Here is a 57,671-nt window from a genome sequence, read left to right as displayed (position 1 = left end):
CACCGACGAAGACTGGCAGGACAACGACCCGCTGCTGTTCCCGCTGGGCATCACCGTCTGGGACTCCCCGGTGCCCAGCGAATCCATTGAAGAGGATCCGGTCCGGGATCTGATCATGGCCTTGCCCGTTTTTGTGGACAGCCCCTTGCAGTACTGTCTGCAAAGCGACAACGAGGAATTGCGTGAAGGGTGTGCACGGCTGGTCTGTGACGCGCCACCGGAGCCCCCGCCTCTTGGATTGCATGTGGGCGACAACGCACCCGACCGACGGGTGCAGCTTTTCAGCGACTACGTCATCTGGCATGACAGCTGGGATGATGAAGAAGGCGAGACGCCACACCTGAAATGGCCGGTAGAAGTGACCGCCTACGCGGACAACGATTACGGCAGCCAGCTGGTGCAACTGGGCCTGGGCAACGGACAGATTTCCGTACTGACGGACCTGGGCCTGTGGTCCAACGAACGCCTGCTCTATTTCGATCATGCCTGGCTGCTTGCCTGGCTCACCGCCGATGAACCAGTGTGGTTTGTGCGCTCCGTGGCCATGCCGCCGCTGGCACAGTGGCTGTGGCTGAAAGCCCCGGCACTGGGTTTTGCCCTGCTGATACTGCTGGCCCTGTGGTTGTGGTATCGCATTCCCCGCCAAGGGCCACGCCAGGAAGCCCGCGAAGAAAGCAGCCGCGACTACCTGCAACACCTTCACGCCAGTGGCTATTTCCAGTGGCGCACCAGCCAGCAGGCAGCCCTGATAGAAGTGCTACGCAAGCAGGCGGAACAACACCTGGTCCGTTTTCATCACCAGCGTGACAAGGCACTGGCGCTGGCCGCGAAAACATTATCGGTGCCCGCCAAAGAACTCGAAACGGCCCTGCAGATGCAACCGGAAACCCGGGACCAGTTCACGCAGCAGGTCTCATTATTACAATCGCTGAAAAATTGCAGCCACTGATACGCTCACACAGGTGCAGTGGCGCGGACATACACGTCAACGTCAGTTGCAACGCAAAAGGACAACAGCATGAGCCAACCCGCCACCCTCGCCGATGCGGCCGCCCTGGCCCACGACATTGAAAGCCGGCTCAATCAGGTACTGATTGGCCAGCAACAGGTCGTCCGTGAAGTGCTGATCGCACTGATTTCCGGCGGCCACGTTCTTATTGAAGGCGTGCCCGGCCTCGGCAAGACCCTGCTGGTGCGCAGTCTCGGGCGGGTACTGGAGCTGGACTTCAACCGCATCCAGTTCACCCCGGACCTGATGCCCACCGACGTGACCGGCCACGCCATGTACGACCAGAAAACCGAACAATTCCGCATCCGGCGCGGCCCGGCGTTCACCCAGCTGCTGCTGGCTGACGAGATCAACCGCGCCCCGGCCAAGACCCAGGCGGCACTGCTGGAAGTCATGCAGGAACGGCAGATCACCATCGAAGGCAAAGCCTTTACCCTGAACGAACCCTACATGGTGCTCGCCACCCAGAACCCGCTGGACCAGGAAGGCACTTACCCGCTGCCGGAAGCAGAGCTGGACCGTTTTCTGTTCAAGGTGTTGATTGATTACCCCGGTCATGACGACGAAACCCGCCTGGTGAACATGGTGCTCGACGGCACCATCCGCGCCAGCCTGGATGTGGACAGCCTGAGCCCGGCCACGGATGCGGCCGGCTTGCAGGCCATGAAAGCGCTCAGCAACGACGTGCTGATCGACGCCGAAGTGCTGGACTATGCCCTGCGCATCGTCCGTGCCACACGGGACTTCAATGGCCTGAGCCACGGCGCCAGCCCCCGGGCCAGCATTGCCCTGGCCCGGGCGGCCCGCGTGCAGGCCATGTTCGAAGGCCGTGACTTCGTCACCCCGGACGACATCCAGCAAGTGGCCCGCCCGGTACTGCGCCATCGCATCCAGCTCAGCGCCGACGCAGAAATCGAAGGCCAAACCCCGGAAACCGCCCTGGCCCGTCTGCTTGACCAGGTGGAAGCGCCGCGGCAATGAAGCCTGCACCTCGCCTGCTTCTTGCCGTTGGCCTGTGGGCCCTGAGCGCGATCTTGCTGTTGTTTTTCAGCGGCAGCATCGCGAGCCTGTTGTGGTGGGCGGCCGGAGCGATTCTGGCGGCCTTTGCCCTGCTCGACCTGCTCCATGGCTTGCGCCGTCCGGCCCCATCGGCCGAGCGTATCGTGCCCAATGCCCTGTCCGTGCAACAGCCGCACCCGATCAAGGTACGCATTCCCTCCGCCGAGCTGCCGGCCTCCATGACCCTGGCGGACCATCACCCCGGCGATGACCCGCTCACTGGCCTGCCCTGTGAGCTGGCCCGTGCCGAGCAAGAACTCACCGAATTCACTTACCACTACCGCCCCAGCCGGCGTGGCCCGGTGACGTTCGGTGACCTGGAATTCTGGTTCCCCAGCCAGCTGGGTTTCTGGTCGCTACGCAAAACCTGCCCGGCCCATTGCACCGTCCCGGTATATCCGGATTTTTCCCGCATCAGCCAGACGCAGCTGGACGCCAACCATTCCTTTCTGCTCACCGGCAGTCGCCTCAAGCCCCGCCGTGGCGAAGGTATGGAATTTCACCAGTTACGCGAGTATCACCCCGGCGACAGCCTGCGTCAGATCGACTGGAAAGCCACTGCCCGCCGCCGCAGTTTGATCAGCCGTGAGTATCAGGACGAGCAAAACCAGCAAGTGCTTATCATGCTGGATGGTGGCCGGCGCCTGGGCATGCCGGTGGGCAAGCTCACCGGCTTCGACCATGCGCTCAATGCCTCGCTGCTGCTTGCCTGGAGTGCGCTCAAACAGAAAGACAAGGCCGGGGCCATGCTGTTCTCCGGCGACCAGCCGCGCTGGCTGCCGCCGGTGCAGGGCCAGAATGGTCTCAATCATTTGCTCAACGGGCTCTACGATCTGCACCCCAGCCAGCACGCCAGCGACTTCAGCCTGGCCGCCCGCCAACTGGTACGCCATAGCCGCCGACGGGCACTGGTGGTGCTGGTGACACGGCTGCAACACGAGGATCTGGATGACCTGCTCAGCGCCGTCGGCTTGATGCGGCGACACCATCTGGTGCTGATTGCCGACATGCTGTTGCCCGAGCAGGAAGCGCTGGCCCGTCAGCCGGTTGAGGATTTTGATCGGGCACTGACCGTCTGTGCCGACGCCCAGGAACAAAAACAGCGCGAACAGTTGCACACACGCCTGCGACACGCCGGCGCCCTGGTCACCAGCGCCACACCGCAAAACATGCCGCAGCAATTAAACCATCTATATCTGGCACTGAAACGCAGCGGACGGCTTTAGTCGGATTACGCCTTTCAGGCTAATTCGACCTACTTGAGAAGTTGGGTTTTGTCGGTCGAATTAGGCCGAAGGCCGTAATCCGACAACACTAACAAAACAAGCGCTCCAGCGCCTGACCGAGCGGCACAGCCTCACGCTCATACGCTTTTGCCAGCGCTTTACACCAACGCGCCGGTCGCTCGGCGAGGCCTTGCTCCAGCAACGCCTGCGCTTTCGCTTTTACCTCCACCGCAAACGCCGCTTCATCACCACCGTCACCATTCAGGTTATCCAGCGACACCCGAAAATCATGCCCACAAGCGGCACAGAAAAGCGCTTCCAAAGCCTGAGGATAGACTTCCACCCGGCTGAACTCCGCCTGCTGATCCGCACTGCGACCATCCGGCGCATACCAGTAACCATAGTCTTCCTGTTGCCGCCGCGCAGCGCCGGCCACGCACCAGTGGGCGATTTCGTGCAGAGCACTGCGAAAATAGTCATGGGTATAGCAAATTCGGTGGGGCTGGCCGGGCAGGTATACCGGTTCACTGGCGCCACCTTCCAGCACGGTGTGGTGGGAATGAAAAAAAGTCGCCCGAAACAGGCGCTCCAGTTCACCACTGACGTACCCCTGTGAAGCGCTTTGCGGTATGGTAGCCGCCTTCGTCTGAACCTGATTCTGATCTATTTCGTTCACCACACCGTTCCGTTTACAACAGTAGCACTTGCCTATGTTATCCCGCCGTCAGGAACTCGCCGCCCAACTCACCCTCGCACTGCCGATTCTGGGTGGGCAACTGGCGCAGACGGCCAACGGCTTTGTGGACACCATGATGGCCGGGCGAGTCAGCGCCAATGACCTGGCCGCGGTGGCCGTGGGCGCCAGTATCTGGGTACCCCTGTTTCTGTTCATGACCGGCGTGCTGATGAGCGCCACCCCGGTGCTGTCGCGGCATCTGGGCGGCGAAGCTTATCATCGCATCAACCCCCTCGCCCAGCAGGGGCTCTGGTTGGGCCTGGGGCTGGGTGTCCTGTGTGCGCTGATCCTGCGCAGCATTGCCCCGGTGCTGGTATGGATGGATGTGGACCCGGCCATTCGGCCCATGGTCAGCGGCTACCTGGATGCGCTCAGCTGGGGGATGCCCGGTGCCGCGATAATGCTGGCCCTGCGCAGTTATACCGAGGCCATGAATCATACCCGTCCGGTGCTGCTGATCAGCGTTATCGGGCTGATGATCAACATTCCCAGCAACTATGTGCTGATCTACGGCAAGCTCGGCTTCCCGGCCATGGGCGGCGTGGGCTGCGGCTGGGCCACCTCGCTGGTGATGTGGTCCATGGCGCTGATGATGATGATCTACACGCACCGCCACCCGGTGTACCAGCACGCGCCATTGAACCTGCGGCAACGGCATTTAGAACGGGCCAGTCTTGGCTACATGCTGCGCCTGGGCTTGCCGGTGGGGCTGACGATTTTCTTTGAGGTGAGCATCTTTGCGGTCATCGCTCTGCTGATCGGCAGCCTGGGTGCCCAGGTCGTTGCCAGTCACCAGATTGCTCTCAACTTCACCTCCCTGATTTTCATGGTACCACTGAGTTTTGCCCTTGCCGCCACCGTGCGGGTGGGCCACGCCCGGGGGCGCAGCGACCGGGACGGCATCCGCGTGGCGGTGCAGGTGGCCATGGCCATTACCCTGGTCGTGGGCATCGCCGCCGCCTCCAGTCTGGTGCTGGCCCGCCACTGGATCCCCCGTATTTATACCGACAACGGCTCGGTGATTGCACTGGCCAGCTACCTGTTGTTGTTCGCCGCCCTGTACCAGGTTTCCGACGCCCTGCAGGTGTGCGCCAATGGCTGCCTGCGTGGCTTTGAAGACACCGGTTGGCCCATGGTGATGACCCTGCTGGCCTACTGGGGTATCGGCCTGCCCATCGGCTATGGCCTGGCGCTGACCCACTGGTGGGTGGACCCCATGGGTCCCGCCGGGTTCTGGATCGGCCTGGTGGCCGGGCTGACCAGTGCTGCCGTCTTCCTGGGCTGGCGTCTGCGCTGGCGCCTCGCTCAGCCACTACCGGCACCGCCGACAAGCTCGCAGGAAGACCTGGCCGCCTGAGCCGGGCGCTCACCTGCCTTACAGTTTTTACACCCTGGCAGCGCTTTCATTGTGTTATTTGCATTTTCTTTGCATTGCTTCTGTAGATAATAACCATTCTCATTTTGGTTAGCTTGCCTCTACATTCCTATGTCTCCACTTTCGATTACCTCCCGCACCCTGGCCGCGGCTTTGGGTGGTTATGGCCTTGCGTCCCTGTCGGCCATGGCCCTGGCCGTTACCCTGCCCATGGCCCGCGACCAGGCCGTGATCATTGGCATCATGGTGGCGTTGCTGTTGTGTAGCGGCGCGGCTATTTGGGCGTTTTCCGCCCGCTCAGCCTGGCGGGCCTGGGCCGGCATTCTCGCCCCTGGCGTGCTGCTGGGTGGGCTGTATCTGTGGGGCCTGCCCGCATGAATAAATCATTTCGCCAATCCATGGCCTGGCTACACACCTGGACCGGCCTGTTACTCGGCTGGTTGCTGGTGGCCATTTTTATTACTGGCACCAGTGCTTATTTTCGGGAAGAAATTACCCTGTGGATGCAGCCGGAAGTGCATGATTCCACCCTGCAACCAGGCACCATCGACATGGCTCTGGCAGCATTGAATGCCAAAGCTCCAGACGCCCGCTCCTGGGACATCAGCCTGCCCGGCCCCCGCCAGACCGCCGCCGAGCTGCGCTGGCAACCGGCCAAACCACCTGAAGACGGAAGACGCCATCGCGGTGAACAGATACTCATGGATGCGGATAGCGGCGAGGTCGTTGCACCACGCGCCACCCGCGGCGGCAATTTTTTCTACCGCTTTCATTTTGAACTGTACGGCATCGACCGCCTGTGGGCGCGGTTGCTGGTCTGCCTGGCAACCATGTTCATGTTGATCGCCATTATCAGCGGGGTGATCACCCACAAGAAAATCTTCAAGGATTTCTTTACCTTCCGGCCCGGCAAGGGGCAGCGGTCCTGGCTGGACGCCCACAACGCCACGGCGGTCCTCGCGCTGCCCTACCACTTCATGATCACCTATTCCGGCCTGCTGCTGTTTATGACCCTGATCATGCCCTGGGGAATCGACGCGGCCTATGAGAATGACCGCCGCTCGTTTTTCTCCGAGGTATTTTCCCGCGGAGAAGACGCGGCGCAACCTGGCTCGCCGGGTGAGATGGTGGCGATCGGGCCATTGATCGAACAAACCGAAACCCGCTTCGGCAAACCGGTAGAACGCATTCAAATCACCAACCCCAACCGGGACAACGCGCAGATCACCTTGCGGGTCAACAGGGATCCGGCGGTCACCGATCGCCAGCGCGGTGGCGATCCAACGCAAGTATTCCAGGGCAATACCGGTGAGCTGATCGACACCCACATCCCCGCCAATGATCCGGTGTCACCGGGCTGGCGTATCTATAATTTCTTTACCAGTGTGCACATGACTCGCTTCGCCGATCCACTAACCCGCTGGCTGTTCTTTCTGTTCGGGGTCGCAGGCTCCGCCATGACCGTGACCGGCATGCTGCTGTGGGTGAGCAAACGCACCCAGCAATTGCGCCGGGACCAGCAGCCCGACCGGGCCCTGAAAATGGTGAACGGACTGAATATGGCCTCCATCACCGGGCTGATGCTGGCCATCGCCGCCTACTTCCTGGCCAACCGTTTGCTACCGGTCACGCTGGCTGCCCGCGAAGACCGTGAGATTCAGGTCTTCTTCATTGTCTGGCTGGTGTCACTGGTGCATGGTCTGCTGCGCCCGAACCGCCACGGCTGGATTGAGCAGGTCGCTGCCGCCTCGCTGCTGTGGTTTGCCATACCGGTAGTCAACATTTTCACCACGGCGTCGCACCTGTTTACGCCTCTGGCCTGGCAACATGCAGCCATCGCCAGTTTCGATCTGGTCTGCCTGATTCTTGCTGCCCTGGGCGGGCATACCCTGTGGCGTTTGCAGCGCAAACCGCTGCCGGCAAAAGCACGCCGTGCCCCTGCGCCGCGCCCCTTCAACACAACCAACCCGGCCAGTGAGCAACCTGCCGGAGAATCCCCATGACGATGGCCCCGCCACTGTTTCTGGCGCTGGCTCTGGCCTATGCCGGCCTGACCAGCCTGTCTCTGGCCATGAAACGTCACCATGACCAGGTCATGGGCCGCAAGCTGCAGCCGGAACGCGTGCGCTATTACCGATGGCCCGGCTGGTTGCTGTTGGCATTATCGCTGTGGGTCACGTTGACGGTCTGGCCCCTGGGGCTGGCACTGTTTATGGCCGTGGGACTGGTGGCAATAGCCGGCTTGCCACTGGTGTTTTTGCTGCCGTATCGCGCACGGTTGGCAGGACGACTGGCTGTCGCCTTGCCCGTGTTGGCCATGCTGACCTGGTCAACGGTGGCGCTGGTCTAGAGCAGTGTCTCGTCGGATTCCGGGTCGCCCACGCAGGCCGTGGTCAGCAAGTGTCGGTAATAATCGGCACTGAGCCAGGGACGCCCACTGAGCAAGTGATTCAAATACCAGCGCTCCGGACGCAGATCATCGGCTTGCCACTCGGTATTGGCGATATAAACCCAGGTCTGTCGCTCGCCCTCATCGGTCTGTACTGGCAAGCGTTCACGGCGATAACGGACCGGGTGACCCTCGAACGGATCCATACGTTCGATTTCGCGGTGGTCCCACAGCTGGTACAAGACGCCCTGCACCTCCGCCCCGCCATGGTCCGCCTTCACAATGTTGGCGTAGGCAATCCCTTCTTTGCCATGGGCGCGCTTGTTGAATGCCAGTTGCCAGCCGGGTAATTGCGCCCGTAACGATTGCCGATAGCGCATGCCCCGCACCGCCATTCGTGCCGGGTTCATGTTCGACCCATAGGCAAAGTAATAATCACACTCCACACATCACTCCTGGTTATTGCTGGACGCCGGATGCCCGACGACGTACGCCTGCATTCAAAACCTGAAAAACTTAAACCCTGGTCGCCATGCTCTCTGCACAAAACACATTACCCATTATTTCCCGAATAATGGCCCTCCCTCAAAAGGAGGCACCGCAAGAGCGAGAGCTCCTTAGCCCATGGGGTTTCACGTCAGGCATCCAGCCTCGAGCGTTAGGCAAAGCGCAGAACATGGCTACCAGGTAATACCACAGGCAGGCGCCCTCTTGCCCACGGCGAGCCCGCTTTATGCCACGCGAACCGGTTATCTGCACCCGCTTGCATGGCATCGCATGACAGGCTAACGTGAATTAACGGGCCGTGCTGAACGATCCGCTGTGATCGTGCTCGCGTCCCCCCAAGGAAACGTACCGGGAGGTGCCCATGTCTCAGGCGAACCGGCAACACCCTGGCGGAAACAATGTTGTTTCCTTCTCTCCACGCCGCAAAGCGGCCAAGCCCCCCATTTTGCGTTTATCCCCGGAATACGATGGCATTGAGCTGTTGTATGCCAACGATCATCACCCCGACAAACTGTTCTCACTGAAAATACTGGCCTGGGCAAGACTGGCCAATGGTGACACCGTGGCCATGGTTCCCTGGCTCAAGGAACCGGTCACCGCCATGGCGCTGGCCGACCCGCTGAATGGCCGCTGGGAAGGTTACCGCCTGCCCGGCAGCGATTACCTGTTCGTGGAGGCACCGGAACACAAGGTACAGGAAATGGATGCGGCCCTGTCGTTCTTCGGCAAGCCACAACCCGGCGAACAGGCCATTCAGGAAATCCCGGATACCATCGGCACCCATGCGGTCTTTTCAGAAGACAACTTCCACACCATCAGCCTGATGGAAGTGGTGAGCTGGAAGCTGTTTGCCGATGGCACCCTGTCGGCCATGGTGGCACAGGAAAACGACCCGGTTGAGACACCGATTCTGCCCGGCGCAGAATGCTTGACCACCGCACAATCGCTACCGGCCTTCCGGTATTTCTTCCAGCACGGCATTGCCAACAAGTTAAAGGAGAGAGACCCGGAAGCACTGGCGGCGGTGGCCATGCTGGCAAAAAGCTGAATATTGGTGAATATTCAGGCAGTGCGAAACAACACTGGCACGGGCTAGGCACTGAACCCCGGAAACCGAGTTTCTCCGGGGTTCAGGCTGACGCCAATGTTGTGTCACTCAGCTTTTTTTCTTTTCGATCCAGTACAGGTAAAGGTCACCGTCCTGTTCTTGTGTCAGTAGGGTATGACCGAGAAACTGACAAAACTTGGGGATATCCCGCTCGGTAGAAGGGTCTGTGGCCCGCACTTTCAGCACCTCACCCGGCGCCATATCGCGCACTTTGTTATGCAGCATCATGACCGGCTCCGGGCATAGCAGGCCGGTGGCATCAAGGTGGTGTTGCGCATCCAGTGACATCAGGGCTCTCCTCGTGGCGCATGGGCAACCACCGGTGGTTGCCAGAAAAAGGCAGCTATTATAACGACTGCACTGAGAATCGCAGCCAGCAGGAAATGCGACGCATAGCCCAGCCAGGCCACACTGAAACCGCTGGCCAGCGTGAACGCTCCTACCGCGAACAATTGCACGGACGCTTGCACGGTATAGTCGCTGCCTTCATGGCCGGCGCGGCAGTAATCCATCATCACCACAAACAGCGCCACCGTTGACAAGCCGTCCGCCAACTGTTCAAACAACGCCACCGCCCAGATCCACGCCCCCTGCGGGGCATCTACCCCCCAACTTGCCACCCACCACCAGCCAATAAACGACAGCGCCTGCAAACCGGCAAACCCGAACAGGGCTACGCGACGACTTAACCGCATCATTGTCAGCCCCGCCAACCCGGCACCTGCCAGCCCGACCAATGAGGCCACCAGGTCCAGGGTGCCGATTTCTGCCAGGGTCCAGTGACTATCGACCAGGAAGGGTTTGATCATGCGGGTGCCAAAACCATCCCCCACTTTGTAGCCAAGCAGGATGAGCAGCCAAACAGCCAAACCCGGCCGCCGCCAGAACAGGGCCAACTGGCGCAGCCACCACCGCAGGGTCACCGGTTTGCGTGGGCGCACCGGTTCAAGAGGCTCATCAAATCGCCAGGCAGTAAGCGCCACCAACAGCAACATCGCAATAACGGTCAACAGCGTAGCTTGCCAGCCCAGCCAGCCGACCAGAATCAACAAGGCGCCACTGCCCAGAATCATCCCGATCTTGTAACCACTGACCTGAACGCTGTTACCCAGGCCACGCAACCTCGGCGTCAGTAGCCGGGCGGCCAGACCATCGGTGGCAATGTCCTGAGTGGCACTGAACAGGTTGAGCAGAAACAGCATGACGATAAGCACGGCAAAACCCGCACCAAACAGCCAGACTTGGGGCAACATGGCAGCCACAGCCAGTACTGCCACCACCCCGGCCAGGCAGGCCAGAATCCAGCGCTTTCGATGATCGGGGCCGCCGCTGCCCCAGCGATCAACCCAGGGCGCCCAGATAAACTTCAGCGCCCACGGCAAGGCAGGCAAAGCCAGCAAGCCAATCCATTCCGGCGACAATCCCGCATCACGGGCCAGCGCCGGCATGGATTTCCCCAGCAACCCAGCAGGTAGACCCTGAGCGAAGTACAATATAGCCAGGGTGGCGAATAGAGGCGTACTTCTACCGCGCCCAGAGACCACGCTTAGTAATCCCGGTGGAAGCTGGCCCACACGGTAATTTCTTCCCGGTCGTAATACAGGTGGGAGGCTTTGATCACCGGTTCACCTAAATGCTCCATGCGCTCCATGGCCGTGGTGAGTTTTTCCAGCAGCTGCCAGGTTTCCTGAAAGCGCCGCTTCATCGGCAGCTTCAAATTGAACAGCGCGGCATTGGCCCACCCCTGTTTGAGCCACTTTTCCATGTGCTGCAAGGTACGGGCGGGCTTGTCCACCACGTCGCATACCACCAGATCCACCTTGCTGCGCGGACGCCAGGTGAACGCATCACCGGACACATGCTGTACCGGGTATTCATCCAGCAGGCGCGGATCCATCTTGCCGTGGTCCACCGCCTGAACACGAATCCCCCGCCGTGCCAGCTGCCAGCTCCAACCGCCCGGAGCGGCGCCCAGATCCACCGCCGTCCTGGCATTCAGTGCATCGGCGCTGCCGAAGAAGCGGATCAGGGCTTCTTCCACCTTCAGCGCAGAGCGGCTTGGCGCCTCCGCAGGCAGCCGCAAGCGCAGCACGCCGCCTTCCACCAGTGGTATCGCGCCGGGGCTGGTGCTGACCCAGCCGTTGTGGGAGTCACTGAAGAAAAGGTGAACCCGTTGTTTTGCCTTTGCCCGCAGCAAACCGGCTTTTTTCAAGCGCGGCTCCAGCGCCTTGCGAAACCCCCGCAGGAAACGCTGCAACTCGCGGCCTTCATTGGTATCCGGGTGTTCCAGGTAGAGCTCGGAAAACGGTGCCGCCTGCTCCAGCAGGGGCCACAGAGCGGTAATTCGGTCGTCGCCGATATCGGTGAACTCACCCACACACACGCTTAGCGTGCGCGCAAAAATCAGCCCGCTGTCCTGCAGGCTGGCCAGCGAACCCTGCTGGCTATGCCACAGCACGTACCCGCTGTTGGCGGTCGCGCGGGGGTAACCCGCGACCATCTGGTCTGCCGCATGGAAATTCAGTTCGGCAGCCAGGTCCGTTTCAAAACCCGGCCGGCACAGGGCCAGCAGGGTTTCGGACTGGGAATTCAACAAGTCACTGTGCATGAAGGTCTCGCGCTGGTTACAATGTGGCCCATTGTCCTTATCACAACGGCTGGATCAATAATGAAAATAACACTGCCGCTGACCCTGAGCTTCACTGCCCTGGTTTCCCTTGCCCATGCCGACGAAGAGCTGGCCCCACCGGATGTGGATTTCTATGCCGAGGCCCAGATGATGCGAGCCGACATGGACCCATACGGGTTCGATACGGCGGACGGGCTGAATATTAAGATTGGACTGTGGCTAAACAGTGTAACGCTGGGAAAAAACAGCCGTTTCGGGCTGGAAGGCGGGTTTGTCAGCCAAAGCGAAGTCTCCAATAACAGCCAGTTCACCCGCGCGCCTAATCCTAATAACGAGACGTTACCCGGTGTCACCTCTGTACGGGTCACTGATGAAAATTCTCTGGATATAAGTGGCTTCACTGTCGGTGCTATTTGGCAGTCACCATATTGGTTATATATACGAGGCGGCGGCTATCTCTACAGCTTCAAATTGGAAAACCGCCAGGACAGGGTATTGCTGGACAACAATGGCGACACCGTCAGCACCGTGGATGGCGCCCCGGAGAGCGATAGTCAAAGCGGTATCGCCCCTTATCTGGGCGCCGGCCTGGCCGTGCCCCTGCTCGACAATCTGTCCCTGACTGTGGATTACCAACAGACCCAGGTGGAATCTGAAAGCTACGGCACCATGGGCATCGGCCTGCGTTATAGCAATTAGGCCGCAACACGCAGCATGCTTCACGATTACACGCGATGGAATTCTCTTGGCGTACGTGTAGCGTGCCGCGCCTGCCCGCGTTACTTCACAAACACCACGGTCTTGTTACCGTCCACGATCACCCGATCTTCCAGATGCCAGCGCACTGCACGCAACATCACCTGTCGCTCCACATCCTGCCCCAGTGAGCGAAGCTCAGCTGCAGAATGGCGGTGGCTTACTCGCTGCACGTTCTGCTCGATAATCGGCCCCTGATCCAGGTCCTCTGTCACATAGTGGCTGGTGGCACCGATCAGTTTTACGCCCTTGTCGTGGGCCTGCTGGTAGGGATTCGCGCCCACGAAAGCCGGCAGGAAGGAGTGGTGGATGTTGATCACCCGATGCGGGTAGTGAGAAACAAACTCCGGGCTGAGAATCTGCATGTAGCGCGCCAACACCACCACATCAACCTTGCCTTCAAGTTTGGACAGCGTCTGGGCTTCCGCCTCGGCCTTGTTGTCTGCGGACACCGGTATATGGTGGTACTCGATGCCAAAGCGCTCGACTTCGTCGCGCAGGTCATCGTGATTACTGATCACCATGGGAATGGTGGCAGGCAGATCGCCCCGGGAGGTGCGCCACAACAGGTCCATGAGCACATGGTCGTGCCGTGACACCAGCACCGCCATGCGCTTTTTCTCGCTGGCGTAGCTGATTTGCCACTGCATGCCATAGGGTTCGGCCACCCGTCTGGCAAAATTGTTTCGCAGCGCTTCCCGGGAACAATCCAGTTCTGGCGTCTGAAACTCCAGGCGCAGGAAGAAGGTGCCGCCATGGGCATCACTGGAATGCTGATCGAAATCGGTGATGTTGGCGCCGTGGTTGTACAGGAAGGTGCTCACCGCGCTGATGATTCCCGGCTTATCCGGGCAAGTAACCAGCAGACGTGCCGTGTCGGCATCATTGACTGTCATGGAAGCTCTCGAGGCTGATCGTCAGTGAGAGAGACAGGATGGCGCCCCGTTAAAGGTTGACGCCAAAATGCTCTCGACGGAAATTGGATGGTGTTTTTCCGGTCCACTTCTTGAAGGCCCGGTGGAACGAACTGGCTTCACTGAAGCCCATCAGTAGTGCGATTTCATCGATGCTCAGATCCGGCTTGGACAGGTAATACACCGACGCATCCTTGCGGATGGCATCCTTGATTTCCTGATAGCTGGTGTTGGCATCCTTGAGGCGGCGCCGCAGAGTCTGCGGAGTCATGTTCAGTTTGCTGCAGATTTCCGTGAAATCCGGGAAGCTGTTGCCATATTCATTGGAAATAATAGCGCGAATCTGTGCCGGCAGGCCCACATTGTGAATGTTGCCGTCGAACAACTGGGCCAGCGACTCCTTCAGGAACTTGGACAGAGACAGCTCGTTCTGCACCAAGGGCAAGTCCAGGAAGTCCGCCCGGAACGTCACCGCATTACCATCAGACAAATACTCGATAGGACAATCGAACAGGAAGCGATGCTCCTCGTCATTGCGCACATCAGAGTAATCCAGCTTCACCTGCTGGGGCTCAATGGCCTTGCCCACCAGCCAGCTCATGAAGCGCAGCCAGATAAACAGGGAGGCTTCGATAATCACTTCGCGGAAATCAAGACGCGGGTCAGCGACCACAATAAGCCTGGCCACATCGCCATCACGCTCAATGCGTGACTGAAGGCTTAGCTCGAACAAGTCGTAGAAGCGAATACCCCGCTCCACCGCCGCACCCAGGTTCGGGCAGTTGATCACCGCATGAGCCATCATGGAGAAGGTGCCGGGCTTTGATTTTCGGCCCTGACCAAACCCCAGAAACTCGTCCTGGGTCTGAGTCATGATCAGCAACATCATCCGGATAAAGGTATCCCTCTCAATGGTCCCATCCGGATCATCCAGTACTTGCCGGGGAATATTACACTTGTCCAGAATCTCGGGAATGCTGGCACCGGAACGGGCGGCGCCCTGCAATAGCTTCACTACCCGATTAATATTGATCGTTCTGCGATGGTACATCGACCTCCACCCTCACACCTTAGGCGGCCTCTGAATAACGCCTCGCTCTCCGGGGCTTTCAGGCTGGCACATACTCGTTGTTGCAATTTTCTGATGAGTGGACACACCGTCAAAATTGCGCCTGGATTGTGAGCCAGCCTGAAAGCCTGAGCCTGCAAGGCATTATTCAGCGGCTCTTGGCATTGCCATTAAGCGAATCCGTACCCGTCAGCATTGTCATCGGCACGTTTATTATTTACCGGCCTGCTGTTTTTAAAGAGTCCGGGAGCGTCAATCATAAAGAAACTGGCCGGAATTAACATACTGTCTACCGCTACAAAACCGTTGCATCGTGATTCTGGCAGGAAAAACCCGCCTTCACACAGACTTCACCCTTGTTATCCTGCGCTGTCTACGATAAAAATCACTAATGAATGTTCTCGTCGTTGAAGACAACAAGGCTGTCAGCCTGATCATCTGCCGCATCATCGAAGAGCTCGGCCACCAGTATGTACTGGCCGCAGACGGTGAGGCCGCACTGCGTCTTTACCATCAACGGGACATCGACCTACTGATCCTGGATGTGGAACTCCCCATTCTGGATGGGTTCACCGTGGCCCGCGAGGTATGCAACGGCAACCCCCACATCCCGATCCTGTTTATTTCCGGCAACAACAGTGAAGCCTGTTTCCAGCAATGCCTGGACGCCGGCGGCGACACCCTGATGCCCAAGCCCTTGCGCCCCAGTGAATTGCGCACCTGGCTCAACAGCAGGCTTGCTTCCCACCACGACAGCGTCCCCGCCTCCCCCGCCGCTGGCTGACCCGACTCTTTCCAGGCTCCTCATGGCATCGGGTTCCGAGCAAATGTCAGGATTTGCCTGATTATCCAGCCTCAGCAACCACTAGACCTGCGGCTGACGTCTTCATTTTGTGCCGCCCCCTCGCCTTTATGCTTTCGTCGTACCGCTAATTTTCAGATTACTCCTTGAGTACACCCCCAAAGAGATAGCGAAAGCCACCGGCAGCCGGCGCTGCATCACAAAAAAGCCCGGCTGGATAAGCCGGGCCTTTTTGAAGAAACGCAATCTCAAGGGTTACTTGTAGATTTCGCCTTTTTCCGCTTTTTCCATCAGTGAAGCCGGCGGGTTAAAGCGCTCACCGTACAACTTGGCCAGTTCCTGGGCGCGCGCAACAAAACCGCGCAAGCCGCCTTCATACTGGTTGATGTACTGCATCACACCACCGGTCCAGGCGGGGAAACCAATGCCGAAGATCGAGCCGATGTTGGCATCTGCCACGGAATCCATCACGCCTTCATCAAAGCACTTCACCGCTTCAAGGGACTCGATGAACATCATCCGTTCCTTGATGTCTTCAAACGGCATGTCCTTGCTGCCACCGAAAGCATCGGTAAGGCCGGGCCACAGGTGCTTCTTGCCGTTTTCCGGGTACTCGTAGAAACCTTTGCCCTGCAGCTTGCCCGGGCGATCCAGTTCTTCGACCATTTTCTTCATGACCACTTCCGCCGGGTGTTCCGGCGGCAGCTCAGTGCCTTCACGCTTGGCATCATCACGGGCCGCTTTACCGATCTTCAACGCGGTTTCCATGTTGATTTCATCGATCAGATTCAGAGTACCTACCGGGTAACCCGCCTGCATGGCCGCCTGCTCAATGGACTGGGCATTGACGCCTTCGCCCAGCATAGCGATCCCTTCGTTGGCGAAGGTGCCGATCACGCGGGTGGTAAAGAACCCACGGGCGTCGTTGACCACGATCGGGGTCTTCTTGATCTGCAGACAGTAATCATAGGTCTTGGCCAGCGCTTCGGGGCAGGTGTCCTTGCCACAGATAATTTCCACCAGCGGCATCTTGTCTACCGGGCTGAAGAAATGGATACCGATAAAGTTATCCTTTTTCTTCACGCCCTTGGCCAGACCGGTAATCGGCAAGGAGGAGGTGTTGGAGCCCAGCACCGCATCCGGATTAACCACGTCTTCGATTTCCTGGAACACCTTGTGCTTCAGCTCGGTGTTCTCGAACACAGCCTCAATCACAAAATCCACGCCTTCCAGATCTTTGGCATCTGCAGTGGCAGTAATGCGGCCGAGGATCTCTTCTTTCTTTTCCTCGGTCATCTTGCCTTTGGAGATTTCCTTGTCGAGTAGTTTGCGGGAGTAATCTTTACCCTTCTCCGCGTTCTCGGCAGAAATATCCTTGAGCACCACCTGCGAGCCAGAACGGGCCGTTACATAGGCCACGCCTGCGCCCATCATGCCTGCGCCCAGAACACCGACTTTTTTGGCACGGAATGTTTCCACGCCATCGGGACGGCTGGCGCCACCATTGATGGCCTGCAGGTTGAAGAAGAATGCAGTGATCATGTTCTTGGCAACCTGACTGGTCACCAGTGACACGAAATAACGACCTTCAATCAGCGAGGCGTTATCGAAGTCTACCGCAGCACCTTCGATCGCCGCAGACATGATCGCCAGTGGCGCCGGATAGTTGGCACCCTTGACCTGCTTCTTCAGGTTAGCCGGGAACGCCGGCAGGTTAACGGCAAATTTCGGGTTCTTCGGATCACCGCCCGGAATTTTGTAACCCTTCTGGTCCCAGGGCTGCATGGCCTTGGGTTTCGCCTTGATCCACTCACGGGCCTTGGCCATCATCTCATCGCGATCGGCTACCAGCTCATCAATCAGGCCGATTTTTTGTGCCTTGTCAGCCTTCATGCGCTGACCCTGCATCAGTACCTTCATCAGGCCGTCCTGAATACCCAGCATACGCACGATGCGAGTCACGCCCCCACCACCGGGCAGCAGACCCAGAGACACTTCCGGCAGACCAAACTGGGCGGATTTGTCATTGATGGCAACACGGTGATGACAGGCCAGAGCAATTTCCAGACCGCCGCCCAGTGCCGTACCATTCATGGCAGCAACCACCGGTTTACCCAGCGTTTCCATGATCCGTAGCTGACGCTTGATCTCGGTCACGCCGGCGAGAAATTGCGGACCATCTTCCTTGCGGGCCTTGAGCAGATCACGCAGATCGCCACCTGCGAAAAAAGTTTTCTTGGCAGAGGTGATGATCACCCCGGCAATCTCATCTTTCTCTTTTTCCAGACGCTCAACCACCGCCGCCATGGACTTGCCGTACAGCTCATTCATGGTATTGGCGGACTGGTTGGGATCGTCCATGGTCAAAACGACGATATTGTCCGCGTCTTTTTCCCAACGAATTGCAGTTTGTTCACTCATATCTTTACTCCGAAATCGTTCGACGCGGCTTACAGACGCTCAATGATGGTGGCGATACCCATGCCACCGCCCACACACAAGGTGCACAATGCGAACTTCTTGTCGCGGCGCTCGAGTTCATCCAGTGCGGTGCCCAGAATCATGGCACCTGTGGCACCCAGCGGGTGACCCATGGCGATGGAACCGCCATTCACGTTGGTGATGTCCGGGGTGATATCCATGTCCTTCATGAAACGCATGGCCACCGCCGCAAACGCTTCGTTGATTTCCCACAGATCAATATCGCTGGCTTTCAGGCCGGCTTTCGCCAGGGCCTTCTTCGCAGCCGGGCCCGGGCCTGTCAGCATGATGGTGGGGTCGGCACCACTGATCGCCGTGCAGACAATGCGGCCACGGGCTTTCATGCCGTAGTCCTTGCCCACTTGCTCGTTGCCGAGCACCACCAGAGAGGCGCCGTCTACGATCCCGGAGGAGTTACCGGCATGGTGGACGTGGTTAACCTTTTCCAGCCAGTGATACTTCTGCAGGGCAACCGCATCAAAACCGCCCATTTCGCCCATCATGGCAAAAGAGGGATTCAGGCCTGCCAGGGCGTCGGCGGTAGTGCCGGCGCGAACGTGCTCGTCACGATCCAGAACCGTCATGCCGTTGAGGTCTTTCACCGGCACTACGGATTTCTCGAAATAGCCTTTTTCCCAGGCATTGGCTGCACGGGATTGGGATTCAGCGGCAAACTCGTCCACGTCACGACGGCTCCAGCCTTCGATGGTGGCGATCAGGTCCGCACCAATCCCCTGGGGAACAAAACCGGTCTTGTAGTTGGTAATCGGGTCCATTGCCCAGGCACCCCCGTCAGACCCCATGGGGATACGACTCATGGATTCCACACCACCGGCAAGAATCAGGTCATCCCAACCGGATGCCACTTTCTGGGCCCCGGTATTCACTGCTTCCAGGCCAGATGCGCAGAAACGGTTCAACTGATAACCCGCTACCGTATCCGGCAGCCCTGCGGCCAGGGCCGCCGTCTTGGCGATACAGGCACCCTGGTCGCCGACCGGGGTCACCACACCCAACAGCACATCATCAATGCGGTTGGTATCCATATTCGGAAAACGGTCTTTTACTTCATCGATCAGGCCTACTACGAGATCCAGCGGCTTAACCGTATGCAAAGAGCCATCTTTCTTGCCCCGACCACGGGGAGTACGGATGGCATCATAGATATAGGCTTCGGTCATGGAACCTTCCTCTTGCCTCAGGCATGTATCAGCGTTTGCTGACGGGTTATGAAGGGCTTGGGAGCCCGGTATAGGGTGGCAAGAGTGCCCCAGCCACCCCAATGTCTCAATGACATGAGTTAACAGCGCCGGTGAGCGGAACGGGCAAGGCTGCAAGTCATTGAAAAATATCATGTCAGTGCGGCCAATGAATGACCGTGCACCCGTGCTAAGGTCGCGGCAATTCGTTTCAGGAGTATCCGCCATGTCACACAGCACAGAAGTCTTCCGTTCCCTGCTGTCTTCCACGCTTCAACAGGGCCGGGGCATTGCCAGCAAAGGGCACAGCAACCGCCCGGAGGAGCCGCTGGAGCTCTACGACATGGAAGGCTGCCCCTTCTGCCGGCTGGTTCGCGAAGCGCTAACCGATCTGGATCTGGACGTGATGATGTTCCCCTGCCCCAAAGGCGGTGACCGGTACCGCCCCCTGGTAGAACGGCTGGGAGGCAAACAGCAGTTTCCCTATCTGATGGACCCCAACACCGGCGAAGCCCTGTATGAATCCGCCGCTATCATCGAGTATATCTATCAGCAATACGGTGGCCGCCCTGCCCCTAAAAGCTGGCAACTTCGCTTGCGCACAGCCGCCGCAATGGCAGCGTCCGCCCCTCGTGGCAGCCGTGGTATCCGTTGCCTGGACAGTAGAGCGCCAGAAAAACCACTGGAACTGTATTCGTTCGAAGCCAGCCCCTTTGCCCGCCTGGTTCGTGAACGTCTCACCGAGCTGCAGCTGCCCTACCTGCTTCGCCAGTGTGGTCGCGATCAATGGCAGGACTGGGTGCTGCCGGCAGTGCGCAAGCGCCTCGACATGGACTATGCCCCCAGCCAACGCAACCGGGTCGATCTGCTGGCCCGGGCCGGCAGAATCGCTGTCCCCTACCTGGTAGACCCGAATACCGGCATGGAACTGTTCGAATCCGAAGCCATTCTCGACTATCTGGACCAGACCTACGGCGACTGATCCCCGCACTACCTGGCAATGATGACGGGGCACCGATAAATGGTGCCCCTTGCCCCTTCTACACCCCACTTTTTAGTGCTATATATCCAATGGCAGGTTGCATTCGTGGCACCCGCAAAACGGCAAGTATCCTTTAACGTTGGAAAGAGAGTGGCACCATGAGTCGTCGCCAACAATTTGATGACTACGACCCGAATGAGTGGGAAGAAGAACACAAGCGTGCAGAGCGTGAGCGCCGCAAGCGAGACGCTAAGCGTCACAGACATGATGATGAGAAAGGAGAAGAAAGCCGGGAGCGCTCACGTCCACAGGCTTACTGATTACATCGCCTTCTGATCACCTTGGGCATTACCGGTTTTTCGAGGGTTGCCGAAAAGAGTTAGGGCCCGGTTACTGCTACGCCTTCCCGCTTTGCAGTAACCGCTGACCGCTCCTCCCCCGCTATTCTCCGTAACGGCTCACCAGCTTCGACAGCAGGGTTGCGGTCTGCTCGTCCGTTGCCAGACGAAACCCACCTCGCCAATGGCCATTGTCCAGATAGCTATGCCATAGCGGCTCCGCATGCACGTGCAACTCTCGCTGGCCAGACAGATTGAAGGGCAACTTCAGCACCATCGTTTGCAAGGTTTGTGGTGGTACGCCTTTGCCCGCCAGGCAAACGCCCTGATCTGTAATATTCAGAATATGGCCGATTGGCCGCTGATCGACGCACGCTCGCACATTGACGCGAAGCCTGGGCCGACTGAATCGTCGACGTTCCATCACACCCTTCCTTATCAGGGAGCCTGTTACTCCAAGTCTCCGCCGGCTTTGTGTACCATGCAAGTTAGTAAAAATGAATTTTGTGGAGCCGTTCCATGACCTCCTCCGACGACGATCTGTTTCGCCAGGAAATGGCCGATGTTACGCCGATAAAGCCGGACAACCGGGTGCAGGAACGTACGCCCCGTCGTGAACCCTCTATCCGTGAACAATTGCGTCGCGCCGCCGCCGTGGACGATCGCAGAGACCGCAACCCGCTGACCGTTCCCGAACACGTGCAAGCAGTCGGACCACTGGATATCGTCGGACTGAAAAAAGATGGCGTCCAGGAAGGGGTATATCGAAAATTGCGGCTGGGTAAATACGAGGCCCAGGATGTGCTGGACCTGCACCGGGTTCGACTGATGGATGCCCGCAACCTCGTCCAGCAGTTTCTGGAAAATGCCCATAACAACGGCATGCGTACCGTGCTAATCAGCCACGGCAAAGGACTGCACAGCGAACGCCCAGGCTTTCTGAAGAGCTATGTGATGCACTGGCTGGAAGAAAGTCATCTGGTGCTGGCCTTTCACAGCACCCCCGCCAATCGCGGCGGCAGCGGTGCTACCCAGGTGCTGGTACGTAAAAACAGCCAGGCCCGGCAGAAGAATCGCGAGTTCTTTATCGAAGCGGGCAAACAGCAACGCTGAATCACACCTGTGCCGGCCGAACAGACAGAACCGGAGGGATAAGCGCATTCCCTTCAGTCAGCGATACCCTATCGCTTAATCCGATTCAGCCCGTTGATTGCCGCCACCCGGTAAGCTTCGGCCATGGTTGGGTAGTTGAAGGTGGTATCAATAAAGTACTCCAGCGTGTTGTTTTCACCGGGTTGACGCATGATGGCCTGACCCACGTGGACAATCTCCATGGCTTGATAGCCAAAACAGTGGATACCCAACACCGCCAACGTCTCACGATGAAACAGAATTTTCAGCATGCCTACCCGCTCGCCGGTAATTTGCGCCCGGGCCAGGTTTTTGAAGAAGGCCTGCCCCACGTCATACGGCACTTTGGCTTCGGTCAATTCCTGCTCGGTCCGCCCAACGCTACTGATCCCGGGAATGGTATAAATGCCCGTGGGCACGTCTGTTACCTGGCGCACTTCGTCACCAGCAATGGCGGCGGCACAGAAACGCCCCTGATCGTAGGAGGCGCTGGCCAGTGATGGCCAGCCCACCACATCACCCACGGCATAGAGCGTGTCCATCTCAGTCTGATAGCGCTCATTGACCTTGAGCTGCCCACGACTGTTGGCTGCAACCCCCACATTTTCCAGGCCAATATTCTGGGTGTTCCCGGAACGGCCGTTACACCACAACAAGGCATCCGCGCGCAGTTTCTTGCCGGATTCCAGCTCCAGCGTTACGCCCTCGTCATCCGCCGTCACCCGTTTGTAGTGTTCACCCTGGCGAATGGTGCAGCCTTGCTCACGCAGGTGATAGCTGAGCGCATCGGAAATTTCCGTATCCAGAAAATCCAGCAAGTGCTCACGGGAGTTCACCAGGTCCACCCGGATGCCAAGCCCGGTGAAGATGCAGGCATACTCCGAGCCGATGACCCCGGCACCATAGACTAGGATATGCCGCGGCGTATGGTCCATGGTCAGGATGGTATCCGAGTCGTAGATGCGCGGATGAGAGAAGTCCACGTCATCCGGGTGGTAGGGACGTGATCCCGTAGCGACCAGAATATTGCGGGTTTTCAGCAAGTGCTGGCGGCCTGCATGGTCATCGACCCGCACTTCTTGCGGTGACAGAATCTCACCACGCCCCCCGAACACGGTAACCCGGTTACGGACATAAAAGTCCGTTCGAACCTGCACCTGGGAGTCTATTACCTCGCGGGTGCGGGCAATCAGATCCTGCCAGCGGATTTCGCGGGGCTTGATGATGCCGCGTAGCAAGGGATTCCGCTGGGTACGAATCACCTGCCGCACCTGATGCCGCAACGCCTTGGAGGGAATCGTGCCCCAGTGGGTGCAGTTCCCGCCCAACGACGACTGATCCTCTACGATCGCCACCTTTAGATCTTTCTTGGCCGCCTGCATCGCCGCCGCTTCACCCGCAGGGCCACTACCAATCACCACAAGATCCCAACCGGCACTGATATCCATTCACCTCTCCTTTCTACTGTTATAGAGAGTATAGGGAGGTAGCGAGACAAGCACGAGTTGGACTAGAGTCGAAACACAGCAAGGAGGAAGATCATGGATGACCACAGCGGCAAAAAAACCTCACTGATTGCCCGCGGCAGCCGTAAATCCGGGCACTGGCTGATCACGCACCCCATGGGGGCACTACAGATTCTATTGGCGCTTTTGGCCATCATTATCGTTTTTCAGAACCTGGAACCCACCAGCATCGACATCCTGTTCTGGACCCTGGTGGACGTTCCCAAGCTTGTCTTGCTGATGGCCAGCATGCTGTTCGGGGCAGTGGTGTGGGAAAGCCTGCGGCGGGTGCTACGCCGCCACTCGGCGACGCAGCAAAAGGATTAGCCCGCCCAACATGGCCCAGCCAAGACTACCACCCGACCCGGCCGAGGTTTCGTCGTTGGGGTAAGTGATAGTGAAAGTGGCTTGTTTAGAGGTAACGTCACATTTATTGTCTTCGACTGTCACCGTAAATGTATCCTTGAAGGTATTGTAATTCCCTTCGGGGACATAGGTGATTTGCCCCGCCACATCCAGGAAAATCCCATAGCCTACCGCGTTATGATTCTCATCCTTCTTGCTAAAACTGGGCTCTTTGACCAAGTTGACCTGATATCGCCTCTTCGGAGGAGAAATACCGTCCGACCACATTTCTTCCCAATCGACAACCTGACCCGGATCATCTGGGTCAGACATGCTTAGCGTGAATTCTACGGATTGGCCAGGGTCATTCAGACGCGAGAGGCTTTCCAGTTCCGGCGGTTTGTCGTTAATCGTTAACTCAACCGCAGCCCAGTCCGACGTATCTACAGGGTTAGCCCAATCCGAGCAATCACTTGCATTCCCAGAACATAGCCCTTCGCTATCCTGAAATCGATACAGGAAAGCAGTTTTTACCGGAGCGTTAGCGGTTGCACTACATACCGAATCAGCGAACGCAGGGCTGGGTCGTGACGGCTCATCAACCAATGACGGAGGCGTATAAAGAATAACACAGTCATCTGCTACATCCCCGTCATCAAAAACATCTGGATTCGCATCAATAATGAACTGCGGAATCGGATCGCCACAATGCAGGTCATAACCGTCGCGATTTTCATTATAGTACTGCCAAACAAAATCGATGGTCTCGACAACATCGTCACCATTCCCATCTTGGTACGTCAGTTCAAACCGTGTGGGATCCTCAGCACTCTGCACAAAAAACTCACCGGTTCCCACATATACAACAGGATCCGCGTCCGGATCATCAATCTTGGCACGCTCAAATTCGAATATGCCGTTTTTAAATATGACGGGATCAACGCTGTCATCCAGCAAAATAATTTCTGCTCCATCGCTGGCCAGATCATTATCTAAAAGATCTACGCTAGCGCGAAGCCCTGAAGAAACCGCATTACTGCCTTCGTCATCTCCAGCCGTTATCTGCTGGTACTCATAAGCACCAAGGTCACAACGTCCTCCCGCTGTTCGAGAAATTCCCCGCAAGTCAACAGACCGGCAGTTTAGAGGCGAGCTGGTACCCGCCGCCAGTGAGGCCTCATCATTGCCCGCATCTACCAGATCACCATTCGGCTTTATCGTCAGGTAGGGCGGAGCATAGTTAGTATTCGTTCCTGTACCCGGCTCATCGGTCAACATATCAGCAAGCTCTGCTACATCTACGTTTTCCAAATTCGTAGCGTCAGGATCATCACTCTTTGCCGCGCAAGCTGTAGAAGAAAAAGCATTATAAAAACTCTCTTCCAACTCTGCCGGCTCTGCTCCCACGCTTGAGGTACAAGCACCGCTATTGAAGTAGATGCTGTTCGACATTTTAACTTCAGCATCCGAACCATTCCCTAAATCGATCCCCGCATCATTATCCCGGAAGGTCGCATTCATAAGGTTGGCATTCACCAAACTATTGGTCAGATCGAGAGCCGCTCCGCCCTCGTTATCGAAAAAGGTACTATTGGCAATTTCAATCCGGCCTTTAGCAATATTAGCTTTCAGAACGCTGCCTGCACCGCCTGCCACCGTATTCCCGGCAAAGGTGCTGTCGACCATGGCGATTTCGATACTTTCCTCGTTCTGAGAGGTAGTAAACAGAACCCCACCGTTCGTCGCATGATTATCATGCACATAGGTTCGATTGAACGTCAGCAACTTCTTGTTGCCCGCATTACCGCGAACATAGACCACGCCACCGGACTCGTCTGCCTGATTTCCAGCAATCACAACCCTGTCAAAAATTATTGACCCGCCAGTCAGAATTGCCGCACCGGACCCGCTATCACCAGCGCCTTCCGCTCTTCCACCTTCCAACGTCAAATACTGGAAGGAGACTGTCGGGTGCGCGGACTGTGGGTTAATAGGCCGCACTTCGAAAAGTCGATGATCTCCCTTACCTATAATCTGCGTTACGGTGTCCTCGTCATCATCCGGATCATCAAGCACCCCCTTGCCCACAAGTTCCACGCTACTGTCAACAATCAAGGTATCTGCTAACTTGATCTCAATGGCAGGAATAAGAATACGGTCTGTTGAATTAGTGCCATAGGCGCAATCCGGGTTTCCGTCTCCAGAGGCATTCGCTAACGCTTCGCGCAAGGTGCAAATGCCATCGCCCTTGATGGCAGGCGATTGATCCTGGGCTTCAGGGCTTGGATTATCTGTATCCCCCACCACATCCACCACGATATCTTTTGCCAGCACAGGACCAGACAGCATGGTTATCAGCAATATCAGCGCTCGATTGTGGCGGCGCAGCATTCCCACCAAAACCAGCAACAGCAGCAGACCAGCGCCTTGGGCTCCAATGCTCTTTTTCTCCGTCAAGCCACTTGCGGGCTCTGATACCAAATTCGCAATATCATTAAAACCTCGCCCCGTATCGGTGCCACCCACAAAGGCGCTTTCACTCACCTGGTAACGTAGTTGGTCCACGCCATGGAAATTATCGGACGGGGTGTAGCGAATTTTCGGATAAAACCGGTCCACTTCACTGTCATCCACATCACTGGACAACTCTTCGCCATCGGTATCCAGGCGAATAATTTCAATCACGGCACTACCACGACCCGGTGTCGTAATGACGTCCAGACACTCCGGATAAGTCGAAGGATTGTCATAATCAAAACCAGACACTAAACCACAATCCACCCAAGTATCATTTCTGTCATTCTCGAGCACATCAGCGAGAACGGACTGACCACTGATCAAGGCAATTTCATCAGACTGGGCCGTCGCGCGTAGAAATTCCACTGCCCCAACATCACAACGCCCACCGGCCCCTGCACGGGCCTTCCCTCGGTTATCGTTGGTTTCACACAAATCTGTTGTTGCTGTTTCGGGGTTGCCCCGGTCGAGCAAGCTAGGGGCAAAGTCGTCACCTCCAACTCCATCCACACCAACTACGGCCAAAGGCAATGGATTCGGCAAGTAACCAGGATAGGGACCATCCAGCTCTTCCGCTGTCATCGGGTCACAACCACCCTCCTCCGGGCCTCCTGCTCCCTCTGCATCAACCTCACAAGCGATGCCGCCTTTGCCTAGAAAAATATCTGACTGAGCCGTATTGGGGTTAACTGTCGCCCCCGTATCCATATTGTTAACACAGCCAGGATCATCGGTGATCACATACTCAATACGAGCAGCAGTGGGACGCGTGGTTTCTTCTTCCACAAGAGCGGTACCGTCACAGGCGCCCTCATTACCGACAACAACAGAATGCAGGATATGGGTGGTTGGTCCCTGTTCATCCAGGTCAACGTCAGGGTCAACAGGAATGCCTTCCAGGCTCAAGCCAATACCGTCATTGAAAGCGATAGTCATATTCAGCAATCCGGATGCGTAATTTTCCCTCTCAACCCGGATACCCCCACTGCGATTATTGGCCAAGGTACCGTTTGATAAACCAAACTGTACTTGCGGTTCGTCTTCCTCAACCCCTTCATCATCAAGTTCTGGTACAAAAGCAGCTATGTAAATAGTGGCGCTCTCTGCAGTCCAAGGATCAACCGCGTTTCCGGCCATGTAAAAACCGATGCCAGTAAAACCGCCACGAAAATCATCAGAGGTAGCGATGACAGCACCGTTTGCCCTGGCAACGTTATTCTCAAAGCGTCCTCCCTTCTCAAATGACAAGACGCCTTTCCCAGCCAGGTAAATCGCGCCCCCCTGTTTGGCGCAGCCATTCTGAAGCGTCATATTCTCAGCAATAATCACGGTACCCGAAGAACGTATCAGGCCGCCCTCGTCAACCGCTAGGGAATCCGTACAAACAAGTGGGTCGTCAGCATCGCTGGCAGGCCCCAAACGCATGTTTTTCACGGTAAGCGAGTTGCTTTCTTGAATGTTGAACAGGCTGGCAGGCCCAGCGCTCGGAGCAGGGGCCAGAGCCGGTAAATTATCCAGGTCAGGATCTTCAAAAGCCGCCAACGCCACAGTAAAGCTGACCTCGCTTTTCAGCTTTATATCTTCCGGGCAGGGATCATCCGAACACTCAACCGGCTGCTGAACTGGTTCGTCGTCAGGATCATCCGGTTCAATAGTTTCAAACCGGACCTTCAAACCACCACTAATTGGCAGCTCACCCTCACTAAGAAAGTAGGTTTCACCAGCAACCAATTTGATCGTGTTCGAACCTGTGCCTGCCTCACAGCCATCCACGGCAACTTGATAATTGCTTGCATAGACAGCCTCCCGCACAGAGCAAAGGTCATCTTTCTCAGCAAACCGCACCTCATAAGTCGATTCTTCACCGGCATCATCGACACGCACGACCTCTTCGAATGCCACGTCCGAGGTGGTCTCGATATTGTAAGTCGTTGCATGGGAGGTGGCCGCAAAAATCAAGGCGCAGCCAGCAAGGCACTGCCGTAGCCCAAGGTGGCGCATTCTGTTCTCCTGCAGGCTTTGTGCCTGGCGTTATTGTTCTAATGTGGTTCTCGCGCTTTGTGGTACACAAATATCTGCATCGTGTCGCCTGCCGAGCGTGCCACGAGGCGTGTAACCCAGTGTTATAAAGCGCAATATATCGCCAATTCAGGTAGCGAACTGTTGTTTATTCGTTAAGCGCCCATTTTTACCACCCCAGCGCATCCTTGACAAAGGGAATCGTGACAGAGCGCTGTTGCGCCAGGGCCAGACGGTCCAGATCGCTCAATAATTCCATCAAGGCGCCAGCGGACCGCTCACTGCGCAAGACGATGTAATGGGCCACTTCCGGTTCCAGTCGCAAGCCCCGCGCCCTGGCTCTTTCCTGTAATAGCGCCTGTAAATCCTCGTCTTCCAGCGACATCAGCCGGTAGACCGGGCCCGCCGCCAAACGGGTAGCGAGATCAGGCAGCATCAAGCCCATTGCCCCCGGCGACGCATTGGCGGTGACCAGTAATCGTCCACCCAACGACATCAGCCGGTTATAAAGGTGGAACAGGGCTTCTTCCCAGGCAGGCAGGCCGGCAAACAACTGACAATCATCAATGGCCAGCAACCCGAACTGTTCCATGGATTCCAGCACTTCCGGAACCAGTGGAATGATTTCGCTGGCAGGCAGCAGACAAGCATCCAGACCATTGTGCTGGGCCAGTCGCACCGCGCCTTCCAGCAAATGACTTTTGCCCTGCCCGTTACCTGCCCAGAAAAACGCCTGCCGGTCGACACCTTCCACCGCCTCACGAAGCCCGGCAATGGCAGCGCCATTGGGACCCGCGTGGAAATTATCCAGGGCATTGCCCTCGCGAAGCTGCAGGGCCAGGGGAAGTTGCGCACTCATCGGATCAACGCCAGCAGTAATGCCATTGGGGCCCGGCCACCGCCGGATCCGGGCAGGCGCGCAACTGGGGAGACAGCTCCAGCAGGTTGCGCAACTGCTCGTCGCTGGCACTGAAATCCAGCCCAAAGGTCAGCGTAGTACCGGAGGCCTGTACCAGTGAGGCTCGACGCATCCCGCTCAGGCCCGCCAGAAATTGTTGTAACGTAAACCAGTCCTGCAGCTGGTCGACCTGATCCACCACCAGCAGGGTGCGCAAATCGCTTACTGCGCCTTTCACCGCATAGCGGGCGGCCAGCTGGTCGGTGACACGGTCGATCAACGCAGTCACAGCCTCCCCGTCGTTCGCCGTTTTCTCCCGGCCGTCTTCCAGAGTGCTTTTGTCTTTCAGGACTCGCCAGCTCACCGTGGCCGGCTCACCCTGATACAGCACAGCAGCAGCAATCAGCTCATGGGGGTAGCGGCTGGAGGCGTCACGCAATTGCTGATCGAAACGGCCACGGATGTCTGCCACGTTCAAACGCCCCTGATCCTCGCTATCCCACTTCGGGATGACGAGGGTCAGGCCACGTCGCTGGGCTTGCGCAACCAACTGCGCATAAAGCGGGTGACCGTCCACCACCATCTCGCCGCGGCCTGCGCCCTGCTCCACCAGCCAAAGCAGCACCCTGGGCCGAGGCATCCCCCACACCGATGCGCCCTGCTCCGCCATGAAGGCCATCAGGCCATTCACGTCATAACGGGCCTGCAAGGCACTGCTGCCATCATCCAGCATGTTGTAATCGTAGCGGGTCACCCAGCGATCCAGCCGTGAAGCGGCTTCACTAGCCACCGCCTCATTGAGTACATCCCGCTGCCCGCTCAGACGCACCAGCATCTGCTCCAGGCCCTCAGCCAACGCGTCCTGCCGCTGCTCGTCGCCACGGCCATCCACCGGCACCTGCACTGTATCCAGCGATTCTGCCTGGGCCAGCAGGCTCCATCCCAACAACACGGCCAACAATCCAATAAAACGCATGGGCGCTCATTCCAACCGAAAATTCAAGCGCGCTATTATCACCTATTCACCTCAGCCACGCGAACCCGTTTCCGGCAAATTACAGGGCAAATCCCTGAGCGAAGCGACCTTATCTGTCGGACGAAACCCGCTTTCCCTGAGTTTAACGCCCCAAGGCGTCACGCAGAGGTTCCCCAGCAGGCAGGCCCGTTGCTAGAATACGCGCCTTCACCAACCCGGAGCCCCCCATGACCGAACAGAAACGGCCACTGACGTACCGTGACGCAGGTGTCGATATCGACGCCGGTAACGAGCTGGTTAAACGCATCGCCCCAGTTGCCAAGCGGACCCGTCGCCCGGAAGTGCTGGGCGGTCTCGGCGGTTTCGGTGCCCTCTGCGAGTTGCCCACCAAATACAAGAACCCGGTTCTAGTGGCAGGCACTGACGGTGTGGGTACCAAGCTGCGGCTGGCCATCGACCACAACCGCCATGAGAAAGTGGGCGTCGATCTGGTCGCCATGTGCGTTAACGACCTGATCGTGGGCGGGGCCGAACCGCTGTTCTTCCTGGATTACTACGCCACCGGCAAGCTGGACGTGGAGATTGCCACCAGCGTGGTCACCGGTATTGGCGAAGGCTGCGAACTGGCCGGTTGCGCCCTGATCGGCGGTGAAACCGCAGAAATGCCCGGCATGTATGAAGGCGAAGACTACGACCTGGCGGGTTTCTGCGTCGGCGTGGTGGAAAAAGACGGCGTACTGGATGGCAGCAAGGTCGAAGCCGGCGACAAGCTGATCGCTCTGGGCGCCTCCGGCCCCCACTCCAACGGCTACTCCCTGATTCGCCGTATCATGGCCCAGGCAGACACTGACATCGATCTGGACGGCAAGCCGTTGATCGAGCACCTGCTGGAACCCACCCGCATTTACGTGAAATCCCTGCTCAAGTTGATTGAACAGGTGCCTGTCCACGCCATGGCACACATCACTGGCGGTGGCCTGCCAGAAAACCTGCCGCGGGTTCTGCCGGACAACGTCCGTGCCGTGATCGACACCAAAAGCTGGGAATTCCCGGCCGTATTCCAGTGGTTGCAGCAGGAAGGCCAGGTACCCGCCTTTGAGATGTACCGCACCTTCAACTGCGGCGTGGGCATGGTCATCGCTGTCCCCGCCAGCCACGTGGACGACGCCCTCGCCCTGCTGGAAGCCGAAGGCGAAAACGCCTTCCTGATCGGCGAAATCCAGGCCGGCGACGGCGAGCCGGACGTAGTGTTGGACGGACTGCCAGAGTGACACACCAGCTGGCGGTATTGATCAGCGGCTCAGGCACCAACCTGCAAGCGATCATGGATGCCCAGAAAGCAGGCACTCTCGACGCCGAGATTGCCGTGGTGTTTTCCAACCGCGCCAACGCCGCCGGCCTCGAGCGGGCCGCACAGGCGGGCATCCCCACCGCCAGCCTGGACCACCGCGACTACCCGGACCGGGAGCAGTTCGACCAGGCCATGATCGAGGTGCTCACCCCCTACGCCCCGGATACCGTGGTGCTGGCCGGTTTCATGCGCATCCTTTCAGCTGTCTTTGTACGCCATTACGCCGGACAACTGATCAACATCCACCCCTCCCTGTTGCCCAAATATCGCGGGCTGAATACCCATGCCCGCGCCCTGGAAGCCGGCGACAGCGAACACGGCTGCTCCATTCACTTCGTCACTGAAGAGCTGGATGGCGGCCCACTGATTGCCCAGGCCCCCATTGCGGTGCATGCGAACGATACCGTTGATTCCCTGTCCAAGCGTGTACAACAACGCGAACACCTGCTCTATCCTCAAGTGCTGCAATGGCGGGCACAGGATAGACTGGCACTGACTGACAACGGAGTCATACTGGATGGGAAGCCACTCCCTGCGCAGGGTTACACACTGGCGTAACCCTCTACGCATTATTCTACGCAACCCCCTGATTCTCGCTGCTATCCTGCTGGCGAATCTGGCCTTTTCTTCCGCCGCCACCGGGGACGAAACGCCATCACCGTTCCGTCTGGACTACCGCCTGAAAAGCGAAGGTATTCCATTCAGCATCGTCGCCACCCGCTCTCTCAGCCAGGTTCAGGACGGGCTCTGGAAAATGGAAGTCCACGCCAAAAACTGGCTCGGTGAGATTCGCGAAACCGCCCTGTTCAACTGGCAAGGCTGTACCCCGCTGAGCAATTACTACGGTTACGAGCGCCGCGGACTGGGCAAGGTCAAAGAAGCCAAGCTGCATATTGATCGCCAGACCGGCGTGGCCGCCAGCGAGCGCACCGACAAACCCATGCGCAGCTACGAGGTAAGCGACAACGCCACCGACGAGCTCTCCGTCTCCCTGGCCCTGCAGTGCAAATTGCGCGACGGCGCCAAAAAAGTAGAACTGCAAGTGGCCGATGAGCGTGCGCAGAAAACCCACCACTACACCGTCACTGGCCCTGAAACACTGACCATCGACGGCGACAAGGTGAAAACACTGAAAGTGCAACGCCAGCGTGGCAAGAACAGCGAACGGCAAACCTACATGTGGTTCGCTCCGGGCTATGACTATACGCTGGTGCAACTGATGCAGAAGAACGACGATGGCGAACACCTGATGACCCTGCAATCACTGAAAGGACTCTGAGCGTGCGGTTGATTTCACTTTTGCTGGTGCTGGCCAGCGGCCTGGCCACAGCCAACGAACCCCTGGCCCCCTTTTCTGCCGAGTTTCGTATTTATGTGAACAAGCTGCCTACCCCGGTCAAAGCCGAACTGGTGCTGGAACCGGCAGAGGGCGACGACTACTACCATATGTTGCTCAAGGCGAAATCGTTTCTGCTCAGCAACACAGAGGAAAGCTATTTTCACTGGCGTGACTGCCAACCGCGCACGGCGCGCTACGTGCATGAATTCAAGGGATTCGGTCAACGACGTTTCCACCACATGGATTTTGAGTGGAACCCGCCACGGGTACACAACGAATCTGAAGACGACAAGGAAAGCCTGGATATCCCCGACAACACGCTGGATGAGCTGACGATTCTGCTACGGGGGCGCTGCGTGTTTGCCACCGGCGACAAGTCTTACTCCGTGACCAGTGTCTACGGCGACAAAGTGCGCGAACATCATTTTGAAGTGATCGACAGGGAAACCCTGAAAACACCGCTGGGCAAACTGGATACCCTGCTGGTGGAAAAGAAACGTACCGGGGACAGCAAAGAAAAACGGCGCACCCTGTTCTGGGTAGCGCCGCAGCTGGACTACATGGTGGTACAGGCCAAACACATTGAGAGCACCCTGTTGAAAGCCGAGATGATCATGATCGACTACAACGGCCCGGAACTCGCTCCGGACTCAGGGCCGGCATCAGACTAGGCCCGTGGCAGGGTCACGCCACGCTGGCCCTGGTACTTGCCGCCCCGATCCATGTAGGAGGTTTCACACACCTCATCGGATTCAAAGAACAGCATCTGCGCCACGCCTTCGTGGGCATAGATTTTTGCTGGCAGGGTGGTGGTGTTGGAAAACTCCAGCGTCACATGCCCTTCCCACTCCGGCTCCAGTGGCGTCACGTTAACGATAATGCCGCACCGCGCGTAGGTAGATTTGCCCAGGCAAATGGTCAGCACATTTCGGGGAATGCGAAAATATTCCACCGTGCGCGCCAGGGCAAAAGAGTTCGGTGGGATAATGCAATACTCCCCCTTCACATCCACAAAGCTGCGTTCATCGAACGCTTTCGGGTCCACCGTGGCGGAATGGATATTGGTGAACACCTTGAACTCGTCGGCGCAGCGCACATCGTAGCCATAACTGGACACGCCGTAGGAGATCAGCTTCTCACCATTCTCATCCGCGCGAACCTGCCCGGTCTGAAATGGCTCGATCATGCCTTTCTCGGCGGCCATGCGGGAAATCCAGCGATCCGATTTAATAGTCATTTACGCCTCAATGTTTCAGAGTAGTTAGCGTTCAAGCGGCCAATGGTATAGACGCCGGACGCCGGATGCCAGATGTGTGACGCAGCCGGCCAGCCCCCTCATCAGGCTCTTGTTCAATGCTGCGTCACACTGGGAAACGCCCGTTTGCCGACTTCCGTCAGTGAAAGCCGGGCAGCCAGACGCCGGGCAGCCGACCGGTAGAGAGCAGCCTCATCACTGTCGGGGAACGCCTGCATCACCGGTTCGCCCTTGTCTGCCTGCTCGCGTATACGCAAGGACAATGGCAGCGCAGCCAACACCTCAGTGCCATAATCTGCTGCCATTTTGTCGCCACCACCCTGACCGAAAATAGCCTCCTGATGCCCGCACTGGCTACAGACATGCATGGCCATGTTTTCCAGGATTCCCAGTACCCGAATATCCACCTTGCGAAACATTTCCACGCCCTTGATGGCATCCAGCAACGCAATATCCTGCGGCGTGGTAATCACCACGGCACCCGCCACCGGAATTTTCTGGGCCAGCGTCAGCTGGATGTCGCCGGTTCCGGGGGGCAAATCCACCAACAGATAGTCCAGCTCATGCCAGCGGGTCTGTTCCATCATCTGCACCAGCGCGCCGCTGGCCTTGGGACCACGCCACACCACCGGTGTCTGCTTTGTGGTCAGATACCCCATGGACATGGTCTGCAAACCGTAGGCGTCCACCGGCACAAAAAATTTGCCTTCCAGCAATTGGGGGCGTGTACCGTCGGGCAACCCCAGCATCAACGGCTGGCTGGGCCCGAACACGTCCGCGTCCAGCAACCCAACACGGGCGCCCTCCGCCTGCAGCGCCAGCGCCAAATTCACTGCCGAGGTGGATTTGCCCACCCCGCCCTTGCCGGACGCAACGGCAATGATATTGGCGACCTGGTCCCGCGCCGGCAGGCTGCTTTGCGCCCGGTGCGGCACAATGCGACTTTCCACCGTCACTGACAGGGAACGCTGCTCCAGTACCGGAGCCATGTGTGCGTGGATGGCATCAATCAGCGCGTCACGAATACTGTCGCAGGGATACCCCAGAGTTACCGTGGCCGTCACGGCTGCATCACTCAACTGAAACGCACTGATGCCATTGACCTGATTCAGGCTAATACCCAGATCCTCGGGAATAAAATCGCCCAGGTGCTGTCGAATCTGCTGTTCCGATTTATCCATGGCTGAACTCATGACCGTACTCACCGATTGCCTCTGCCTCACGAGCTGCGATGATAGGGGCTAACGAACCAACAACCAAGGGGCCTTTACCCTGCGTTCTGTACGGAAACCGTTCGTTTAAACGGTTTGCACGAGATGAGTTGCGTAAACCTGACCGATAAGCAAAATAGAACTTTGCCGCTTGCACGGCAGTACAAGGAGATATCATGAAAGTTGTATCCGCTGCGACCTTGTTGATCGCTGGCACACTGGCGCTGGCCGGTTGTGATAACACCACCATCAATACCACCCGCGACAGCATCACCGTATCCGGCAGTGGTGAAATCAGCGCCCAACCAGACCGTTTCACGGTGGTCGCTACCGCCAGTGAAAACGGCGATGACATCGCCGGTATGAAAGATCGCGTGGATGAGTCTGTCAGCAATATGCTGGATCTCGCAGACGACCTGGATATCGAAGAAAAGGCCGTCACCGCCAGCACCATGCAAGTCACCCCCCAATGGCAGTATCAACCCGAACGCAAACTGATTGGCCACCAGGTCAGCCGCGACGTGAGCTTCAAGGTCGACGGCCTTGAAACCTATGCGGAGCTGCTCGAAGGGCTGGCCGAACAGGGCGTACGTAACATCCGCCCCGCCGGTGCGGAAGTTAGCAACCGCGACGAGCTGGGCAACCAGGCCCTGGAAAAAGCCGTGGCTGATGCCCGTCAACGGGCAGAGATCATTGCCGAAGCCGCAGACCGTGACCTGGGCGAAGCCTTCCAGATCACCGCTCAGGGGATCCACCACCCGCAACCGGTGATGATGATGGCTCGCAGCAAAGAAAGCGGTGCCGCAGACAGTTACCGGGCCGGCGAAACCGAGATTTCCGCCCAGGTACAAATCACCTTTGAACTGAACTGAGCGAACATCCCCATGGATGCACTGGGCCAGATTTGTAGCGCCGCACTTCAGCAGTACCTGGCTCACGGGCAAGCCCGTGGGCTGGATACGGCTGCGGCGCTGCAGCAGGCCAACCTGGACCCCGGCCATATCCAGAAACCGGATACCCGCATTCATGGTCAGGATTTTCAGACCCTGCTGCACGCCCTCATCAAACAGTCCGCCGACCCCCTGTTCGGGTTACACACTTCCGAATTTGTGCAGCCCGGTTCCTACAATGTGATGGGCTATATCGCCATGAGCGCCAGCACGCTTCAGGAAGCGTTATCCAAGGTCAGCCTGTACGAAAAGCTGGTTGGTGACATGGGCACCACAGACACCACTGTCGATGCCCACCAGGTAGCCATCCGCTGGGATTGCTTGTATCGCCAGCAACCCGCACGTCAACATCTGATCGATAACGTACTCGGCTCCTGGGTACGCTACTCCCGCTGGCTCACCGGCAACGATCTGCTGGCACCGGAACAGGTCTGGCTGGAACACCCCACTCCACCGGCAGCCCAGGTGGACGAATACCGGCGCGTATTTCTCTGCGATGTGTTGTTCGAACAACCCTGCTCCGCCCTGGTCGGCGCGCCGCAATTACTACAGCAGCCCATACGCCAACCCGACCCGCTACTACTCTCCACCCTGGAAGCCCACGCTATCCAGCAGCTGAATCAACTGGGCGTAGACACCAATCTCAGTCAGCGGGTCAAACAGTGCATTCAGGATGCCATTGGCCATTCCCTGCCCCGCAAGGAAACCGTTGCCGAGCGGCTGGGCATGAATGTGCGCACCCTGCATCGTCGGCTGGCCGACGAAGACCAGAGCTGGCAAAAACTGCTCGATGACGTGCGCCTGAAACAGGCTCGGCGCCTGCTCACCACCACCACCCTGCCCCAGGCCGATATCGCCGCCGCCCTGGGCTATTCCGATATCCGTTCCTTCCAGCGCAGTTTCAAGCGTCACACCGCCATGACCCCGGGCCAATACCGGGCCAAGCCTGACAATGAGCAAATACACTCATAAAAATTGACACTTTTATCTGTAACCCTGTGTTTTTTGTCCTACAAACACTTAAACCTGCCCCTCTCTCCTGTCTATACTGACATCACTCAATGACAAAAATGAATGGTGGAGAGCCTCAATGAAAGGCACCCTCAAACAGCTCGAACGCGCCATCGATAACGCGACGACCTATGACGAATGGTACGAAGCCAGCCAGGAACACGACCGCCTTTCCGGCGCCGACGAATGGAAGGAAGTGGACCGTTCCCCCTATTACGATTACGAGTTGATTCGTAATCGTCTCTGGCAGATTCGCCAGGCCCGCGAACGCAACGACGTGAACAAGCTGGTCTTCCATTTGCATGAAGGCCTGCATGGCAATCTGGGCAACATTTCCAACCCACGCCTTTATCAGCACAGCCGCGTGGGCACCAAACGCCTGATCGAAAATTACCTGACCGAAGTGTCCACCGCCCTGAATTATCTGTGCGACAGCAACTTCAAGGAATTCGGGCTGAAAGAGAAGCTCGATTTCTTTGAAACCACCGGTCAGGCCTTCGGACAAAGCTGCCTGATGCTATCCGGCGGCGCAGCCCTGGGCCTGTTCCATATCGGTGTGGCCCGCTGCCTGTGGGAACAGAACCTGCTGCCTTCGGTGATCTCCGGCTCCAGCGCCGGTAGTATCATCGGCTCGGTGGTCGGCACCCACAACGATGAAGAATTGAAGGTGAAACTGGAGCCGGAAAACATTTATCTGGAAGCCTTCAAGGTGTTGGGCTGGAAAGGCCTGGTACGCGGCACCCCGGTGCTGGACGGCGACCATCTGGAAGCCTGCCTGGAAGAAAACATCACCGACATGACCTTCGAAGAGGCCTATCGACACACCGGTCGCGAAATCAATATTACCGTGAGTCCCTATGACCGCAACCAGCACGCGCGCCTGCTGAACTGGCGCACCTCTCCCAATGTGCTGATCCGCAAAGCTTCGCTGGCGTCCTGTGCAATTCCCGGCATTTATCCGCCGGTCTCCCTGTGGGCAAAGAACATCGACGGCGAGCGGGTTCCCTACATCCCCGGCCGCAAATTTGTCGACGGCTCCATCGTCGACGACCTGCCCATTCGCCGGCTGGCCCGCCTTTACGGGGTCAACCACTCCATCGTCAGCCAGACTAATCCCCATGTGGTGCCGTTTCTGTCCCGCAATGAAAACACCGACAGCTCTCTTAGCACTTTGGGTGACTGGGCGCTGCGCAACGTCTCCATGAACCTGCGCTATGGCCTGCAACTGGTGCAGCGCCGGGTGGCGTCCAACGACATGGGCTTGATGATCGACAAGGCGAAGAGCATGGTGACGCAGAAGTATATCGGCGACATCAACATGATCCCGCCCCGCCAGCCGCTCAACGCCCTGCGGGTTCTGAATAACCCCACGCTGCAAGATGTGCGAAACTATATCCGTAAAGGCGAACAGGCGACTTGGCCAAAACTGGACATGGTAGCCAACACCACCTGCATCAGTCGCACCTTCCGCGACTGCCGGGCACGCCTGGACCGTATCGAAGAACGCATGCTGGACCGGGTAAACATGACAGCGGTGGCCAACCAGTAAACCACCCCCCGGCACGGCGACTATTCCTGGAGACCGTGCTTGCCTCACCGTATACACCATTACTACCGACAGAACCCGCTGGCCTTCAAAGTGGCCGGCGCGGTGCTGTTGGTCAGCATTATGGTGATGCTGATCAGCATCGGCGTATTCATGGTGCGCGAATACCATCAAGGTATGGAGCGCCTGGAGCAGAACCTTGAGCAGGTGGAACTGACGGCCTTGCCCGGGCTGTCCCGTTCCCTGTGGAATTTCGACGAAGAGCAATTGCGGGTGCAGGTTAACGCCCTGCTGCATTTGCCTGATGTAGCATCAGCCAGCGTCACGTGGACTGACTGGAATGGCCACGCCAAAGCCATCGGCAGCAGCATGGCCGCGCCACCCAAGGCCCTCACGATTCGCGAGCTGCCACTGGTCTACCAGCGTAATGACGGCACCCGCGAAACGCTGGGACAACTGGAACTGGGCATTTCTCACAGCAGCATTTATCAATATGTGGGCAAACAGACCGCCTTCCTGATCGGCTTCCTCGCTCTACAGGCACTGGTCAGCGCCATTCTCATTATTCTGCTTATGCGCCTGCTCTTCACCCGGCGCCTCAGCCAGCTGGCCGACGACACCCGGCACTTGTCGCTGTCGTCCCTGCGCCAACCGTTACCCCTGCCCACCAACCCCGAACACCATGACGAACTGGATAATATTGCCGCCGCCCTCAACACCATGCGAGAACGGCTCCTGCAGGACATCAACGCCCGCCGCGACGCGGATCGTGCACTGCTACAGGAACGACAGCTGCGTCTGGATAATGAAGAACGGCGCATCCACGCTGAAAGCGCCAACGACGCCAAAAGCACCTTCATGGCCACCATGAGCCATGAAATTCGCACGCCCCTTAACGGCATCATCGGCATTATCGACCTGATGCAGAACAGCACGCTGAGTAATCAACAGGCGCACTACCTCAGGCTCATGCAGCAATCCAGCGAGAACCTGCTGGCCATCATCAACGACATTCTGGATTTCTCGAAAATCGAGGCCGGCGAACTGCGGCTGGAGCATCAACCCTTCAACCTGGCCATCCTGATCGAAGACACCATGAGCGCCTACGCCGGCCTCGCCCACAAGAAACAGCTAACGCTGGCCTGTGAGCTGCAACTGGATAGCATGCAGGCTGTGTTTGGCGATGAAGTGCGGCTGCGGCAGATCCTCATGAACCTGATCAACAACGCTCTGAAATTCACCGAACAGGGCCATGTGATCATCCGTGCCCGCGACAAGTCGCTGACCGACACCGGCAGTGGTGTACACATCGAAATTGAAGATAGCGGCATCGGTATTTCCGACAGCCACCAGGAGGTAATTTTCCAGGCCTTCGCCCAGGCCGACCAGAGCACCGCCCGCCGCTTTGGCGGCACGGGCCTGGGGCTGAGCGTCTGCCGCTCCTTGTGCACACTGATGAATGGCACCCTGGGCGTCTCCAGCACACTGGGCCAGGGCGCACGCTTCTGGCTCGACCTGCCCCTGCAACCCCAGGACACGCAACCACCTCTGCCACAGCTTCCCCAGGCCAACATTCTGGTACTCAGCCACGATCAACCCTTGCGACAAACACTGACCCGCATGCTCGAACACGCCGGTGCCACCACCTTGCAGGGGGACGCCATGGATCTGCTTTCCCTGCCCGGGCCTTTCAGCCATGCGTTGATTGACGAAACCCTGCTCGGTGCCGCGGGCCTTAGCGCCATCCCCCCAGACTCCCAGGCCCGGGTGCTGTTAATCGGGGATCTGCACGAACAAAGCGACACAGTGCCAGTGCTGCGTAAACCCGTCACCCGAAGCGCCCTGTTTCTGGCCCTGGCGCAAGACACTGCCCAGCAGATAACCGCACCCGAACCCGGCCAGCCAGCGGCCCTTGATCAACTGCAAGTATTGGTGGCAGAAGACAATAGCGTTAACCGGGATGTGCTGCGGGCCCTGCTCGGTTCCCTGGGGATCACCCCGCTCATCTGTGAAAATGGCCACGAAGCCGTGCAGGCCTACCGCCAGCACCCAACGCCGCTGGACCTGATTCTCATGGACGTGGAAATGCCGGAGCTGGATGGCCTCGCAGCCACCCAGGCCATCCGACGGTTTGAGCAGGACACGCAGAAAATACCCTGCCCGATCATCGCCCTGACGGCCCATGCGCTGGGCAGCCAGATCGCCCGCATTCACGATGCCGGCATCGACAGGATTCTCAACAAACCGATTCGCCGCGATACGCTCTTGCAGTGCCTGCAGGAGCTGGCTTCCACCTGTCACACAGGCACAGAGCCGCAAAAGCCTCGCTAGCGCGCCACCGGTAAATCAGACCAGCGACAGGTATACGCCGGCGACAGGTGCGCCCTGCGCATGGCCCAGACACTGCGCTGATCCGCCTGCATGCCCTGCCCCGCCAACCACACCTTGCCCGCACCGCTCTGATTGATGGTATCCAGGACCGCCATCAGCGCGTCCGCGCGCGCGCCCGAATCCGGCTCTGCCGGCTGCTCCGAGGTAAACAGCCCACTCTGAACCTGCCCCCGCCCGCGCAAGTCCGTGAGAATCACCCCGGCTTTCCCGTAGCGATACCCCTGCTTCCATAACCTGGTCAGCAAGGCCTGTGCCTGATGCACCACCACTCGGGTATCCGCCGTGGCCGGCGACAAGGCAGCACTGAGCGTATTGGGGAATAATTGTTGGGGCTTGCCCATCGGGGCGGTGCGCAAATACACCGTTACCCGGCCGGCGTACAAACTTTCCTTGCGCAAGGACTCCATGGCCCGGAAGGCAAAATCACTCAGGGCCTGGCGCACCGGGGGCAAGGTGGTTACCGGCTCGCCAAAAGAGCGCGAATGAATCACTTGCTGCCGCGGCGAAGGCTGAGTATCCAGAGACAGGCAGGGCTCCCCGTTCAGCTCCCGCACCAGCCGCTCCTGCACCACGGAAAACCGCCGACGAATCATGCAGCTATCCGCCCGGGCCAGATCCAACGCCGTCTCGATCCCCAGCGCCTCAAGGCGGCCCATCAACCGGCGCCCTACTCCCCACACCCGAGACACCGGTGTTAGCGCCAGCAACTTTTCCCGGCGCGCCGGGTCCGTCAGCACCACGGTGCCGCCCGTGGCGGGGTAACGCTTGGCCGCGTGGTTGGCGAGCTTGGCCAGCACCTTGGTGGGCGCTACCCCCACGCACACTGGCACCCCGACCCAACGAGCAACACGCGCTCGTACCTGCTGCGCCAGCGGCAACAGCTCAGCTTCCCCCATCAACGACAGATCCAGAAACGCCTCATCAATGGAATACACCTCTACTTGGGGCACCAGGGTTTCCAGGGTCGCCATCACCCGCTGGGAAATATCCCCGTACAGTGCATAGTTGGATGAAAAGACCGCAATTTTATGGCGGGCAATCAGATCACGGGCCAGATGTACCGGCATGCCGGTTTTTACCCCCAGCGCCTTGGCTTCCTCAGACCCGGCCACAATACAGCCATCATTATTGGAGAGCACCACCACAGGCCGCCCCTGAAGATCCGGGCGGAACAGGCGCTCACAGGCGGCGTAAAAGCTATTGCAGTCGACCAGGGCAAACATGGCCGCCGTTACCCTCGGCCCCGCAAGGCATGCAGGCAAAACGTCACCACCCCGAAAAGGTCTACGCCGTCATCACCGATGGGGATTGGTGCATAGGCCGCATTGCGGGGCTTGAGCATGGGCGTGGGCAACAGCTGCAACTCCTTCACCGTGAATTCGCCCTCCAGTGAAGCGACCACCACATCGCCCGCAACAGCTTCCAGTGAGCGGTCCACAATGAGAATATCACCGGAGAAAATACCGGCATCCACCATGGAGTCCCCCTCCACGCGCAACAGAAACGTGGACGCCGGCCGGCGAATGCATAGCCGGTTCAGGTCCAGGTGTTCATCCAGATACCCCTGAGCCGGAGACGGGAACCCCGCAGCAATGCGTTCACTGAAAAAAGGCAGGGCAGACATAGCAACATACCGGGAATCCACAGTCGGACAAGCATGACAAAATACTGTCCTTATGTACAGTTATCGATAATCCAGCTTCACCCCAGGCTGTCGCCCTGGCGACACAAATGACAAGAAAGCGACAAAACGACAAACAACGCCTATCCACCCTCTGCAACTCCTGACGTAACTTACGGTCATAGACATTACGTGCGGCTCGCATCGCCTGCGAGCTCGCACCGGGCAAGCATGAGAGCCACTATGAACACGAAGAGTCATCACCGCTGGATGTCCGATTTTCTGGAAGAAATGGGCCTGCCCGCCCAAGCAGAATTTCAGGGCTACGTTCTGTTCAATCTGGAGCAGAATGCCTTTATCGCCACCAGCAGACACAACCCGGACAGCTCACATCAGCAACTGGTCAGGCCCTGCGCCTGGGCCCACTGTTATCCCTACATCATGCACGCCAGCGACGCCGCCAGCGGGCTGGGCGCCGAATACGAAATTCGCGCGCTTTTCCGGCTCAACGGCCGGTATCTGTCCTGTTCGGTGTGATTGGGCGGTCAAGGACTTGAGATTGAACGCAAGACGCTCGGAGCTCGACGATTGCGACTGGCATCCGGCATCAAGCGTCTAGCCCAGACATAAAAAAACCGCCAAAAGCGGTTTTTTTATGTCTGGAGCGGGTGAAGAGAATCGAACTCTCGTATGCAGCTTGGGAAGCTGCCGTTCTACCATTGAACTACACCCGCCTGTTTGAAACGGCAATATAGTCAAAACCCATCAACTTGGCCAGTGTTGAAGCAAAATCGTCAAAGTTTCGACAAGTGGCTGTTTAAAACAGTTCATCGCGGATGAGGCTGAATAACAGGCTCTAGCCGTTTGATTAGCTTATGGCGAATACCCTGCATTTTGCCAAACGCTCAACGCCGGATGCCTGACGTCAAACCCCATAGCCTGAGTGTTTGTCACTATTGCGGTACCTCTTTTGAGGGGTATTTTGAGGAATACTCAGGGCCATTATTCAGGAAATAATCGGGTAATGCGTTTTGCGAAGAGCGCATAGGAGCCAAGATTTTCAGGTTTTGAATGCAAGCGTCCGCCGTCGGGCACCCGGCGTCCTGCGGCAACCAGGGCAGGATTGAGGCTAATCCTGAAATCGGCTCATCACTCAACCCTGCGATGAACCTTTAGAAGCAAGTCACCGGGAAGACAAAGCAGTTGCCAGCGTCCGTTTCGGTGCGTATAGAAGAAGCAACAAGCGTCAGCCAAAGAAGGATACCAACCATGCCAGTGGCATTTATCAGCGGGGGCCGGGGGTTTCTCGGTGGGCACATTATCGACCAGCTTCTCGACAAACAGTGGGAGGTGGTCGCACTGGTGCGCCCCAACAGTGATGCCAGTACCCTGCACGCCAAAGACGGCGTGTCCGTAGTGCAAGCACCACTGGATAATGCCACAGAGCTGGCGCTGGTCATGCCGCCCGCTCCCGATGCCGTTTTCCATGTGGCCGGCAATACCAGCCTCTGGCGTCGTGGTAATGCACAGCAATACCGTGACAACGTGCTCGGCACCCAGGCCATGGTCAGCGCCGCCCTGAAAAACGTGGCCGGCCGCTTTATTCATACCTCGTCCATCTCTGCCTGGGGCATTCAGGACAACCCGATCAACGAGCTGACGCCCTCCAATGCCGCCAATGACTGGATCGGCTACAACCGCACCAAGTTTCTGGCAGAACAAGAAGTGGAAAACGGCATTCGCCAGGGCCTGGACGCGGTGATCATGAATCCCTGCGGCATTATTGGTGCCGGCGATACCCACAACTGGTCACAGATGATCCGCATGATCAACGACGGAAAACTGCCCGGTGTACCCCCAGGGGGCGGAAATTTCTGTGCGGTAGAGGAAGTGGCACGGGCCCATATTGCGGCGCTGGAACACGGTATTTGCGGCGAGCGTTATATTCTGGCCGGCGTGGAAGCCAGTTTCCTGACCCTGGTCCAGACCATTGCCGACCGGCTGGGGCGCAAGGCGCCGCAGCGTACCGTACCCCCGGCCCTGCTGAAACTGGCCGGCCAGCTCTACCCCATCGGCAGCCTGTTCACCGGCGAAGAACCCCGCCTGACCCCGGAAAAAGTGGCCCTGATCACCAGCCGCGTGCATGCCGACGGCAGCAAGGCCGTGGAACAGCTGGGCTTTAATGATCAGGTGCCGCTGGCCACCATGCTGGAAAACTGCATTGCCTGGATGGCCCGGGAACGGATGTTGTAACAGCCTGCGGACGGCTTAATTACAGCACCGCCCGGTAGACCCGGAAGCGGGTGGTTTCGCTGGCCACCTGCACATGACTGAAAGCATCATCCAGCCACTGCACATAGGGCAATTCGCGGTTAGCCACCAGCCACAGCACGCCACCTGACTTGAGGTGTGAAGGTGCTTCCGCAATCAGCCGGCGGGTGATGTCCGTGGTACGCTGGCGGCGGTCATGGAACGGCGGATTGGTCACCACCATATCCACGCGCCCCTGAATCGGGGAGAACAAATCACCGCCCATGACCCTGCCTTGCAGGCCGTTGCGGGCCAGGCTATCGGTGCTGGCCGCCACGGCGCTGGCACTGACATCCACGCCCTGCACCTGCCAGCCCTGGCGAGCCAGCCAAACGCTGATCACACCCGCGCCGCAGCCCACATCTATCACCTTCCCCGGCTTACCCAGCGTGTGCCCCTCCATGGCCGCCAGCAGGAGAGCACTGCCCTCGTCCAGACGGCCATGGCTGAACACCCCCGGGTAACTGATGGCTTCCTGATCCGCCACCTCCAGCACGGTGCCCCAGGCTTTCAGGGACTGCTTCTCCCCCGGCTGCAATAAACCGCTATAGAGCTTGCAGTGGCGGGCGCTATCTTCCAGCACCGATTCATCCACATGGGCATCCAGGTATTTCAGGGCACCGCGAATGCCACCCTTGGCCGGGCCAATCAGCCACAGCTCGGTGGGTTCAGTAATTTCACCGGCCAGCCAGTTGAGCAGAAATCGTAACCGGTCGGTGGACTTGGGCAACGGCAGCACCAGCAAATCTGTCCCTTCCGGCACCGTGGGCGCGGGCGACCACTGCTGCGCACCAATGGTGTAATCATCCGCATGCAGATGCACCGTGGCGTCCACTGCCAGGGTTTTCAGTGCAGGATCGTTGGCATCCACCACCAGTACATTTCGCCCGGCAAGGGCATCGGACTGGCGCAGCAATAATTGGGTCGTATTTTCCATGGTCTCCGGCTCAGGTAATCAGCGGCGGCAGTATAGTGCAAATCACACAGGTCCGGACACGGATACGGCGAACGCCACACACCTCACGCTGACCCATAAGTATGATCTTCCCCAAGTTTTACATAATCACCACGCCAAGCGCCTGGCGAGGCCGGTAGAATTGGCGCATTCATTCCGACGATGTGGAGGCACAAATGGTTCGCACTGCGCCAACTCGCGCTTTAGCACTGTTTGCCTGCTGTCTGTTTTCTTCGTTGGTCGTTGCCGCTACGGATAGCGACAACTTCCACCAGGCACTGGACGCAGCACGCAACAATGATTGGGAAACCCTTTCCCGACAACAACAGGCTCTGGGAGACCAGCACCCCCTGCAGGCTTATCTCGACTTCCACCGGCTGCGCGCCGCCCTGCCTCAACTCAGCCCTGACAAAGTCACGCAGTACGCTGAAAAGTACCCGGATTCGCCGCTCCCCCAGGATATTCGTCAGCTCGCCACGGTCGCCTACGGCAAAGCGGAAAAATGGCAGGCACTGCTCACCATTACCGACAGTGCCCCCAGCGGGGTTGCACTGCGCTGCTACTACCACCAGGCGCAATGGGAAACCGGCGACCAGGCCGTTAAAAAAGCCGCCCTGCAGGCGGGCAAAGAACTCTGGGCCTCCGGCCAGTCTCGCCCCAACAACTGCGACCCGCTGTTTAACGCCGCCCGTGACGCCGGTGTCATCGGCGATGCGCAAATCTGGGAACGCCAGCAACTGGCCTTTGATGCCAACAGCGCCGGCCTCATGCGCTATCTGGACGACATGTTGGCAAAAAGCGACTACGCCACCGCCAGCGAATGGCTGCAAACGCTGTACAGTACCCCTGACAAAGTCGCTGACCTGCCCCGCAATCTGCCGGCAGCACAACGCCAGACGCTGCTCTCCGCCGCCCTGCGCCGCTGGGCCTACAAGGACACCGAAGCCGCACGCAAATGGTTCGATACGCAAAGCAAAAAACAGGGACTCACCGACGCGGCACTACGCGAACGGGCCGGCACACGTATTGCCTGGTACTCCACCATCCGCGGAGTGGAAGCGAATCGCCAATGGCTGGATGACTGGCTGACAACACACCCGGATACCTCACTGGTGGCACAGCGCGCCAGGCGCACGGTGATTGAACAGGATTGGGACGCCCTGAATGAGTGGGTCATGCGCCTGCCCCAGGAGGAGCGTAACGACTCCCGTTGGCTGTACTGGCGCGCCCGCGCACTGGAAAACACAGACCAACCGGACCAGGCCCGTGAGCTGTATCAGCAGGCCGCCCAGCAACGTAATTTCTTCGCTTTCCTGGCCGCAGACCGTCTGGGCGAGCCCTACCGTTTCTCCGAACAGAAGCACACGCCCGCCGCCACGTTCACGCCGCCGCCGGCGATCACCCGTATCCGCATGCTGCGGAAACTGGATGAACCCTATCTGGCGCATCAGGAATGGATGTGGCTGATGTGGCACAGCAGCAAGGAACAGCTGGCAGAACTGGCAGACCACGCCCTGACGCAAAAATGGTACGATCTGGCCGTGCAAACCTCCATCCAGGCCAAAGCCTGGAATACCCTGGCATGGCGCTTCCCGCCCGCGTATCTGCCATTGTTTGAAGAAGAAGCCAAACCCCACGATCTGGACCCTTGGCTGGCCATGGCGGTGGCCCGCCGCGAAAGTGCATTCAACCCGCAGGCTCGCTCCCCCGTGGGCGCGATGGGGCTAATGCAACTGATGCCCGCCACCGCCCGCAAGGTGGCCAAAGACGCCAACATGGGAAAACCCACCACCAAGACCCTGCAGGACAAGCACACCAACATCACCCTTGGCAGCCGCTATCTGGCAGAACTCCTTGAGGACTTCAACGGCAATCGGGTGCTGGCTCTGGCCGCTTACAACGCCGGCCCCAGCCGGGTAAACCGCTGGCTGGAAAACGCGGAAGACGGCGTACCAGCAGATGTGTGGATTGAATCTATCCCGTTCCGGGAAACCCGGGATTATGTGCAAGCAGTGCTCACCTACCGGGCCTTGTTTGTGGGTATGCACGACAACCAGACCCGCAGCAAACAGCTACTGACCGGCGAAGAAAATGATGAGCTGTATTCCCTGACCATGCTGGACAAGGACTGACCTCAAACCCGGGTCAGTCCAACTGGCGAATATGATAATCCAGCCGCGCCGCCGCTTTCGCATGGCTCAATGCCGGCGTCGCGGCAAGGCGCCGGCGCAGGTGAATGCTGCGCGCCGGCTGACGGGTAAACGCGATCACCGCGTTATGGCAATCGCTGCATGATAAGCGGAAACGGCTGCTGAAACTTTTCATGGCGCGGCGCCCCGAGGCCGGGCTGTCACGGTATTCCTGCCAATCGCCAAAGTTCATGATCAAGGAGCCATGCGCCGACAGGTTATCGCGCAGGCAGGCAAGCCAGTCGGCATCGGCGGGTACTGCCCGGCTGACCTGTTCGTTACTGGGCGCAAACAGGTCCTCAATAATCAGGTCGAACGCTTCCCCCTGATAATCACGCAGCCACTGCTGGGCATCCCCCTGCCAGGTCTCCACCCCGAACGCCTCAATGCCGAAGACGTCGCGGGCCACCTGCAAGTGTGCTCCGTCCAGCTCCACCGCCACCAGCACATCCGGATCCAGCAGTTTGCGGATGGGGGGAATCAGTGAACCGCCACCCAGCCCCAGCACCAACACCCGGCGAAACCGGGCCGGTTCGTGCAGCAAAGCCGGCAACCACAGCAAATCCCACACGCTGCCAGTGAGCAAACGTTTGGGGTGAAACTCTGAATGCTGAACGCCGTTGGCATACAGCCGCAAAGTCTGCCCCGCGCGCCTCACCTCGTAGCGCACGCCGTCCTGTTGCGTTTCCCAGATCAATGCCACCGATTATTTTTCCAGCGTCAGGGTCAGCCCGGTCACCGCGCCGTCCACTTTGGATTCTTTCAGGTACACCCGGGACTGCTCAATCTGGAACTGCTGCACCAGCGTGGCTTTGGCATTTTCCGAACGCAAACGCGCCAGCTCCACCAGCTGTGCCTTATCCACTGAGGGCGCCTCTGCGGTGACCATGGCATCCCAGGCACTGCGCGCCAGTACACTGTCACGCTCATCGTCATCCTCGGGCAGCGGCGCGCTGACCAGTGTTTCCACATCGCGGTCATAGTCAGATTCGTAACGGCGGATCAGCTTGCGGCGCCATTTCTTTTCCAACACGGCCGCATCAATACCCGGCCAGTCATCACCGGCCACATCGTCCCCAATCGCCTGATCGGCAAGCGCGGTGCGATCTTCTGCACTGACGGTACCCACCAGCCCGATGTGCAGGTGCGGCTTTTCAGTGAGCACCTTGGCCAGGGCCTGCAAGGAACTGGAGGTTTGCGGCCCCACCTCGGCGGTGCCGGGGTCGAACACAATAGTCTCCAGGTTCTCGCCACCGGCCAGCCCGGCCAGCACGGAGAACGGCGCCGTGGCCGCCTTGACCACAATGTTGGTCAGCACTTTCAGAATCATGCCGCTGACACTGAAGCTGGGATCATCCAGGTCACCGGACATTTTCACCGGCAAGGTAATTTCACCGGAACGACTACGCAGCACCGACAGGCCCAGTTTTACCGGCGCCCTCACTGCTTCATCACTGGGCACTTTTTCGCCCAGATAGAACTGGTCCGCAATAATGTCGGAGACACTGTTCAGATGGTTCTTCTCAACGGTGACTTCGGTATCCACCCCCAGCTGCCCCTTCTCCACCTTGTACCCCAGGTACAGGCCGGTATAAGGCGTCAGGCTGGTCATTTCATAATTGTTCAGCGACACCACCATGTCCGTAGACAATGGCTCCGGGGACAAACGCCCCTTGATGGAAAACGGTGCATAGCGGTCCACTTGCGCATTCAGGTCCAGCCTGGCGGTGCTTCCCGGACGGGTATCCAGATTGCTCACCGTGCCAGCCAGCTGATACAAGCCGATACGGAAATTGGGGCTCAGGGACAGGTCTTCATGGCGTACCTGGCTGCCGATCAGACGCACGCGGTCCACCGTCACTTGCCAGGGTTGGGACGAAGACGAAGATGAAGCGCTCGACGAGCCGCTCCCCGACGGCATCGCGGCCTCAATACGGGTAGACGCATCCCGCCCCTGGGCGTCCACCTGGTGCAGCATGTCCATGCCGGTCAGCCCGATTTCGCCGACGCGCACCCGCTGTGCGGCGGTGTCCAGCGACAGCTTGCTCACCTGCACCTTATTGACCTTGATAAGAGGGCGACCGCCTTCCAGCAAATTGAAACCGGCCATGCTGGCGCTGCCATTCACGGTAATATCCGGGCCATCGCCTTTCACCGCAGACTGCAAATCCAGATCCAGCTGACCGCTAGCCACTTTCAGCGGCGCTTCACGCTCCAGCCAGGGCGACAACGGCGCCAACGGCAGCCCAGCCAGCGCCGCCTTGGCGGTCACCGACAACGGCGCCAACTGGCCCTCACCGGAGTGCGTCAACGCGCCTTGCTCCTGAATCTGGGCCTTGCCCTCCCAGGTAAAGGTGGCTTCTTCACCCAGGATGAGATTCTTCAGCGTGAATTCACCCTCGGTCAGGCTCACCGTTTTTGGCTGATTCAGAGTACGGTCAGTAAAGCGGAACGTATTGCCGTCCACTTTCAGGGTTCCCAGGCGAGTCACCCAAACCGTCTCCGCCTCTTTAATGCGCTCTGCGGCTTCTTGGGCTTTTTCCTTCACTTCCTGTTTGCGCTGCTCCGCTTCTTCCGGGTCCACCGGCAGGAACAAGGTGGCGAGATCCAGCCCGTCGGCAGCCAGGACCGCATTCACTTCAGGCTGGCTGAGGCTCACCTCCGGCAAGGTGATTTCCTGCTTCTCGCTGTCCACGGCAATTCCCGTCACGGTCAACGCTGGCACGCTGACACTGGGCACCTCTTCACCGGGTTTCTGAATCTGCAATGCACGCAAGGTCAGCTCACCATTGCTCACCACCACCCGGGTGCCCGGCTCCGTGGTGAACAGGTAATCTGTCTGCAGATCCAGTTCACCGGATGGCACGGTAAAACGCACCTCGTCACGGGCCAGTTTTGCCAGTGACACCAGGTCCACTTTCTCAATACTCAAGCGGCCCTGGGCCAGAAAGGGCGAGAATTCAAAGCGCCCATCCCAATCGAATGCACCGCCATCCGGCCCCTCCAGGCGAATGGCATAACCGTTCTGGTTTTCCCCTTTCGCGACAGTGGAAAAATTGGTCACCGTAAAAGCAACCGGCAGCACCAATTGATGAGGTTCCTTGCCCGCCGCTTCGGTGTAGCGCAAATCACCATTGGTCAGGGCCAATGCACCCACAGAAATATTGGGCAATGCGCCATCGTCCTCCGCAGCTGGCTCAGGCTCGACGTCATCGGCACTGTCCGCTAATTGCGCCTCTATATGCGCAATCACATCGTCAAAGTTGAAAACAGAACCCGGATTGCGCTGGGCACGCACCGTCAAACCATCAAGATCCACCTGCCTGAAGTGCCAACTCCAGCGAAACAGCGACGACATTTCGAAATTCACATAAAGCTGGTTGAACCCCAACAGGACATCAGTTTGTTCATCGTTGATGGCGAACCCGTTCACCGTGGCACTCAACGCCAGCGGATTGATCCTCACCTCGCTGATCACCACTTCACGGCCGGTCAACTCGGCCAGCGCCTCGCGGGCATTGTCACGCACCAGACCGGGAGCAACAAAAAAGCCCAGCAGTACGTATAACAGATAGAGGCTGACCAGAATCAACAGTGTCTTGACCTTCCAGCTACTGCGCTTCCATGCCTGTGTGACTTTCACGCCCATCCCCTTTTACTGATGCCGCTGATGTTGAAATCCTGACGCCATGGTAGCAGTTGGGCCGGGCCGTGGCGCCCCAAAACCCATTGCAGCGTCTCCCCGGCTGTGGAGAATGTGGCCATTGATTTCAGGAGCCCGCCCCATGAGCAATAACTACCTGCTGAACATGTACGAAAAAGCCTTGAAGCTGCCCGCCGGCCGCAAGCTTTTCTCCATGGTCTTCAGCCGCAAAGCACCGTACTTCGCAACCATCACGCCCACTATCTCTGAATTGCGTCCGAATTTCTGTGAGGTTACGTTTAAGAAACGCAAAGGGGTGGAAAACCACATCCAGACCGTCCACGTCATCGCCATCTGCAACGCGCTGGAGTGCGCCATGGGCGCCATGGCTGAAGCCTCGGTGCCCAAGCACCTGCGCTGGATTCCCAAAGGCATGAACGTGAACTACACCGCCAAGGCCACCACCAACATTACCGCCACCGCCGAAGCCAGCCCGGAAGACTGGAAGCCCGGCAACCTGCCCGTGACCGTAAAAGCCATGCGCGATGACGGCACCGTGGTGGTCGAAGGCACTATCAATCTGTGGATCAGCGAAAAACCGCAGAAGTAAGGCCCGCCCCCTTCCTGTCCCCGGCCACAACCCGGCTTCTCTCGACTCGGCTTCACCCTTCCTGCCGTTGCGGTACACTGGAGCCGGGATAGAAGGGGACAAGAATAATGCTAATCGTACCAATTGGTGACAAGGACAGTCGCCGCACCACACCGTGGGTCTGCATTCTGCTGATCCTGATCAACACCCTCATTTACGCCTGGACCACCCACCGTGATTACCAGCGTGACGAACCACTGACAGCAGAACAGGAAAACCGGCTGGCAGACCATGAGGCCTCCCTGCTGCTGCAATGGTTGATGCACAAGGACAGCAACCGCTACGCGGATGCCATCTCCATGGATAGCCGCGGCCCGGATCTAATGTGGTCATTCGGCTGGTATGACAGGGAATTCGCACACTATGTGCAGCAGCAGTGGCAACAACAGCCTCCCCCTACTCAATGGCGGAACCTGCGGCAGAAGCTGGATAGCTGGCTGGCTGACGACTCCACCATGCGATGGGGGCTGATCCCCAATGAAATGAGCCTCACCACCCTGCTAAGCTCACAGTTCATGCACGGTAGCTGGTTTCATCTGCTCGGCAATATGCTGTTTCTGATTGTCTTCGGCATCGCCATGGAGCGCCACTGGGGCAGCCTGCGCTTCATCGGCGCGTACTTGATCAGCGGCGTTGGCGCCGCCTTGCTGTTTATTGCCAAAGACCCACACAGTGGTATCCCGCTGGTCGGTGCCTCCGGCGCTATCTCCGGGCTTATGGGGTTATTTGTCGGCACCTACCGTCTGCAGCGGCTGGAGTTTTTCTACAGCCTGGGCTTTCTGTTTGGCAGTTTCCGTGCCCCGGCATTGGTGCTATTCCCGGTCTGGCTGGGCTGGGAGCTGGTGCAAGCCGCCACCGCCCAGACCAACGTGGCCTATATGGCCCACGCTGGCGGGCTACTCACCGGCCTGGCAATTGCATTTTGCCTGCCCTATACCCGGCCCCAAAAGGCAGCATCTGACACCCATAAGGGCGCCGCCCGAGATACGCTTCGTCAGGCTCCCGTGCCCAGGCTGAGCCAACAACTGGCCGAGCAACTACGCTTCTCTGACGCTCAGGCACACTGTCGCCAACAACTGAACAGCACCCCCACCAGCTTGCCCCAATGGTGCTTTTTCCTGGAAATGGGGGCGCGCGTTCAGCAATTGCCTGGCGCCATGATGGAGAGCATCAAGGCGCTGCGCGAACAGCCCGGCAGTGACGCCCTGCTTGGTCAGGTGTGGAAGGAATTTGAAACACTGGGCGGCCAGGTCCATACCTTGCCGGCGCCCTATCAATTACTGCTGGCGGAGCTGGCCTGGCGACAGAAACAGCGTCACAAGGCCACCGCTATTTTAACAGCCCTGCAAGCCAGCGACTGGCAACATCCCCGCCTGGAAGCCCTTAGCCAGAAGCTTGCAAACGCTTGAACATGGACTGTGTTTGCTGCCCCGTCTGGCTGTTGAACTGTTCGGGAAACCGGCGGGACACAAACTGCAGCAACTTTCCCGCACGGACCAGATCAGCCTGGTGTTCCAGATATAACTGCGCCAGCAATACATAAGCATCCCCCAGCTGGCGAAAATCCGGCGCGCGCTGGTGCAGATTCATCAATACATGCTGGGCGTCTTTCAAGCGGCCACGTTCGTGCAGCGCACGGGCCAGCGACAGGCACAATGCGGGGTCGTCATCAAAACGAAAACCCGGCCGCTGTTGAAGCGCTTCCAGCCAGATTTGCACCGCAGACCCTTCCATGCCACGACTCAACTGCTGACGTAAAAACCGCACCAGATGCTGCTCCCAGGGTTTCTCCTTTTTCAGCAAATGCAGTAACCGCAACCGCCGCCAGTTCAGATCCTGATGGAGCGGTGCACTGGCAAGCCCCCGGTTTACTCCCTTGAGCGCATCCTCAAAGCGGCCTTCCTGCGCATACACATGGGCAGCACCGATGGACTCCGCCACTTCGAAATCATCCGCTGACAGGGAGCGCCCGCGTGGCTCATCCCAGGCCAACCCCAGAGCACGCGCTTTCTCGTTCAACAGCGCGCCCATCATGGCCGCCGCCACAAGCGTGGTGTACACAGAAAAACAGGTGCCCAGAAACATGAACAAGACAGGGGCGTTGCCAGTTTCCAGGATCGACGGGGCAGCAGTGACCGCCATTACCGCAAACCACAGCAATAAATAGGAAACACCAACGGTCACAATCAGTTGCAACCAACGCAGCGGATTCAGGGCAGCACCCAATGAGTGGCTTACGGCCAGGATCATCAGCGCAGCAGGCAATACCAGCGCGGCCAGCGCCAATAGCCCCATCCCCAGCACCACCGAAGAAGGCATTAACAGGACCGGCCCCACAAACAGCACCACCATTAATGCAATCTGCTTTAACAACAATCCGCCTTCCGACATCACGTCCAAGGGTGAAGGCGGTTGCCATTCGTCAGCTGCCACAGCGGCAATCACAAAAAGCGCATAGACGGTTAGCATCAAGCTAAGAAACAGCAGCAACAGACCGGTCATCAACCCCATGGGCAGCACGCTGGCCGCACCCACGGCCAGGATCAACCACACGGCTGGCGGCTTGAAACCATAACGCAGAATATCACCGGAGCGCTGCCAGAAAGGCGTACCGGGTTCACCGTCGCCCTGCCACTCCAGACTCTGGCTGCACAACAGACAACGGGGCTGACCCGCCTTGAAATTGTCTTCCCCTCCGGGCACACATTGCCCGCAATAAAACGTGCTACAACCAGAGCAGCGCCAGCTGCCCGGCCGCTCACGGTGATACCCACACACTTCCATGTTTCCCCCACTTCCTGTTTTTTAGCAATCCTTATTGAAACGACACAGAACCCATAAACGTTGCCGCCGCTCTTGCAGCTTCATTGATCAGGTCCTGTTGTTGCAATCCACTGCGTTTCAGCGGTTTGAAGTCATGATCGCCACTGGGTAGCCAGTGTAATTGCACCCGCTCCGGCAGGCCATAACCTGCCACCTCGTCCGGTTTACCAAAGGGGTCCCGCTCGCCCTGGCAGACCAGCATGGGAGCCGTCAGCGCCGGCAAGTGATCAATGCGGGTTTTCTCCGGTTTCCCGGGCGGATGAAAGGGGTAGCCCAGCGCAATTACGCCAGCCACATCCAGCGCGGCCACACCATTGCCCTCAGCGGCCAGCATGGAGGCCATGCGTCCGCCCATGGATTTGCCGCCGATCCACAGTGGCAGCGCGCCATCGGGAGTCTCAGACAATTCAGCCGCCAGTGCCCGGGCTTCTCTGACACGCTCGGCAAACGCCGCCAGCAACTTGGGTGCGCGGTCCGGCGGGAATTGTCGTTGCTCCTCACGACGGCGCTGCATGTAGGGAAACTCAAAGCGCAACACCGCCACGGAATGCGACGCCAACGCTGCGGCCATGGTGTTCATGAAATCGCTGTCCATCGCAGCACCGGCACCATGTGCCAGCAGCAACACTGCAACAGGCTTCTCTGCCCGATCATAGAGACAATCCACACCAAACCGTTCAGCCATACCGGCGCTCCCTGGCAAAGAGTTATAACGCGGCCTGCAACGCTCGTAGTTGGGTACGCAGTGCATCCCCGAACTCCACCTGAAACACATCCAGCGGGGGCGCCTTGATCACGCTGGCCACCACCGGTGCCGGTTGGCTCACCGCCCAGCAACCTATCACCGATTGCTGCACCTGCATCAGGAAACGTATGGCCTGATCTCCCTCCAGGGCAAAGTCGCGCTGCAGGCGCGCGGCCAGCTGCGCAAAACTGGCCAGCAGGGCCTGCTTGAATTCCCGTGCCTGTGATTCATCCAGATTGTGTTCCAGCACGGTATGCAGAATAGAGGTCAACCGGCAGAACAATGGGCGGGCAATCAGTAACTCACTGATTGCTGCCCAGGCCGGCCCCTCCTGCGGTAGAGGCGCCTCAACCATGGCATCCAGTTCACTCAGATAGAGCGCCAGAAACAGCGCTTCTTTAGAAGGGAAATACCGGTACAACGCTGCCTTGGTCACACCGGACTGGCGGGCGATGGTCGCCAGGCTGATGGCCGCGAACCGCTGTTCGGCAAAAAACAGCGCCGCCGCCTCCAGAATGTGGGCACGCCGTTCCGCCTTCTGTTCCGGGGAACGGGCACGTTGAAAAGGACAAGAATTCACGCTTGTAACAATCCAGCCAGTCGGCGGGTAATCATACGGGGCGAAAGCTTGCCGAGCCACACCATCAACAGGTTCTTAAGGCCAGGAATCACAATGGCGCGGTGGCGTCCGGCCAGCGCCTTGCTGACCACCGCTTCGGTGGTCATGGTGCCGGCCTTGAAGAGCAAGGTGTTGGTCATGTTGGCTTCCTGGGCAAACTCGGACGCGGTGGCACCGGGGCAAAGCGCACTCACCGCCACGCCTTCCTTTTTCAGCTCTTCGTGCAGGCCTTCCGAAAACGACAGAACAAACGCTTTGGAGGCGTAATAGATACTCATGTTCGGGCCGGCCTGGAACGCCGCAGTGGAGGCCACATTGATCACAAACGCATCTCTGGCCGTTTTCAGCTGTGGCACCAACCGCCAGGTCAGATCCACCAGTGCAGTCACATTCACCTGAATCATATCCAGCTGACGCTGCAGCGGCAGATCGGAAAAATCGCCCCGATCGCCAAAGCCGGCATTGTTGATCAAGCCGGTCAGTTCCACCTTCTGGGCAGCCATATCCGCTACCAGTTTTTCTGCCGCACCGGCCTGGGCCAGGTCGGAGGCGATACACATGACCTCCAGGTTATGGCGCTGACGCAACTCACTGGCCAATGTTTCCAATCAATCCAGCCGCCGCGCCGCCAGCACCAGGTTGTGTCCCTGCGTGGCCAGCTGGCGAGCAAACTCTTCTCCAATACCGGCGCTGGCACCGGTAATCAATACCGCTTTCATCGGGCTCTCCTGTCAGGCACACCGGAAGTGGGCGCGCCGTCAATGCAAATTAGTAACCGCTGGTCACCAAAGTAAAGGAAAGGCCGGCAAAGGTAAATAACCCAGGGTTACTAAATGGCTCCCCACAGGCTCAGCTGCCCATGGGGCCCAGGTGGCACAAAGCCGCCCGTGTCCAGATCCAGCGACTCCCTATCCACCAGCCCGGCACTGCGGCAGGCGGAATCAAAACGCTGACGCAACAGATGCGCCCAGGCACCCTGCCCGCTCTGACGTTGGTGCCAGCGGCTGTCATAAATGGCGCCGCCATGCAGGTCGCGCATTACCGACATGACCTTCTCGGCCCGATCCGGGTAATGGTCTGCGAGCCATTCCTG

The 57,671-nt window shown here is 58.4% G+C and carries 51 protein-coding genes, 1 tRNA gene and 2 pseudogenes (1 of these 54 running past the window's edge); 27 read left to right on the top strand and 27 right to left on the bottom strand.

What is annotated here, in order from left to right; all coding sequences use genetic code 11:
- The 3 genes from COA55_RS12765 to COA55_RS12755 all read left to right on the top strand — a co-directional run.
- A protein-coding gene (locus COA55_RS12765) for a DUF4350 domain-containing protein (protein WP_290502474.1) crosses the window boundary here: on the top strand, positions 1 to 949 show its 3' portion. Its footprint begins 374 nt before the window's first position; only the last 949 of its 1,323 coding nucleotides appear in the window; its start codon lies off the left edge, out of view; it ends in the stop codon at positions 947 to 949.
- A gap of 69 nt (positions 950 to 1,018) precedes the next feature.
- Positions 1,019 to 1,990 (top strand): MoxR family ATPase, encoded by a 972-nt coding sequence (locus tag COA55_RS12760; RefSeq protein WP_063521563.1) that lies wholly within the window; start codon positions 1,019 to 1,021, stop codon positions 1,988 to 1,990.
- Positions 1,987 to 3,294 carry a DUF58 domain-containing protein gene (locus COA55_RS12755; protein WP_290502473.1) on the top strand — a complete coding sequence of 436 codons (1,308 nt, stop codon included), beginning with the start codon at positions 1,987 to 1,989 and terminating at the stop codon, positions 3,292 to 3,294. Before COA55_RS12760 ends, COA55_RS12755 begins: the two co-directional genes overlap by 4 nt.
- A gap of 88 nt (positions 3,295 to 3,382) precedes the next feature.
- Here COA55_RS12755 and COA55_RS12750 read toward each other — a convergent pair whose 3' ends face one another.
- Positions 3,383 to 3,970: an elongation factor P hydroxylase gene (locus tag COA55_RS12750; RefSeq protein ID WP_363970549.1), complete on the bottom strand. Its 588-nt coding sequence runs from the start codon at positions 3,968 to 3,970 to the stop codon at positions 3,383 to 3,385.
- Positions 3,971 to 4,004: 34 nt separating this feature from the next.
- Between COA55_RS12750 and COA55_RS12745 the strand changes: the two genes are divergently transcribed.
- The 4 genes from COA55_RS12745 to COA55_RS12730 all read left to right on the top strand — a co-directional run bounded on the left by COA55_RS12745 (position 4,005) and on the right by COA55_RS12730 (position 7,755).
- Positions 4,005 to 5,387, top strand: a complete 1,383-nt coding sequence (locus tag COA55_RS12745; protein ID WP_290502472.1) for an MATE family efflux transporter — start codon at positions 4,005 to 4,007, stop codon at positions 5,385 to 5,387.
- A gap of 129 nt (positions 5,388 to 5,516) precedes the next feature.
- Positions 5,517 to 5,783, top strand: a complete 267-nt coding sequence (locus tag COA55_RS12740; RefSeq protein WP_063519916.1) for a DUF3649 domain-containing protein — start codon at positions 5,517 to 5,519, stop codon at positions 5,781 to 5,783.
- Positions 5,780 to 7,408 (top strand): PepSY-associated TM helix domain-containing protein, encoded by a 1,629-nt coding sequence (locus tag COA55_RS12735; RefSeq protein WP_290502471.1) that lies wholly within the window; start codon positions 5,780 to 5,782, stop codon positions 7,406 to 7,408. Before COA55_RS12740 ends, COA55_RS12735 begins: the two co-directional genes overlap by 4 nt.
- Positions 7,405 to 7,755 (top strand): DUF3325 domain-containing protein, encoded by a 351-nt coding sequence (locus COA55_RS12730; protein WP_290502470.1) that lies wholly within the window; start codon positions 7,405 to 7,407, stop codon positions 7,753 to 7,755. Before COA55_RS12735 ends, COA55_RS12730 begins: the two co-directional genes overlap by 4 nt.
- Here COA55_RS12730 and COA55_RS12725 read toward each other — a convergent pair.
- A complete protein-coding gene (locus tag COA55_RS12725) occupies positions 7,752 to 8,240 on the bottom strand; it encodes a gamma-glutamylcyclotransferase family protein (protein WP_290502469.1) in 489 nt (162 codons plus the stop codon). The genes COA55_RS12730 and COA55_RS12725 overlap by 4 nt on opposite strands.
- A 422-nt stretch (positions 8,241 to 8,662) precedes the next feature.
- Here COA55_RS12725 and COA55_RS12720 point away from each other — a divergent pair, with 422 nt between their 5' ends.
- Positions 8,663 to 9,349 (top strand): hypothetical protein, encoded by a 687-nt coding sequence (locus tag COA55_RS12720; RefSeq protein WP_063519918.1) that lies wholly within the window; start codon positions 8,663 to 8,665, stop codon positions 9,347 to 9,349.
- A gap of 108 nt (positions 9,350 to 9,457) precedes the next feature.
- On the opposite strand, the gene tusA is transcribed toward COA55_RS12720, so the two are convergent.
- Genes tusA through rlmM form a run of 3 tightly spaced genes read right to left on the bottom strand, consistent with a single transcriptional unit; the run spans position 9,458 to position 12,017 of the window.
- Positions 9,458 to 9,697, bottom strand: a complete 240-nt coding sequence (tusA, locus tag COA55_RS12715) for a sulfurtransferase TusA (protein ID WP_063519919.1) — start codon at positions 9,695 to 9,697, stop codon at positions 9,458 to 9,460.
- The gene (locus COA55_RS12710; RefSeq protein ID WP_290502468.1) at positions 9,697 to 10,953 is read right to left on the bottom strand and encodes an MFS transporter; all 1,257 of its coding nucleotides are present in this window, start codon (positions 10,951 to 10,953) and stop codon (positions 9,697 to 9,699) included. The genes tusA and COA55_RS12710 overlap by 1 nt, the downstream gene beginning before the upstream one ends.
- Positions 10,954 to 10,955: 2 nt before the next feature.
- On the bottom strand, positions 10,956 to 12,017 hold the full coding sequence (rlmM, locus tag COA55_RS12705) for a 23S rRNA (cytidine(2498)-2'-O)-methyltransferase RlmM (protein ID WP_290502467.1): 1,062 nt from the start codon (positions 12,015 to 12,017) through the stop codon (positions 10,956 to 10,958).
- 60 nt (positions 12,018 to 12,077) lie between these two features.
- Here rlmM and COA55_RS12700 point away from each other — a divergent pair, with 60 nt between their 5' ends.
- A complete protein-coding gene (locus COA55_RS12700) occupies positions 12,078 to 12,737 on the top strand; it encodes an outer membrane beta-barrel protein (protein ID WP_290502466.1) in 660 nt (219 codons plus the stop codon).
- Positions 12,738 to 12,817: 80 nt separating this feature from the next.
- On the opposite strand, the gene purU is transcribed toward COA55_RS12700, so the two are convergent.
- The gene (gene purU, locus COA55_RS12695; protein WP_063519923.1) at positions 12,818 to 13,690 is read right to left on the bottom strand and encodes a formyltetrahydrofolate deformylase; all 873 of its coding nucleotides are present in this window, start codon (positions 13,688 to 13,690) and stop codon (positions 12,818 to 12,820) included.
- Positions 13,691 to 13,739: 49 nt separating this feature from the next.
- A complete protein-coding gene (locus COA55_RS12690) occupies positions 13,740 to 14,759 on the bottom strand; it encodes an AraC family transcriptional regulator (RefSeq protein WP_063519924.1) in 1,020 nt (339 codons plus the stop codon).
- Between the two features lie 409 nt (positions 14,760 to 15,168).
- On the opposite strand from COA55_RS12690, the gene COA55_RS12685 reads away from it, so the two are divergent.
- A complete protein-coding gene (locus COA55_RS12685) occupies positions 15,169 to 15,561 on the top strand; it encodes a response regulator (protein ID WP_290502465.1) in 393 nt (130 codons plus the stop codon).
- 273 nt (positions 15,562 to 15,834) lie between these two features.
- Here the strand turns inward: COA55_RS12685 and COA55_RS12680 are convergent, their stop codons facing one another.
- Together COA55_RS12680 and COA55_RS12675 are read right to left on the bottom strand one after the other, a co-directional pair.
- Positions 15,835 to 18,000: a 3-hydroxyacyl-CoA dehydrogenase NAD-binding domain-containing protein gene (locus COA55_RS12680; RefSeq protein ID WP_290502464.1), complete on the bottom strand. Its 2,166-nt coding sequence runs from the start codon at positions 17,998 to 18,000 to the stop codon at positions 15,835 to 15,837.
- Between the two features lie 29 nt (positions 18,001 to 18,029).
- The gene (locus COA55_RS12675; protein WP_063519926.1) at positions 18,030 to 19,241 is read right to left on the bottom strand and encodes an acetyl-CoA C-acetyltransferase; all 1,212 of its coding nucleotides are present in this window, start codon (positions 19,239 to 19,241) and stop codon (positions 18,030 to 18,032) included.
- 244 nt (positions 19,242 to 19,485) lie between these two features.
- On the opposite strand from COA55_RS12675, the gene COA55_RS12670 reads away from it, so the two are divergent.
- Together COA55_RS12670 and COA55_RS12665 are read left to right on the top strand one after the other, a co-directional pair.
- Positions 19,486 to 20,241 carry a glutathione S-transferase N-terminal domain-containing protein gene (locus tag COA55_RS12670; protein ID WP_290502463.1) on the top strand — a complete coding sequence of 252 codons (756 nt, stop codon included), beginning with the start codon at positions 19,486 to 19,488 and terminating at the stop codon, positions 20,239 to 20,241.
- Positions 20,242 to 20,399: 158 nt separating this feature from the next.
- On the top strand, positions 20,400 to 20,561 hold the full coding sequence (locus COA55_RS12665; protein ID WP_290502462.1) for a hypothetical protein: 162 nt from the start codon (positions 20,400 to 20,402) through the stop codon (positions 20,559 to 20,561).
- A gap of 121 nt (positions 20,562 to 20,682) precedes the next feature.
- On the opposite strand, the gene COA55_RS12660 is transcribed toward COA55_RS12665, so the two are convergent.
- Positions 20,683 to 21,003, bottom strand: coding sequence for a hypothetical protein (locus COA55_RS12660; protein ID WP_156496968.1), 321 nt, complete (start codon positions 21,001 to 21,003; stop codon positions 20,683 to 20,685).
- A 95-nt stretch (positions 21,004 to 21,098) separates the two neighbouring features.
- Here COA55_RS12660 and smrA point away from each other — a divergent pair, with 95 nt between their 5' ends.
- Positions 21,099 to 21,692 carry a DNA endonuclease SmrA gene (gene smrA / locus COA55_RS12655; RefSeq protein WP_063519928.1) on the top strand — a complete coding sequence of 198 codons (594 nt, stop codon included), beginning with the start codon at positions 21,099 to 21,101 and terminating at the stop codon, positions 21,690 to 21,692.
- Between the two features lie 68 nt (positions 21,693 to 21,760).
- Here the strand turns inward: smrA and sthA are convergent, their stop codons facing one another.
- Positions 21,761 to 23,158: a Si-specific NAD(P)(+) transhydrogenase gene (gene sthA, locus COA55_RS12650; RefSeq protein ID WP_063518886.1), complete on the bottom strand. Its 1,398-nt coding sequence runs from the start codon at positions 23,156 to 23,158 to the stop codon at positions 21,761 to 21,763.
- Between the two features lie 93 nt (positions 23,159 to 23,251).
- Between sthA and COA55_RS12645 the strand changes: the two genes are divergently transcribed.
- Complete coding sequence (locus COA55_RS12645) at positions 23,252 to 23,542, top strand: hypothetical protein (protein ID WP_290502461.1); 291 nt, start codon at positions 23,252 to 23,254, stop codon at positions 23,540 to 23,542.
- Here the strand turns inward: COA55_RS12645 and COA55_RS12640 are convergent.
- From COA55_RS12640 to COA55_RS12630, 3 genes are all read right to left on the bottom strand, one after another.
- Entirely contained in the window at positions 23,507 to 28,078 is a 4,572-nt protein-coding gene (locus COA55_RS12640; RefSeq protein WP_290502460.1) for a choice-of-anchor Q domain-containing protein, read from the bottom strand. The genes COA55_RS12645 and COA55_RS12640 overlap by 36 nt on opposite strands.
- A 187-nt stretch (positions 28,079 to 28,265) precedes the next feature.
- Positions 28,266 to 28,955, bottom strand: a complete 690-nt coding sequence (gene hda / locus COA55_RS12635) for a DnaA regulatory inactivator Hda (protein ID WP_063518889.1) — start codon at positions 28,953 to 28,955, stop codon at positions 28,266 to 28,268.
- Between the two features lie 4 nt (positions 28,956 to 28,959).
- A complete protein-coding gene (locus COA55_RS12630; protein ID WP_290502459.1) occupies positions 28,960 to 29,970 on the bottom strand; it encodes a DUF2066 domain-containing protein in 1,011 nt (336 codons plus the stop codon).
- Between the two features lie 227 nt (positions 29,971 to 30,197).
- Between COA55_RS12630 and purM the strand changes: the two genes are divergently transcribed.
- Genes purM through COA55_RS12610 form a run of 4 tightly spaced genes read left to right on the top strand, consistent with a single transcriptional unit; the run spans position 30,198 to position 33,331 of the window.
- Positions 30,198 to 31,241, top strand: a complete 1,044-nt coding sequence (purM, locus tag COA55_RS12625; RefSeq protein ID WP_063518891.1) for a phosphoribosylformylglycinamidine cyclo-ligase — start codon at positions 30,198 to 30,200, stop codon at positions 31,239 to 31,241.
- A complete protein-coding gene (purN, locus tag COA55_RS12620) occupies positions 31,238 to 31,879 on the top strand; it encodes a phosphoribosylglycinamide formyltransferase (RefSeq protein WP_290502458.1) in 642 nt (213 codons plus the stop codon). Before purM ends, purN begins: the two co-directional genes overlap by 4 nt.
- On the top strand, positions 31,839 to 32,600 hold the full coding sequence (locus tag COA55_RS12615) for a DUF3108 domain-containing protein (RefSeq protein WP_290502457.1): 762 nt from the start codon (positions 31,839 to 31,841) through the stop codon (positions 32,598 to 32,600). The genes purN and COA55_RS12615 overlap by 41 nt, the downstream gene beginning before the upstream one ends.
- Positions 32,601 to 32,602: 2 nt before the next feature.
- Positions 32,603 to 33,331 (top strand): DUF3108 domain-containing protein, encoded by a 729-nt coding sequence (locus COA55_RS12610; RefSeq protein WP_290502456.1) that lies wholly within the window; start codon positions 32,603 to 32,605, stop codon positions 33,329 to 33,331.
- On the opposite strand, the gene dcd is transcribed toward COA55_RS12610, so the two are convergent.
- Positions 33,328 to 33,897 carry a dCTP deaminase gene (gene dcd / locus COA55_RS12605; RefSeq protein WP_290502455.1) on the bottom strand — a complete coding sequence of 190 codons (570 nt, stop codon included), beginning with the start codon at positions 33,895 to 33,897 and terminating at the stop codon, positions 33,328 to 33,330. The genes COA55_RS12610 and dcd overlap by 4 nt on opposite strands.
- Before the next feature lie 113 nt (positions 33,898 to 34,010).
- Positions 34,011 to 35,096 (bottom strand): iron-sulfur cluster carrier protein ApbC, encoded by a 1,086-nt coding sequence (gene apbC, locus COA55_RS12600; protein WP_290502454.1) that lies wholly within the window; start codon positions 35,094 to 35,096, stop codon positions 34,011 to 34,013.
- 206 nt (positions 35,097 to 35,302) lie between these two features.
- On the opposite strand from apbC, the gene COA55_RS12595 reads away from it, so the two are divergent.
- The 4 genes from COA55_RS12595 to COA55_RS12580 all read left to right on the top strand — a co-directional run bounded on the left by COA55_RS12595 (position 35,303) and on the right by COA55_RS12580 (position 40,964).
- Positions 35,303 to 35,998: an SIMPL domain-containing protein gene (locus COA55_RS12595; protein ID WP_290502453.1), complete on the top strand. Its 696-nt coding sequence runs from the start codon at positions 35,303 to 35,305 to the stop codon at positions 35,996 to 35,998.
- Between the two features lie 12 nt (positions 35,999 to 36,010).
- The gene (locus COA55_RS12590; protein WP_063521051.1) at positions 36,011 to 37,048 is read left to right on the top strand and encodes an AraC family transcriptional regulator; all 1,038 of its coding nucleotides are present in this window, start codon (positions 36,011 to 36,013) and stop codon (positions 37,046 to 37,048) included.
- Positions 37,049 to 37,166: 118 nt separating this feature from the next.
- Positions 37,167 to 38,636, top strand: a complete 1,470-nt coding sequence (locus COA55_RS12585; protein ID WP_007150439.1) for a DUF3336 domain-containing protein — start codon at positions 37,167 to 37,169, stop codon at positions 38,634 to 38,636.
- A 39-nt stretch (positions 38,637 to 38,675) separates the two neighbouring features.
- On the top strand, positions 38,676 to 40,964 hold the full coding sequence (locus tag COA55_RS12580; protein WP_063521050.1) for an ATP-binding protein: 2,289 nt from the start codon (positions 38,676 to 38,678) through the stop codon (positions 40,962 to 40,964).
- Here the strand turns inward: COA55_RS12580 and umuC are convergent.
- Entirely contained in the window at positions 40,961 to 42,247 is a 1,287-nt protein-coding gene (gene umuC, locus COA55_RS12575) for a translesion error-prone DNA polymerase V subunit UmuC (RefSeq protein WP_290502452.1), read from the bottom strand. The two genes, COA55_RS12580 and umuC, sit on opposite strands and share 4 nt — an antisense overlap.
- An 8-nt stretch (positions 42,248 to 42,255) precedes the next feature.
- Complete coding sequence (umuD, locus tag COA55_RS12570; RefSeq protein WP_063521227.1) at positions 42,256 to 42,648, bottom strand: translesion error-prone DNA polymerase V autoproteolytic subunit; 393 nt, start codon at positions 42,646 to 42,648, stop codon at positions 42,256 to 42,258.
- Positions 42,649 to 42,888: 240 nt separating this feature from the next.
- Between umuD and COA55_RS12565 the strand changes: the two genes are divergently transcribed.
- The gene (locus COA55_RS12565) at positions 42,889 to 43,182 is read left to right on the top strand and encodes a hypothetical protein (RefSeq protein WP_063518892.1); all 294 of its coding nucleotides are present in this window, start codon (positions 42,889 to 42,891) and stop codon (positions 43,180 to 43,182) included.
- Between the two features lie 123 nt (positions 43,183 to 43,305).
- Here the strand turns inward: COA55_RS12565 and COA55_RS12560 are convergent.
- Positions 43,306 to 43,379, bottom strand: a tRNA-Gly gene (locus tag COA55_RS12560).
- A gap of 535 nt (positions 43,380 to 43,914) precedes the next feature.
- Between COA55_RS12560 and COA55_RS12555 the strand changes: the two genes are divergently transcribed.
- Positions 43,915 to 44,898: an NAD-dependent epimerase/dehydratase family protein gene (locus tag COA55_RS12555; RefSeq protein ID WP_290502451.1), complete on the top strand. Its 984-nt coding sequence runs from the start codon at positions 43,915 to 43,917 to the stop codon at positions 44,896 to 44,898.
- Positions 44,899 to 44,917: 19 nt separating this feature from the next.
- Here COA55_RS12555 and COA55_RS12550 read toward each other — a convergent pair whose 3' ends face one another.
- Entirely contained in the window at positions 44,918 to 45,892 is a 975-nt protein-coding gene (locus COA55_RS12550; protein WP_290502450.1) for a methyltransferase, read from the bottom strand.
- Between the two features lie 194 nt (positions 45,893 to 46,086).
- Between COA55_RS12550 and COA55_RS12545 the strand changes: the two genes are divergently transcribed.
- Positions 46,087 to 48,042, top strand: a complete 1,956-nt coding sequence (locus tag COA55_RS12545; RefSeq protein WP_290502449.1) for a transglycosylase SLT domain-containing protein — start codon at positions 46,087 to 46,089, stop codon at positions 48,040 to 48,042.
- 13 nt (positions 48,043 to 48,055) lie between these two features.
- Here the strand turns inward: COA55_RS12545 and COA55_RS12540 are convergent, their stop codons facing one another.
- Entirely contained in the window at positions 48,056 to 48,802 is a 747-nt protein-coding gene (locus COA55_RS12540) for a hypothetical protein (RefSeq protein WP_290502448.1), read from the bottom strand.
- Positions 48,803 to 48,805: 3 nt separating this feature from the next.
- Positions 48,806 to 51,748, bottom strand: coding sequence for a DUF748 domain-containing protein (locus COA55_RS12535; RefSeq protein ID WP_290502447.1), 2,943 nt, complete (start codon positions 51,746 to 51,748; stop codon positions 48,806 to 48,808).
- Between the two features lie 136 nt (positions 51,749 to 51,884).
- On the opposite strand from COA55_RS12535, the gene COA55_RS12530 reads away from it, so the two are divergent.
- The gene (locus COA55_RS12530) at positions 51,885 to 52,352 is read left to right on the top strand and encodes a hotdog fold domain-containing protein (protein ID WP_290502446.1); all 468 of its coding nucleotides are present in this window, start codon (positions 51,885 to 51,887) and stop codon (positions 52,350 to 52,352) included.
- Positions 52,353 to 52,459: 107 nt separating this feature from the next.
- Complete coding sequence (locus COA55_RS12525; protein WP_290502445.1) at positions 52,460 to 53,800, top strand: rhomboid family intramembrane serine protease; 1,341 nt, start codon at positions 52,460 to 52,462, stop codon at positions 53,798 to 53,800.
- Here COA55_RS12525 and COA55_RS12520 read toward each other — a convergent pair.
- The 5 genes and pseudogenes from COA55_RS12520 to COA55_RS12500 form a co-directional block, all read right to left on the bottom strand.
- Complete coding sequence (locus COA55_RS12520) at positions 53,775 to 55,094, bottom strand: hypothetical protein (protein WP_290502444.1); 1,320 nt, start codon at positions 55,092 to 55,094, stop codon at positions 53,775 to 53,777. The two genes, COA55_RS12525 and COA55_RS12520, sit on opposite strands and share 26 nt — an antisense overlap.
- Positions 55,095 to 55,206: 112 nt before the next feature.
- Complete coding sequence (locus COA55_RS12515) at positions 55,207 to 55,899, bottom strand: alpha/beta family hydrolase (RefSeq protein ID WP_290502443.1); 693 nt, start codon at positions 55,897 to 55,899, stop codon at positions 55,207 to 55,209.
- A 22-nt stretch (positions 55,900 to 55,921) separates the two neighbouring features.
- Positions 55,922 to 56,539, bottom strand: coding sequence for a TetR family transcriptional regulator (locus COA55_RS12510; protein ID WP_290502442.1), 618 nt, complete (start codon positions 56,537 to 56,539; stop codon positions 55,922 to 55,924).
- Positions 56,536 to 57,297, bottom strand: a pseudogene (locus COA55_RS12505) (SDR family oxidoreductase). Before COA55_RS12505 ends, COA55_RS12510 begins: the two are co-directional and overlap by 4 nt.
- A gap of 110 nt (positions 57,298 to 57,407) precedes the next feature.
- Positions 57,408 to 57,671 (bottom strand): annotated as a pseudogene (locus tag COA55_RS12500) (radical SAM protein); the annotation flags it as partial.

It is taken from the genome of Alcanivorax sp. (genome assembly GCF_002733835.1).
Lineage (GTDB): Bacteria > Pseudomonadota > Gammaproteobacteria > Pseudomonadales > Alcanivoracaceae > Alcanivorax.
The sequence above is the reverse complement of the archived record's forward strand: the minus strand, read 5'-3'. Positions and strand labels throughout refer to the sequence as shown.

Coding starts and splice junctions, on each gene's coding strand:
- COA55_RS12760 (WP_063521563.1), top strand. CDS start 1,019: ATGAGCCAACCCGCCACCCTCGCCGATGCGGCCGCCCTGGCCCACGAC.
- COA55_RS12755 (WP_290502473.1), top strand. CDS start 1,987: ATGAAGCCTGCACCTCGCCTGCTTCTTGCCGTTGGCCTGTGGGCCCTG.
- COA55_RS12745 (WP_290502472.1), top strand. CDS start 4,005: ATGTTATCCCGCCGTCAGGAACTCGCCGCCCAACTCACCCTCGCACTG.
- COA55_RS12740 (WP_063519916.1), top strand. CDS start 5,517: ATGTCTCCACTTTCGATTACCTCCCGCACCCTGGCCGCGGCTTTGGGT.
- COA55_RS12735 (WP_290502471.1), top strand. CDS start 5,780: ATGAATAAATCATTTCGCCAATCCATGGCCTGGCTACACACCTGGACC.
- COA55_RS12730 (WP_290502470.1), top strand. CDS start 7,405: ATGACGATGGCCCCGCCACTGTTTCTGGCGCTGGCTCTGGCCTATGCC.
- COA55_RS12720 (WP_063519918.1), top strand. CDS start 8,663: ATGTCTCAGGCGAACCGGCAACACCCTGGCGGAAACAATGTTGTTTCC.
- tusA (WP_063519919.1), bottom strand. CDS start 9,697: ATGTCACTGGATGCGCAACACCACCTTGATGCCACCGGCCTGCTATGC.
- rlmM (WP_290502467.1), bottom strand. CDS start 12,017: ATGCACAGTGACTTGTTGAATTCCCAGTCCGAAACCCTGCTGGCCCTG.
- COA55_RS12700 (WP_290502466.1), top strand. CDS start 12,078: ATGAAAATAACACTGCCGCTGACCCTGAGCTTCACTGCCCTGGTTTCC.
- purU (WP_063519923.1), bottom strand. CDS start 13,690: ATGACAGTCAATGATGCCGACACGGCACGTCTGCTGGTTACTTGCCCG.
- COA55_RS12690 (WP_063519924.1), bottom strand. CDS start 14,759: ATGTACCATCGCAGAACGATCAATATTAATCGGGTAGTGAAGCTATTG.
- COA55_RS12685 (WP_290502465.1), top strand. CDS start 15,169: ATGAATGTTCTCGTCGTTGAAGACAACAAGGCTGTCAGCCTGATCATC.
- COA55_RS12680 (WP_290502464.1), bottom strand. CDS start 18,000: ATGAGTGAACAAACTGCAATTCGTTGGGAAAAAGACGCGGACAATATC.
- COA55_RS12675 (WP_063519926.1), bottom strand. CDS start 19,241: ATGACCGAAGCCTATATCTATGATGCCATCCGTACTCCCCGTGGTCGG.
- COA55_RS12670 (WP_290502463.1), top strand. CDS start 19,486: ATGTCACACAGCACAGAAGTCTTCCGTTCCCTGCTGTCTTCCACGCTT.
- COA55_RS12665 (WP_290502462.1), top strand. CDS start 20,400: ATGAGTCGTCGCCAACAATTTGATGACTACGACCCGAATGAGTGGGAA.
- COA55_RS12660 (WP_156496968.1), bottom strand. CDS start 21,003: ATGGAACGTCGACGATTCAGTCGGCCCAGGCTTCGCGTCAATGTGCGA.
- smrA (WP_063519928.1), top strand. CDS start 21,099: ATGACCTCCTCCGACGACGATCTGTTTCGCCAGGAAATGGCCGATGTT.
- sthA (WP_063518886.1), bottom strand. CDS start 23,158: ATGGATATCAGTGCCGGTTGGGATCTTGTGGTGATTGGTAGTGGCCCT.
- COA55_RS12645 (WP_290502461.1), top strand. CDS start 23,252: ATGGATGACCACAGCGGCAAAAAAACCTCACTGATTGCCCGCGGCAGC.
- COA55_RS12640 (WP_290502460.1), bottom strand. CDS start 28,078: ATGCGCCACCTTGGGCTACGGCAGTGCCTTGCTGGCTGCGCCTTGATT.
- hda (WP_063518889.1), bottom strand. CDS start 28,955: ATGAGTGCGCAACTTCCCCTGGCCCTGCAGCTTCGCGAGGGCAATGCC.
- COA55_RS12630 (WP_290502459.1), bottom strand. CDS start 29,970: ATGCGTTTTATTGGATTGTTGGCCGTGTTGTTGGGATGGAGCCTGCTG.
- purM (WP_063518891.1), top strand. CDS start 30,198: ATGACCGAACAGAAACGGCCACTGACGTACCGTGACGCAGGTGTCGAT.
- COA55_RS12615 (WP_290502457.1), top strand. CDS start 31,839: ATGGGAAGCCACTCCCTGCGCAGGGTTACACACTGGCGTAACCCTCTA.
- dcd (WP_290502455.1), bottom strand. CDS start 33,897: ATGACTATTAAATCGGATCGCTGGATTTCCCGCATGGCCGCCGAGAAA.
- apbC (WP_290502454.1), bottom strand. CDS start 35,096: ATGGATAAATCGGAACAGCAGATTCGACAGCACCTGGGCGATTTTATT.
- COA55_RS12595 (WP_290502453.1), top strand. CDS start 35,303: ATGAAAGTTGTATCCGCTGCGACCTTGTTGATCGCTGGCACACTGGCG.
- COA55_RS12590 (WP_063521051.1), top strand. CDS start 36,011: ATGGATGCACTGGGCCAGATTTGTAGCGCCGCACTTCAGCAGTACCTG.
- COA55_RS12585 (WP_007150439.1), top strand. CDS start 37,167: ATGAAAGGCACCCTCAAACAGCTCGAACGCGCCATCGATAACGCGACG.
- umuC (WP_290502452.1), bottom strand. CDS start 42,247: ATGTTTGCCCTGGTCGACTGCAATAGCTTTTACGCCGCCTGTGAGCGC.
- umuD (WP_063521227.1), bottom strand. CDS start 42,648: ATGTCTGCCCTGCCTTTTTTCAGTGAACGCATTGCTGCGGGGTTCCCG.
- COA55_RS12565 (WP_063518892.1), top strand. CDS start 42,889: ATGAACACGAAGAGTCATCACCGCTGGATGTCCGATTTTCTGGAAGAA.
- COA55_RS12555 (WP_290502451.1), top strand. CDS start 43,915: ATGCCAGTGGCATTTATCAGCGGGGGCCGGGGGTTTCTCGGTGGGCAC.
- COA55_RS12550 (WP_290502450.1), bottom strand. CDS start 45,892: ATGGAAAATACGACCCAATTATTGCTGCGCCAGTCCGATGCCCTTGCC.
- COA55_RS12545 (WP_290502449.1), top strand. CDS start 46,087: ATGGTTCGCACTGCGCCAACTCGCGCTTTAGCACTGTTTGCCTGCTGT.
- COA55_RS12535 (WP_290502447.1), bottom strand. CDS start 51,748: ATGGGCGTGAAAGTCACACAGGCATGGAAGCGCAGTAGCTGGAAGGTC.
- COA55_RS12530 (WP_290502446.1), top strand. CDS start 51,885: ATGAGCAATAACTACCTGCTGAACATGTACGAAAAAGCCTTGAAGCTG.
- COA55_RS12525 (WP_290502445.1), top strand. CDS start 52,460: ATGCTAATCGTACCAATTGGTGACAAGGACAGTCGCCGCACCACACCG.
- COA55_RS12515 (WP_290502443.1), bottom strand. CDS start 55,899: ATGGCTGAACGGTTTGGTGTGGATTGTCTCTATGATCGGGCAGAGAAG.